This is a genomic window from Streptomyces sp. NBC_00390 (genome assembly GCF_036057275.1).
Taxonomy (GTDB): domain Bacteria; phylum Actinomycetota; class Actinomycetes; order Streptomycetales; family Streptomycetaceae; genus Streptomyces.
In genome coordinates this window covers 229,842-285,014 of the sequence record NZ_CP107945.1, presented here as the reverse complement: position 1 = coordinate 285,014, position 55,173 = coordinate 229,842, and the positions used below count along the sequence as shown (strand labels likewise).

Here is a 55,173-nt window from a genome sequence, read left to right as displayed (position 1 = left end):
GGACGTCAAGTCCATGAACAAGAAGCTCGGCGCCCAGGCCGGGACCACGGGGGAGAGCTATGCCACGTCGCAGGGCTTCGACCCGGTGGCGTTCGAGAGCTCCGACGCCGTACTGAACGGCCTGCGCACCGGCCAGGTCGATGCCGTCATCATCGACTACCCGGTGGTCCAGGGCTGGCTCAAGGACAAGGCCAACGCGGCCGAGTTCGCCCTCGGCGAGAACATCGAGACCGGCGAGCAGTACGGCTTCTCGGTGAAGAAGGGCAACGACAAGCTGCGCGCCGCGATCGACAAGGCGATCGAGGACGCGAAGGCCGACGGTACGTACAACAAGCTGTACGAGCAGTGGATCGGCCCACTGCCCCAGGGCCAGTCGTGACCTCACGCCTCACCCGGCGCCAGCGGCGCCGGGTTTCCCAGGGCATCCAGTACGCGGTCTTTGCGGCGGCCCTGGCCCTGATCGGCTTCCAGGCCGACTGGGGCCGCCTGCAGAACCAGTTCGCGCAGAAGGACATCGCCGAAGAGCTCTTCCCGGCCATCATCACCATCGCGCTGCGCAACACCGTCGTCTACACCCTGTCCGGGTTCCTGTTCGGTCTGCTGCTCGGGTTGGTCATCGCGCTGATGCGGCTGTCGTCCGTGGCCCCCTACCGGTGGGTCGCGAGCGTGTACATCGAGATCTTCCGGGGCCTTCCGGCCCTGCTGATCTTCATCTTCGTCGGCGTCGCGGTGCCGCTGGCCTTCCCGGGTACGCAGATCCCCGGAGGCGTCTACGGGCAAGTGGCGCTCGGCCTCGGTCTGGTCGCCGCCGCCTATATGGCCGAGACCATCCGGGCAGGCATCCAGGCGGTGCCCAAGGGACAGATGGAGGCAGCCCGTTCACTGGGCTTCTCGCACGCCAGGGCCATGGTCTCGGTGATCATCCCTCAGGCGTTCCGGATCGTCATCCCGCCACTCACCAATGAACTGGTCCTGCTGTTCAAGGACTCCTCACTGGTGCTGTTCCTCGGTGTCACCCTGAACGAGCGGGAGCTGACCAAGTTCGGCCGGGACCTCGCGAGCCAGACCGCCAACTCCACCCCGATCCTGGTCGCCGGCCTGTGCTACCTGCTGGTGACCGTGCCGCTGAGCTTTGTGGTGCGCCGCCTCGAGGCCCGCGCCGAAAAGGCCAAGTGAGGACGAGATGCCACAGAAGCAAGCGCCGGTGCCCGAGCCCGTGAGTGCTGCGGGCCGCGCCGAGATCGAGATCCGGGGTCTGCACAAGTCCTTCGGGGACAACGAGGTTCTGCGCGGCATCGACCTGGACATCGCCCGGGGCGAGGTGGTGTGCGTCATCGGCCCCTCGGGGTCGGGCAAGTCGACGCTGCTGCGCTGTGTGAACCTGCTGGAGGAGCCGACCGCCGGTCAGGTCTTCGTGGGCGGCACCGAGGTCACCGACTTGGATGTGGACATCGACGCCGTGCGTCGCCGGATCGGCATGGTCTTCCAGCAGTTCAATCTGTTTCCGCATGTGAGCGTGACCGAGAACCTCACCTTGCCCCAACGCCGCGTGCTGCGCCGCGACAAGGCGAAGGCTGCCGAGGTCGCCCGGCAGAACCTCGAGCGCGTCGGCCTCGCCGACAAGGCGGACGCCTACCCTGCCCAGTTGTCCGGCGGGCAGCAACAGCGGGTCGCCATCGCCCGGGCGCTGGTCATGGACCCGGAGGTGATGCTCTTCGACGAGCCGACCTCCGCGCTCGACCCCGAACTGGTGGGCGACGTCCTGGCCGTGATGCGGCTGCTGGCCGCGGAGGGCATGACCATGATGGTCGTGACGCACGAGATGAGCTTCGCCCGGGAGGTCGCCGACCGCGTGGTGTTCATGGACGGTGGTGTGATCGTCGAGCAGGGGCCGGCCGAGCAGGTCGTGGGCGATCCGCAGCACGAGCGGACCCGTAACTTCCTGATGCGTCTGCTGGACCCGGCCGCGGCGGAGCAGCCCGGTCCGGGCGACGGACCGCCGTCGCAGGGTGGGAGCAAGGGCGTCTGAACGCTTCCTCGGTGCCGGTGCCGGTGCCCGGCCGGGCGGGGGCGTGGCCCGGCCGGGCAGGCGCGGGTCAGCTCTCCGGGCACTCCTTCCAGGCCAGGTGGTAGACGGTGCTGATGGCGCCGTCGGTGGAGTCCATGGTCATGTAGCTGGTCGCGCCGGGCGCCGAGGTGCCCTTGTTGACGCGCAGTTCGGTGTTGATGTTGAAGTTCCGCTGCACGCCGCAGGGTGCCCAGACCAGCTGCGCCCAGTCGGTCTCGTCCGTCGCCTGCCAGTTGTCGTCGTACGGGCCGCCGAAGTTGTGGGTGCGGAAGGCGGTCTGCGGTGAGCCCTGGAAGTAGTACGAGGCCTTCTCGGTGCTGCTCGCGCCGGGCGCGAGCAAGGCGTACCCGCGGTAGTCGGCGCTGGCGATCGCGTAGGTGAAGCCCTGCGGGACATGCACGATCAGGTTGAGCTGGCAGTTCTTGCGTGCCGCGGTGGGCGGGGCGCCGCCTCCGACCTGTGCCAGGTACTGGCTGTAGGTCACGGTGAAGGCGGTGTTGTCCTGGGAGACGGCGACGGCGGCCGTGTCCTTCGGGCACCCGGATCCGTTGACCGTCGCGATGTCGATCACGATCCTGTCCGGCGGCGGGTCGACGATCGAGGAAGGGCTGTGCTGTGCGGGGAGAGCCGTGGTGAGCAGCGCGGCTATCGCGCCGGTCACCAGCAGTCCACCGGTCATGGTTCTCCAATCCATGCTTCAGTGCCGGGCGGCGCGGCGGATGGTCCGACGTGCCGCGCGGTGGGGGGTGCGGTCGGCCGCGGATGCGGCAGGCCGTCACGGACGTGTGCGCTGGACGGAACGTTGAATCGTCATGCACATGACACATCGAGCATGCGACACCCGATCTGTGAAGACCCGGTGTCGGAATGGTAGAAACCCTTGACGGAGTGGACTAGAGCGATGTCCGGCCATTCGCGGCGCCGTGTGACGGGGTGCGCTGACCGGTTTCAGACCAGCAGTCGCAGCGCCGTGTCGCAGACGCCGAAGCGCACCGACTGTCCCCAGGTCAGCTCAAGGGCGTCCGCCTCCATTCCGTCGCCGAACACGACCAGCCGGTCGGACTCGACGGTGATCCGCAACCGCTGCCCGCGTGCGAGAGTCCCCGCCACCTGAGTGGTCCCGGTCGCGGGGGAGGGCCAGGCCTCGCGGACGAACCAGACCAGCCGCGGGTCTGCCGGCCCGGGCAGGGCGAGGGTGCTGCCCCGCTCCTGCCACAACGACCGCAGCCAGCCTGTGGCGCCGGTGCCCGTGCCGACCAGGACCCCGGACGAGGCCTGCGGTTCGGCCTCGGCGCCCTCGCTGTCCGGGCCGAGCCGGTAGCGCGCGCTCTGGTGCCCCGACCGGCCGAGATAGATCTCGTTCAGCGCCAGCAGCCGCTGTGTGTCGTCCGAGACGGCCTCGACCATGGTGAGCTCGTCCGTGCCGGAGCCGGGGAGGACCGCCGCACGCAGCAGCCGGCCCGCGTCCTCGGCACGGTGGCGCACCAGCACTCCCGGATTGCGGCCGGGATCGGTGTCGATGCCGATCACCGGCTGCCCCGTCAGATACTTCGCCGTATTGGCGACGAGCCCGTCCTGGCCCACCACGGTGACCACATCCTCGGGTGCGAAGAGAAAGCGGTCGAGATCCGCGCGCTCCACCCGGGTCTGACGCCAGGTCAACGGAACCGCAGCGGCCACGTCCGCCAGTGCCCGGCGTGTGCGCCGGTGCCGCTGTGCCACCTCGTCGATACCGCGCCCGCGCGACGCGAGGAAGAACTCGGCCTGGCCGTGGGTGCCATGGCGGGCGAGCAGGTCCTCGTACTCGGTGGTGCGGTGCACGAGCACCGCACGCGGGGCGAGGCTCATGGCCGCGCCGCCGTGCCGCCGGTCGGCCCGCCCGAGCCACCGAGCCTGGCGAGCAGGCCGGTGAGGACATCGGGGGAGAGGGTGACGCTGTCGATCCGGGGCAGGTTCTCCGCCAGCCGGGTGACGGCCAGGGCGTGCAAGGTCGTGGCGTCCACATCTGCGTGCACCCGCAGCCAGGCTGCCTGGGCTCCGGCCCGCGCCTCGCCGACCTCCCGTGCCGCCTCGGCCTCCGCCCGGGCGAGCCGTACCGTGCGGCTCGCCTCGGCCTCGGCCCGCACGGCATCCGCCGCCGCGCTCTCCTCGGCCTGGCGGCGCGCGTTGGTGCCGTTCTGTTCGACCAACTGCTCCTCGCGCCGGGCCAGTTCGATTTTGCTCGCCAGTTCGTTCTCGGCGATCGCCCGCTCGCGCTCGACGGCCACGGCGCGCCTCTCGTACGTCGCCCGGTCCGCCTCCTGCTGGATCTGCTCACGCGCCGGTGTGCGCAGTGCGCGCTCGACCTCGGGCTCGGGGCGCAGCGCGACGACGCGCACCGCCACCACCTCGATGCCGGTGGCCGGCAGCCGGGGCTCCGCCGTGAGCCCGTCCGTGATGCGCCCCCGTACCTGGGCGACGCCGTCCGCCAGTGCGGCCGACAGCGGGGTGCGGGCCAGTACGTCGAGCGCGTGCTGCTGGGCGGTCTCGGTCAGCAGCGTGGCGATCTGCTCCAGCGGCGCGCCCCGCCAGACCCCGGTGTCGGGGTCGACGGAGAAGTCCAGCCGGGCGGCGGCGGTGGCCGGCTCGCTGATCCGGTAGGTCACGGTCGCCTGCACGCTGATGTCCTGGAAATCGGAGGTGCGGGCATGGAAGGACATCGCCAACTCGCGGTCGTCGACGGGCACTTCGGACAGGGCTGCGGTGAGCGCGCGGAACCAGAAGCTCAGGCCCGGCCCGTCGTGGACAAGGCGCCCGCGTCTGTGATGACGGACATGGGCCGTGGGTGCGGCGCGCAGATGGCGCCAGCCGAAGCGTGCGGTGATGTCGGCCATGACAGGAACCCCCTCTTTTCGTCCCTGTGACGATATAGGCGGGAGTTGCTTATCGTCAATACGACGAAAGGCGGTTCGGATGCCGACGGCCTCATGCCGGAGCCGACCCCCCGTCCCTGCCGCTACGCTGATCGGCGATGTTCACCCCTCAGGGCCCGACCCTTCGCGAACTGGCCGTCCAGGCGCTCTCCTCGACCGAGCACGGCTACGACCTGCTCGCCCCCAAGTTCGACCTGACGCCCTTCCGCACACCCGGCCCGGTACTCGATGCCGTCGCCGAAGCCGTACGGCCGCTCGGGCCCTTCGCTGCCGGACTCGACATCTGCTGCGGCACCGGCGCGGGCATCGGCATGCTGCGGCAGGTGTGCCGGGAACGGGTCGCCGGTGTCGACTTCAGCGCCGGAATGCTCGCGGCCGCCGCCTTGGCCGGGCCGTCGGCCGACGACACCGGGCCGCCCGTGTCCTGGGTACGGGCCGACGCCCGCGCCCTGCCGTTCAGGCCGGTTTTCGACCTGGCCGTGAGCTTCGGCGCATTCGGTCACTTCCTCCCCGCTGAGCGCCCCCTGCTCTTCGCCCAGGCCCACTCGGTGCTCCGCCCCGGCGGCTGCTTCGTGTTCCCGGTCATGGCTCCGCCGCGCCCGGCATCCTGGCTCTACTGGGCGCTGCTCGGCTTCGATCTGACCATGCGCGTGCGCAACGCTCTGTGGCGGCCGCGGTTCGTCATGTACTACCGCACCTTCCCGCTCTCGAAGGTGCTCGCCGACCTGAGACAGGCGGGATTCTCGGTGGAGTTGCTGCCGCTCGAGGGGCTGGGGCGGCTGTCCGACTCCCGCCCGCGCGGTGTGCTGGTGGTGGCCCGGAAGGCGGGAGCGGGAGCGGGAGCGGGAGCCGGGCCGGACCACTCTCGCTGAGGCAGGCGTCCGTCGCGCCTACGCGATGCAGAACTCGTTGCCCTCCGGATCCTGGAGCACCACGGCGAAGTAGTCCATGCCGGGCTCGTCCATGGTGCGCAGGATGCGCGCCCCCGCAGCGGTCAGGCGCTCGACCTCGGCCGTCACCCGCTCGGTGCGCAGCGCCAGGGGAACGCTCCGGCCGCCGCTCACCTTCAGATCGAGGTGCACCCGGTTCTTGACGGTCTTCGGCTCCGGCACGTGCTGGAACCAGACCCGCGGCCCGGCACCCTTGGGGTCCACGATCGACTCAGGGGCCTCACCGACCCCCTCGGTCAGCTCCGCCTGGGGCACACCCATGTCCGCCCAGTACTCCCGCCAGGTGGCGTGGCCACCCGGCGGCGGCTCCGGCACGTAGTGCAGCGCCTGGGTCCAGAAGGCCACGAGTTTCTGCGGGTCGGTGCAGTCGATGGTGATCTGCAGTGTCGTTTCCATGTACGCAGATTGTCAGAGGGGACTGACAACGCGGCCGATCCGCACCCGTGCGGGGCCCCCGGGTCGTCCGGATGCGGATCCGGCGTCGGTCAGGCGACCGCGTGCACGCGCTGCGACGTCAGCCCGTAGCGTGCGCCGACGACTGCCGGCGCCGGTGGCGATCCCGGCGGCGAGATCCGATGGCGCTCGCGGTGCCGACCCGGCGCGGGCGTACCGTGATCGAATGCCCACACCTGTCCTGTACTGCAGTGATCCGCTCAACCCCCGGCGCGTCGACGACCATTTCGCCGCCGAGGCACACGAAGTCCGGGCGGCCGGTGGTGACATCGCGCTGATCGACCATGACGCCCTCCTCCAGGGCGACGCCGGGCGCGCCGTCGCCCGGGTGCCACAGGGCATGGGCGCGGCGTGGTACCGGGGCTGGATGATCCCCGCTGACCGCTACGCCGATCTGAGCACCGCGCTCCTGTCGCGCCGCAGCGGTCTCCTGACCGCACCGGACCGCTACCGGACCGCCCACGAACTACCCGGCTGGTACGAGACGTTCCGCGAGGTCACTCCCGCGAGTGTCTGGCGGCAGACCGATCCGGGACAGACCCCGTCCGCGGCAGAGCTGTCCGCGCTCGCCGCGCAGCTGCCTGCCGGTCCCGCCGTCGTCAAGGACTTCGTCAAGTCCCGTAAGGACGCCTGGGACGAGGCCTGTTACATCCCCGATCCGGGCGACGCGCGGCAACTGCACCGGATCGTCGGGCGGTTCGTCGAGCTCCAGGCGGAATTCCTGGCGGGCGGAATCGTGCTGCGGAGCTTCGAGAGGTTCGTCAGGGACGAGTCCATCGCCCCTGAGCTGCGCGTGTGGTGGCTGGACGGAGATCCGCGGCTGATCACGCCGCATCCAGACAGCCGTATTACGGCAACGACCGCACCGGAGTTGGCGCACGTGGCGCCCACCGTGCGCAGCCTGGGCTGCCGGTTCGTCACCACCGACGTCGCCCTGCGCGAGGACGGGACGTGGCGCGTCATCGAGGTGGGCGACGGGCAGGTCAGCGATCTGCACCCGGCCGGGGACCCGGCCGCTCTGGCCGGACTGCTCGTCGGAGAATGACGCAGGTCCCGTCGTCCGCTGCAAGCGAGCGGACGGCGGGACCTGGATGGCAGGGGTGACAGGAGTCGAACCTGCGGCATTCGGTTTTGGAGACCGACGCTCTGGCCATCTGAGCTACACCCCTTCGGCACCCTCAGCCTCGCACACCCGGTCTCCGCCGTTCCACCGGATTTGCGCGGCGCCGCCGAACGGACCGGATCGTCACTCGGAGGGCGTCGGCTCGGGCGCGACCCCGGAGCGCGACATCGAGGTGTACATCGTCCCGATCCTGGCCGCGCTGCCGTTGCCCACCCCCTCGAGAGCCACCTGCTTCCTGGACTTCGCATCCTCGCCGAACAGCGCCAACGACGTGACAAGCTCCGGCGAGCAGCTGATGTACCACTCCGCCTTCCTGTCGTCCGAGGCGCCCGTGACCCGCGGGACGAACCCGTCCGGCGGCCGGCGCGCAGCTGCGTCCTGGACCGGGAAGGGGCCGCCGACGAAGTCGGTGCTGAGGGACCCGGTCACCACGGCGGCCGTCTCGGGGCTCACGGCCTGGCCTCCGGTCGCGGGCGGCAGTTTCGTGCGCTCGTCGCCGCGCTGCGCCGACTTCACGATCGAAGGGGTCACCTTCTTGCCGCCGTTGGAGAGGGTGGCGTAGACGCCCGCCATCTCCATCGGGCTGACACCCATGAGTCCGAGCGACGTCGACCGCGGCGAGGTGAACCCGCTCGCCTGCGGGTTCATGCCCAACTCCACGGCGGTCTGACGGACTTGGGCGAAATAGTCCGATGCGGTGCCGGCGCCCCGCTCCTCGGGCGGCGCGTCGACCTTCGCGGCCAGGGCCACCGGACCGAAGGTCGGTCCGGCCTGGTAGTCGGAGCGGGTCGCGTTGCTGATGAAGTGCTTGAGGTAGTCCCTGCCGCCGTACAGCGCCAGGATGCGGCCGGACCTCGGGTCCACCGACACCGCCCCGGTCTGCCGGTTGATGTCCGAGTCCGTACCGCCGCCCTCGACTGCGCCGTCACTGGTCGCGACGGCCTGCTCCAGCGCCCGCTGCCGGGCCGGATCGACGGTGAGGGTGATACGCCAGCCACCGCCGGCGAGTTCCTGCTCGCTGATGCCTGATGCCAGCAGCTCCCGCCGCGCGGCCTCGACGAGATATCCGGTGCGTCCGCCGAGGCCCGCGGTCGGCTTGGGCGCAAGCGGCGGCGCGAACCGCATGCCCTGCCGCGCGGACGCGTCCAGCCAGCCCTCCTCGACCATGTTGTCGAGCACATAGCCCCAGCGCTCCACGACCCGCTGCCTGCCCGAGGGGCCGGCCACCGCCCAGTCGTACTGGCTGGGAGCCTGCAGCAGCGCCGCGAGGTACGCACCCTCCTCGACGGTGAGCTGTCCGACCTCCTTGCCGTAGTAGGCGCGGGCCGCCGCCTGTATTCCGTACGACTGGCGCCCGTAGAAACTGGTGTTGAGATAGCCGGCGAGAATGTCGTCCTTGGAGGTCTGCCGGTCGACCTTGAGGGCGATCACCAGCTCCTGCACCTTGCGGCTGACGGTCTGTTCCTGGCTGAGGTAGTAGTTCTTGACGTACTGCTGGGTGATGGTCGAGCCGCCCTGTTTGCCTTTGCCCGTCAGCGTGCTGAGGATCCCTCGTGCGGTGCCGCTCAGGGAGACGCCGGCGTCGCTGTAGAAGTCCTTGTTCTCCGCCGCGACGAAGGCGCGCCGCACATTCTCGGGCACTCGGTCCAGCGGCACGCTCTCCCGGTTGATGTCTCCGGTGCGGGCCAGGCGTGTTCCGTCGCTGTAGAGGAAGACGTTGCTCTGTGCCTTGGCCAGGTCGTTGGCCCGGGGGATGTCGATCATGAAGTACAGGACCGTGAAGCCGCCGACGAGCAGGAGGCACAGGGTGGCCAGGCCGAGGAGGAGCCTGCGCCAGCTGAGGAACCGGCGTATCCCGGTGCGTGTGCGTGTGCGGGCCCGGCCGCGCATGCCGGGGAGCGGTCGCGACGTGCGGCCTCTTCTGCGCGGGCCCGGCCTGCCTGCGCCGTCCCGTTCCGGCGTGTCCGCCCAGCCGAACTCGCTCGCAGTGAGCCGCCCGGTCGGCCTGTCCGGGTTCCGCCTGATACGCATGGGCACCATCCTCGGTGCCGAAGATCTTCGCCAACCGGAAGGACGGCATCGGCCGGCCCTCGGTGATGTATCGGTCGTGTATCGGTCAGCCGTCCCGCTCGTCCTGTCCGCCGGCCTCGCCCACCGCTGCCGGCAGCCGCAGCGTGGCGACCGCTCCGCTGTCCGGGTCGTTGGCGAAGACCAGCGTGGCTCCGATGACCTCGGCCTGGCCACGCGCGATGGTCAGGCCCAGACCATGCCCCGTGCCCCGCTCCCGCGTGCCCGTGCGAAATCGCTGCGGCCCGTCCTGAAGCAGCGACTCGGGGTAGCCCGGGCCCCGGTCGCGTACGGTCACGGTCACACATTCGTCGCCGGTCACGGACACCGTGACCGGAGCACGGCCGTGCCGGTGCGCGTTGACGACCAGATTGGCGACGATGCGCTCCAGGCGCCGCGGGTCGGTCCACACCCTCATGTCTTCGTCCGGCTCGGTCGGACCCTCGACCAGCACCTTCGTGGACAGCCCGGTGCGGCCGACTATCTCCGTCACCAACGGCCCGATCGGGCACGGCGACACATCCGCCTCCTCCCCGCCCGAGTCCAGGCGGGAGATCTCCAGCAGCTCCTCCACGAGCGTGCTGAGCACCCGCACCCGGTCGCGCACATATCCGGCCGCCTCGTCCTCCGGCAGCAGTTCGGCCGCAGTGACCAGCCCCATCAGGGGGGTACGCAGTTCATGCGCCACATCGGCGGTGAAACGCTGCTCGACCCGCAGTCGCCGCTGAAGCGCCGCCGCCATGCTGTCGACCGCCGCGGAGATCTCGGCGATCTCGTCCTGCGGACGGGGCCCGGCCGAGATACGGGCGTCCAGGTCCCCGTCGGCGATGCGACGCGCGGTCCCGGCGGCCGTACGCAGCCTGCGGCTCATCCGGCCCGCGCTGAGCACCCCGAGCGGCAGCACCACCACCGTCGTGAGCACACAGGCCACGACGATGTTGGTGTCGAGCGCACCGAGGTCGCGCATGGTGACGCCCAGATCGATGCGTACGGAGAGCACCTGGTCGCCCGTGGGCCGCGCGGCCCACATGGCGGGCCCCGCCGGTCCGTCGGTGAACTCGGTGCCCTGGCGCCCCCTGTCGACCAGCGTGGCGAGACCGTGCGGCAGCCCGGTCGCGCCGAGTGCGGCACCCGATCCCTGGACCGTGCCGGTGCGGGCGTAGATGACGGCAGCCCGGTCGAGGGTGGTGCGTGCGGCTTCGCGTGCCTGCGACAACTCCCGGTCGCGCGAGGCGTGGTGCACCAGCACACCCACGGCGGTGGCAACGGCGCAGATGGCCACGCCCACCAGGACGGCGATCCTCCAGCGCAGGTCCATGGTCAGCGCCGCAGCTTGTAGCCGAAGCCGCGGACGGTCTCGATCCGCTCGGCGCCTATCTTGGCCCGCAGCCGCTGCACATGGAGGTCGACGACCCGGGTATCGCCGTGCCACGCGTGGTCCCACACCCGGCTCAGCAGCGTGCGCCGCTCCAGTACGACGCCGGGTGACGCGGCGAACTCCAGGAGCATCCGCAGCTCGGTCGGCGTCAGCGCGAGCGTATGTCCGGCGCGCCGCACCTCCATGCCGCGGGTGTCGATGGTCAGGTCGCCGAACGTGGCTGTGGATTCCTCATCGCCCGGTGACCCGTCGCCGGCGGGGACGGCGGTCGGGAAGGAGGCGCGGCGCAGCAGCGAGCGGATGCGTGCGACAAGAATCGCACTCTCACAGGGTTTGACCACATAGTCGTCGGCGCCCGCCTCCAGGCCGGAGACGACGTCCAGCGTGTCGCCGCGGGCCGACATCATCAGGATCGGCACGAGGCTCAACTCGCGGACCCTGCGGCACAGTCCGATACCGTCCAGCTCGGGCAGCATGACATCCAGCAGCAGCAGATCCGGGCCCGTCTCCCGGAACAACTCCAGCCCCGTCAGCCCGTCACCCGCGGTCGACACGGTGAAGCCGTATCGCTCGAGCAGCATCCGCACGGTGTTGCGGATCACCTCGTCGTCCTCGACGAGCAGCACATGGGCCTCGGAGCGAGCCGGTGGGATGTTCGTCATCGGGACGTCCTCGTCGGGGGCACGGCCGCCGGTGGGTTGGTCGTGCTGGGAGGCACAGGAGTCGTACCGCCCCGACCGCCGGGCGGCCGTGGCTCGTCCTGCGGTGAACCCGGGGCCATCACGGTGCCGTTCCAGCGGTAGCGGGTGGTGAAACGTCCGTCGTGACCGGTCGCGGTGATCACCAGGTCATGGCCGAACGTCTCGCCGGTCAGGCCCAGTTGTCCCCAGGTGATCAGCACCGGGCGTACGGTGCGGCCGGAGGCCCGGTAGACCTGCACCAGCGTCAGCGACGCGGAGGGTTCGTCGAAGGCGACCACCAGCTCGTCGCTTCCGTCGCCCGTCAGATCCCGGAGGACGGGGGAGCGCAGCCCGCAGCGCGTGCCGGGACAGTTCGAGAGCGCGGCCCGGACCAGCTGCGGCACATTCGGATCCTTCTCCAGCAACGTCTTGACGGGCATGCCCCGCAGGCCGCTCACGGGGACCTCGATGGGCACGGCAGGGTAGGGCCGGTACGCGGGGAGGGGCTCACCGGTGCCGAGCGGCCGTGGCGGTTCGTACTGCGGCCACAGGGGCGAGGCATGCACGGGAGGCGACAGACTGGGCGCGACGCCGCCGTCCCGCGCCCCGGTCTCCGCCGCGCAGCCGGTCAGCATCCAGGCACCCGCAGCCACGGCCGCCGCAGCCCGGAACGCAGCGGCGCCTGTGCGGGTACGCCGCACAACACGCATGGGACGCGTGCGGCTACGACGCGAGCGGATGTGGTTCGAACGGAGCATAGGCGCCTCAGCCTAACCGGCCGCCATCGGTGTGTACGGGTCGGACCAGGTGCTTCAATGACATCACCAGATGGCGGTGCCCCGGCTGCACCGCGCCGATGAGGAGCGCCCGCTGTCCCGGGCCGAGCAGATGGAAGCGCACGTGCTGCGCGTCGAACGACGACAGGGCATCCACGAGATACGACGGGTTGAAAGTGACCGTCATGTCGTCGGCGCCTTCCAGAACCGCCGGCAGCACCTGGGAGGCGACATCGTCCGCGTACCCTGCCCGGAGCCGGACGGAGGCGCCCCTGAAGGACAACTGCATCGGGGGCAACGGGGAGGGCGTGATGGACGGTACGCAGGGGCACGCGGCCGCGGTGCCGACGGGGCGCCGAGTGACGCGTCGGCGCCCCGCGTTGTGGGGCACGCTGTGCGGGGGCCGATGCGGTCGCAGCCGGACCGCGCAGCGTCGTCGCTTCTCGTGGCGGAACGGCCGCACCACCGCCGCGGCCGCCGTGGTCGTGGCGTGCCTGCTCGCGCTGCCGTCCGCCGTACCGAACACCCCCGGCCGCCTCGGCAGTCTGCTGGAGACGTTCCTGCCGTGGCTCGGGCTCGTCGTGCCCGTGCTGCTGGCCGTGGCCGTGGTGCGCAGGTCCCGCACCGCACTGCTCGCGCTGTTGCTGCCCGTCGTGGCGTGGCTGGGCCAGTTCGGCGCGTTGCTGCTGCCCGCCCAGGGAGCCGCGCACGACCTGGTCGTGGTGCAGCACAACGTCAGTGACACGAACACCGACCCGGAGGCCACTGCCCGGGCCCTGGCCCGGATCAGCCCCGACCTCATCGCACTGGAGGAGGTCACCGGATCCGCCCGGCCCCGCTACCACGAGGCACTCGCCGCGCACCATCCGCATCACGCGGTCGCGGGTACCGTCGGACTGTGGTCGAGGTTTCCGCTCACCGACGTACGGCCACTGGACATCAAACCGGCCGGGATCGGCCCCGGCTGGAACCGGGCGCTGCGCGCCACCGCGCGTACGCCACAGGGCGAGATCGCCGTCTACGTCGCCCATCTGCCCTCGGTGCGCCTCGGAGTGAACGGCCTGGATTCGGCATGGCGGGACGAGAGCGCCCTCCTGCTCGGCGCGGCGATCGCCGCCGAGCCGCTGGACAGGGTGATCCTGCTGGGCGATCTCAACAGCACGGTGGACGACCGCGGCCTGCGGCCGGTCAGTTCACAGATGAACCCGACCGGGCCGGGGTTCGCGTTCAGCTGGCCGGCGGCGTTTCCCGTCGCCCGGATCGACCAGGTCATGACCAGGTCCGCCACCGTCACGAGCCTGTTCTCGCTGCCCGCGACCGGCAGCGACCATCTGCCCGTCGCCGCCCGCGTCAGGTTCTGACCGCCGGACCCCGCCCCGCCGGGGACCGCGTACAAGCTCTGGGCCTCCAGGTGTCCCCGCCGTCCGGTGAACGCGGCGCCCGCCTCCGACGTACTGGACGACGGCAACCGTCCAGCCCCCAGCACGCAAGGAGGTCTGCCGCCGATGACACACCGTCGCCCGGGACCCGCCACTGCCGCCGCCGTCGTCCTCGGGGCGGTGCCGATCCTGCTCACCAGCGCGGCCGCCGGCGTGGCACACGCCCACGGCGCGCCGACCGATCCGGTCAGCAGAGTCGCCGCCTGCGGCCTGGATGGGGCGCAGCGCACATCGGCCGCCTGCCGGGCGGCCGTTGCCGTCAACGGGGGAGCGGACTTCCGCGCATGGGACAACCTGCGGGTGGCGGACGTGCGGGGCCGGGACCGGCAGGTCATTCCGGACGGGCAGCTGTGCAGCGCCGGCCTGGACGCGTACCGGGGCCTGGACGTCGCCCGGGCCGACTGGCCCGCGACGCCGCTCGAGGCGGGCGAGCGGTTCACGCTCACCTACCGCTCGACGATCCCGCACAGGGGGACCTTCAAGCTCTATCTCACGAAGGAGGGTTACGATCCCGCCGGGCCGCTGCGCTGGGACGACCTGGCGGCACGGCCGTTCGCCACCGCTACCGACCCCGCGCTGGTCAACGGTGCCTACCGGATCCGCGGGCGTCTGCCCGCCAATCTGACCGGCCGCCATGTGCTCTACACCATCTGGCAGAACACGGACACGCCGGACACCTACTACTCGTGCTCCGACGTGATGCTGACCGGCAACGCGAAGGGCGAGGAGGCACACGAAGCGCCGCCGAGGGACACCACGCCGCCGACCGCGCCCTCGCCGAGCCCCCCGAAGGACGAGCCGACCGAGGAGCCGGCGGAAACGCCCGCGACGGCAGAGGCCGCGCCACCGGTCACCCCGCCCGTCGTCCCGCCGGCGGACCGGTCCGCCGCAGCATCGGCGGACGGGGACGACAAGACGCTCACCCTGATCGCCGGTTCGGGAGCCGCCGTCCTCGCACTTCTCGCCGTGACCGGATCGGTGATGCTCCGGCGCCGCCATACGTGACGCAGCGTCACCCGCAGCCGCGGCGCGACGCGCCCGGTGACACCAGCTTCCCGGAGTCCGGAGAGTGATCGTCTCACCATGAGAGGCAACCTCTGCGGCCGGGAGGTCATCCCTCCATACGCAATGGGCTGCAGAGATGCGGCCTGCCCGCACCAGCGCATGGAGTGAAATGAGAACGGTCCACACGTCGGTCGTCGTCCCGTGCTTCAACGAGAGCGAGGTGATCGACGCCTTCCACGCTGCTCTCATCGCCGCCCTCGAGCCGACCGCGACGACCTTCGAGATCTGCTACGTGGACGACGGCAGCAGCGACCGGACCCGGATCCGCCTCCGTGATCTCGCGGCAACGGACCCGCGGGTGCGCTACACCTCCTTCAGCCGGAACTTCGGCAAGGAGTCGGCGATGCTTGCCGGTCTGCGGATGTCCCAGGGGGAGGTGGTCGTCCTGATGGACGCCGATCTCCAGCACCCTCCCGAACTGCTGCCCCGCATGCTGGAGTTGCACCGTCACGGCTACGACCAGGTCATCGCGCAGCGGGACCGTACCGGCGAGGGTACGGTGCGCAAGGCGCTCAGCCAGACGTACTACCGCCTGGTGCGCCGCTTCATGGACGTCGAGGTCCTCGACGGGGCAGGCGACTTCCGGCTGCTGTCACGCCGCGCCGTCAACGCCGTCCTGTCCCTCCCGGAGAGCAACCGCTTCTCCAAGGGGCTCTTCTCCTGGATCGGCTTCGACACCGTCAGCTTCACCTACCAGAACGTGGAGCGTGCCGCCGGCCAGTCCAAGTGGGGCGGCAGACGGCTGCTCAACTACGGCATCGACGGGCTGCTCTCCTTCAACAGCCGCCCGTTGCGCATGGCGATCCACACCGGGCTGTGGCTGTTCCTGTCCGCCCTCGGCTACGCGCTGTGGATAATCGCCAACGTACTGCTCGACGGCGTCGAAACACCCGGCTACGCGACCATCATCACCGCCATCGTCGCCCTCAGCGGTATCCAGCTCGCCACGCTCGGAGTCATCGGCGAGTACGTGGGACGGATCTACCACGAGGCGAAGCGGCGGCCGCACTATGTGATCCGGGAGACGGACACCTCCCACGCGGCGGCCGCCGACGCCCTGACCGCCGAGGTCATGGAATCCGTGTCGAGTAAGTGACCTTCTCGAGGCCGTAGTAGTCCGCCACACACTGGGCCGGCCAGATCCTGCGGCCCTGGTCGCCGAACGGCTCCAGCATTCTGGCCACCCGTACCGGCGTGTACGGTGCCACCTTCGCGCCGCTCGCCGCCTGCTCGCGCAGGAAGCGGTCCTGGCGGTCCCACTGACCCGCCCGCACCTGCATCGCGTCCCCGAGCCCGTGGAGCGGCCCCACCAGGCCCAGCATGGCCGCCGCGCACACCGCGGCGGCCGCGGCCGCCGCCGTACCCGTGCGGCGCCCGCGCAGCCGAACTGCCCGCCCGGCGAAGGCACCGGCGCCGGTCAGCAGCAGGACGAACAGGAGCAGGTAGTCGTTCCAGGTACGTTCGGTGGTCACCACCCGGGCCCCGAACACGGGATATGTGATCACGGTGCACAGATAGCCGGAGACCACGAACGCGGCCGCGCCGAGGGAGAGAAGAAACAGCGGACGGCAGGGCAGCAGGGCGGCGGGCCGCCCGGCCCGGCCGCGCGCCAGCAGCCCCAGCAGCACACCGGCCGCGACCGCGCCGAAGTACTGCCACGTGGTGAGTACGGTCGCCAGGATCTGCCCCGATCCGCGCAGCGAGCCGAGCAGGGTTTCGGGCGCGAATAGGGAGGCGCGGTCGGCGCCGTAGCGCTCGCGGCGTTCGATCGAACCCGGGGACGTCATCAGCACCACCGTGCCGATGGCGACACCGGCCGCCCCCGCCAGCGACCAGCGGCGCACGAGCCCCGTCACGCGCGGGACGAAGACGCGGTGGGCGAAGAGCACCGCACCCGACAGGACCACGAGGGCGACGACCGACGTCTCTTCGGAGAGCGTGCCCATGAAGATCCCCGCCGCGAGCACCGTGGCGAACGCGGCGACACGGCCCCGCCGGCCGCGCGCACGCAGCAGCGGGATCGCCGCCGCGCAGGCGAGCACCGGTGCGACGGTGTGCGAGACGGAGGCCGCGGGCCAGTAGAACGTCTTGTACGTATTGGGCGTGGCGAACAGGAAGACCGCGGCGATCACGGACGCCACGAGCAACGGGAGACCGCGTGGCACCACCAGGTGGGCCCGGCGCAGCAGCTGCGTGGTCAGTGCCCACAGCAGCGCCAGCATGAGAACGCCGCTGATCAGCCCGAACCACTGGTGCCCGGCCACAGGGAACTTGGCGTAGAGCCCGACGAGCAGGCCGTTGCCGACCCGTCCGTTGTCGGTGAAGTAGAACTTGCCGATCAGACCCGTGATGCCCTGGTCGCGGACGCTGGGCAGAAAGCACCACTCGTCGGCGCTGGGCCGGACATGGCGGCCGAGCAATGAGGCCATGGCGAGGAGACCTAGCGGCAACAGGGACAGGGCAAGTGGCCAGGAGGTGCGCCAGGACCAGGAGGGGCCTTGCCGGCCGTTCCATCGCTCAGGTCCCGGCTCCGGATCCGGATCTCGTGCGACGTTGACGCCCGATGCGTCGACGGCCATATCACCACTGCCTTTCTGGAAACTACTGGTTCGACACCGTAGAGGTGAATCCTCTGCGGGCCGTTCCATGTCCGGCGCGGCGGGTCGGCGAGTCGGCGAGTCGGCGAGTCGCGACACGCCGGTGGTCTCCGGCAGCAGGGCCCCGTCCACGGACCCGGCGAAGTAGGAGCCCGGACCACAGCCTGATCGCGCGGTACTGGTGCCGCACGGGGTGGGGAAACCGGGAAGGAAGCAGGAAGCCGGCTCAAGCCGAACCGTGACAACGGACGCCGGGGAGGAATTCGCTCACGTTCACGTGGGCGAGGAGGTCGGTACAACATCGTCCCGACGATCCGCCAGGAGCCCGGATTCCGGGCATCGGTGACGCCTGGCGTGAAGTTCCACGGTCGGCCGGTCGTGTCGCACAGCGGCAACGGCCGCAGCCGCGCCCCCGTCCGCACAGGGGACGCGGCTCAGCCGCATGTGTACACGAAACGCGCCGACGCCGAGTGAGCCGACGGAGCAGTGATGCGCAGCTCCGCTGCTGCCTGGTACCTGCCCTTGCCGTGGAATGTCCACAGCAGATGCAGGCGGGCCTGCTTCTGGCCTCGCGTCAGTTTCTCCTTCAACTCGCCCGACGTGGTGCCGTCGCTGCGCACCCAGCGGTAGGTGAGGGTGCCGGGCCGGCCGTTGGTTCTCACCACGCCCACGACATCGGCCGTGCCGTCGCACCCGGGCCCGTCGGCGGAGGTCCGCACGGTCACGTCGCGGACGGCCAGTCCGGGGCCGTAGCGCTGCCAGGCCAGGAAGGCCAGCACGGCCACCAGCACCGCGGCGGCGAGGGAGTAGCGCCGGAGCACCCGGCTCCGGGGAGCGCGCACCCGCTCCGGTTCGTCGGCGGACTGTCCCGCAAGGGTGCCGTGCCAGATGTCGACGGCGGTGGTGCCGTTGCGGCGGCTCCGGACGGCAGCGGTCACACCGGGCCCGAAGCGCAGTACGTCGCCCTCCACCCGGTCAGGGGCCACGTGCTCGGACGGCTCGCGCCGGACGAGAGTGGGTGTGTCGGCCGGAGCGTCGCCTTCCGGCCGCTCGAACCAGTGACTGCCGAGAGCTGTCGCGCTGTACTCGTCGTCGGGCTGGGGCTCGGGGGCGGGCACGGGCTCGGGCAGGCGGACGGTGTCCGGGATTCGGGGATCGTTCATCGGACCGCTCATGTGATCGTGCACCGCTGAGTCAGGATCTGCTGCATGGAACTGCCGTTCGCGGCGGTCGGGTTCGTTGTCGCCTGAACCCCCCAGTAGCAGGCTCGCCCCGAGAAGGAGTGGGTCAGGTCGAGGGTGTACTGCGTCGCACCACTGCGCTCGAAGGTCTGCGTGCCGTCAGGTGTACCCGGGTCGCCCTTCGAGTTACTGGTGGACCAGGAGATGACGATCGTCACGGGACCCGTGCCGTCGGTGCTGACGCCGACGGTCGCGGCACCAACGGCGAAGTCCGTCTGCCGGAAGCTCGTCACCGACACGTTCCGTACCCGCGCCGACGGCGTCACCGTGGGCGTGGCGGTCGTCGGGTCCGTGGTCGGGGTGGTCGTCGGCGGTGGAGTCGCGGGGTCCGTCGTGGTCCCCGGCGTGGGTGACCCAGGCCCGGCTGTCGCGCTGCCGGAGGCCGTGGGGGACGGGCTCGCAGCGTCCGATGCGGACGGGGACGGTTCGGCGGAGGCAGAAGCGCTGCCTGACGGTGGGACGTCCGGGGCCTGCGGAGTGCCGGGATCGGCGCTCGTGGTGGCGACGGCCTGCGCGGTCGTCTCCTGCGGGCCGCCCCCCTGAGCCCCGGCGGCGATCGCGACGACCACGGCGACGGCCAGGGCGACGGCCGCGGTCAGCGCCTTGCGCAGCAGCGGTGACCAGCCGCCGAGCTTGCTCCCTCCGCCCAGCGCGGTCGTGGCGAGATCGGTCGTTCCGACTGCGTGGCCCGCCGCGGAAGGGAACAGCAGCGGCAACAGCGCGGCGAGCGCGGCCAGTTTCCGTTGTCCGCGCTCTTCCCAGTCGGGGCCGTACGCCGCCCCCGCGATCTCCTCGAGCTCGGCCACGAACGCCATCGCGTTCGCGGGCCGCTCACCCGGCGACTTCGCGAGTCCCCGCCTGATCAGCGGCCGTACCGGCTCGGGTGCCTCCGCATCGGGGATCGGTGCGTCGAGATGCTGCAGAGCCAGCTCGGCGAAGTTCTCGCCGGTGTAGGGCTTGCGGCCGGTCAGGCACTCGTAGAAGGTCGCGGTCGCCGCGTAGACGTCGGCCGCGGGCGAGGCGGGCTCGCCGTTCCACTGCTCGGGGGCCATGTACGCAGGGGTTCCGGCCACTCCCGGGGTGCTGTCGCGTCCCGCGGCGATACCGAAGTCGACGAGCTTCGACGAACCGTCGGCGGCGACGAGGACGTTCTCGGGCTTGTAGTCGCGGTGCACCACACCGGCGCGATGTGCGGCGGCAAGACCCAGCAGTGAGCCCTTCAGCACGACGAGCGCGGCCTCGGGTCCGGTTGCGCCCTCCCGCTGGAGCAGTGCGCGCAGGGCGATTCCGTCGACCAGCTCCATCACGATGGCGGCGCCGTTCGGCGCTTCGACGTACTCGTAAAGCCCCACGACATGCGGCGAGTCGAGGTCACCGAGCAGCCGCGCCTCGGCGCGGAACTCCCGCACGAAGGCCGAGTCCGTACGCAGCCGCTCGTTCAGATACTTGACGGCCACCGGCATGCCGGTCGCGTCATGGACGGCCAGGACGACTCGGCCGCAGCCACCGGACCCCAGCTCCCGGGACTCCGTGTACCCAGGCACCGACCACACGTTCATCATTTCCCCCAGTGGGAGCCGCCAGCGGTCCCCTATGACGCCGTACCCCACGGTGGCTTATGTACGACCGCCGCACGGTAGCTCACATGCTGTCCCCATGACAGACACAATTGCGTCACGCCCGGTTCCGCCGACGGCCTGTGCATCGTGGGCCGGGGTCCGTTGCCGAGGGAGCGCCGGAGCCTTACGGCGACGACCGCAAGGATCCGGATCTCAGCCGTAGCGGGCGACCAGCCCGTGCACATACTCCTCCAGCCTTGCCGTGAGCAGCGACGGTGCCAGATCCGTGCGTCCCAGCTCACGCCACGGCACCGCGACCTTCTCCGCGTCCGGAGCGAAGGCCAGCGCGTCCAGCACGCGCCAGTACAGATGCGCCGCGGGATCGGTGGCCAAGGTCCCGCCGGCCGCGACGTACCGGTCGGCGAAGTCCATGCCGGCGCGGGCGCCGTGGAGCAGGGCCAGCGCCGTGGAGCAGTGCGCCACGTCCAGATCGGCCGGGCCCCAGGAGGTCTCCACCCAGTCGACGACGCCGGTGATCTTCAGATCGCTGCCGTGTCCGGTGAACAGGACATTGCCCGGATGGAAGTCCCGGTGCAGAAAGCAGGGCCGGTACGCCGGGGGGTCGTTGCGGATGATGTCGACGGCCTGCGCCCACAGTTCCGGACGCCGGGTGGTCCCGGGCACGCGCACCCGTTCCGCTGAGGTCCACGCCTCGTACGTTCGGGGCCTGGCATGCTCCGGTACGTCCAGCCGGTGGATCGCGACCAGTTGCCGGGCCAGCAGCGCCGTGCGTTGCGCGGCCTCCTCGTCGTCCAGCCGCACCCCGCCGGGCAGCAGCGACATCAGCAGCGAGGGATGGTCGCAGTGCTTCCCCGTCGCATCGACGGCGTGCAGTGCGGCCGCCGGTATGCCGGTCGGCGCGAGCAGCCGCAGGATGTCCGCCTCGCGCGTGAGGAGGGCGTCGGCGACCCGCAGGTAGAACGGTTTGACGAAGGACCGCAGCACCAGCGCGCGCGGTGTCCGCGCGCCTGTGATCTGCAGACGGCGCATGTGCGAGGACCATCCGCCGCGCAGAGTGTCGACGGCCTCGATGCGCTCGGACGCGTGCAACTGCCTCTCCACCCACGCACGGGTGCCGGACCAGTCGTGACCGCCCTCGGTCGCGGCCGTCATGCGGGGAGCGCCGCGGTCAGGTCCAGCTCGACGAGCTGACGGTGAGGACCGAGCTGCGCCACGCCGAGCAGCGTGCTCGCCGTCGTGAACGCCGGCCCGAGCGGCGATGCCGTCAGCCGCCTCCAGGCCGCCGCGAGCACCTCCGTGTCGTCGCTGACGACATGGGCCACGGAGCGGACCGTCTGATCCGGCGCGGCGTCGACCGCGGCCAACGCGGTCATGGCGCTGGCCGCGACCCGGTCGATCTGCCGGCCGAGGTCACCCTCGCCGACGAGCGTGCCGGACGGATCCCAGGGGCACTGCCCGGCGACATACGCGGTGCGGCCGGATCGGACAACGGTGATGTGGTGACAGCCGGGTGCCGGGTGCAGAGTCTGGGGATCGACACGGCGGATCAAGGACGACGCCGAAGGGTCGGAGGTGGTCATGGAAAGATCATCTGCCGTCGACGCGTTCTCCCGCAGGGGATTTCGACATACGCCGAGGCCGTGGACGAGGCCCCTCGGACCGCATCACACCTGCATCCGTTCCGAGGTCTTCGGCGACGCGGAGCCGAGGCATGGGGCATGGCGGTGTCTCCAGCGAGTCGGCCGGCCCCGGCGCGCCAGAGCACTGCATACGGTCGGCGCGCCGGATGCTCCTGACCGCCGCAGAATGCCATACCGCGCCGGGGCGCCCAAGGGTTCACAGCGCTCGGCGCATTACGGTCCGGCAACCGGGAGAGCAGGAGCAGAAGGTTACGTCGACGGCCGGCACCGGTCGCGGAACGGCCCGGCCCGGCCAGGGACTTCAGTGGACCGGGTGGACCGCTTCCCGCAGCGCGTACTTGACCTGCGGAATCCGCACGTCGCCGAAGTGGACCACGGAGGGTGCGAGGGCGCGCGGGTCCACGGTGCACCGCCTGCGGCAGCACCCAGGTCACATGCACTGCCCGGCAGTGGGCCGTCAGCACAGCGTGCGGCACCGGCCGGCCCTCCGGTGACGCCGCCCTGTGCACCCACCACCGCACCGCCGCACCCCCGAACACCGCGCCCAGCAGCCGGACATCGAGCTCGGCTCCTGACTCAGAGCGTTTCGCCGAGCGAGTCCGCGAGCCGGCGGCGAGCCGTGCGGACCGCGGGCAGCGCAGCCGCGGCGACCGCGCCGAGTACGGCCCCGACCCCCACCAGCGCCAGCAGGTAGCCGGGCAGCGGCTGCGCGATGCCGGCACCGATGCCGCTGATACGGCCCTGCGTGTCGACCAGCCACCGCCCCGAGACCACGCCGAGCACCGTGCCGACCACCGCCGCCGCGAGTGCCGTGAGACCGGCTGCCGTCACGATCACCGAACTGATCTGGCGAGGTGTCAGGCCGATCGCCTTGAGAGCCAGCAGATCCCGGCCGCGGTCACGCACCCCCGTACTGATCAGCGTCAGCAGCTCGATCAGCCCGATCAGGGCCAGCACCGCGATCAGCGCCGCGATGACCCCGCGGGCCGGACCGAGCCGGTCCGCCGGATTGGCGACCTCGCGGATCTCCAGCGTGCCGCCGAAGGATGTGGCGAGCGCACTGCTGACCTCCCGCGGGTCCGCGCCGTCGCGCAGCGCCACCAGATGGAAGTCCGGCCGCAGCGTGGCATCGTCCTCCCGCAGCGTGTCCAGGGTGGTGGAGATCACCCGGCCACCGTCTTCCGGCTCGATGCTGCGTCCGACGATGTGAAGGATCTGCGGCCGGCCCTCGACCGTCAGCCGCACCCAGTCCCCGACACCGACATCGAGCAGGTCGAGCAGCCCCTGCCCCGCGACCGCCTCGTCCGGCCCGTCCGGCCCGCGGCCTTCGGCCACCGTGTACGGATACGGGGCCGACGCCGTGCCGAGACCGCGGAGCGCGATCGTGCCGGTCTGCCCGGGGGCGAGCGCCGCGACCTCGGCGCCGGGGTGCGCGGCCACCACGTCCCGCTGTGCGGTCAGGGCGCGGTCCAGTTCCCGGTCCGGGATGCTGCCCGGCCGCTCGGCCCGCACCGTCAGCGCCGCCGGGCGTCCCATCTCGGCGGGACGGCTGCCGAACCGGTCCACGGTCGTCCAGGCGACCAGCGCCACGGTGATCATCAGCAGTGGAAGTGCCAGGCGTGCCACGGGGACCAGTGCCAGGGCCCGGCGTGGGAACGCGGCTCGCCAGCCGAGTACCAGGGCCGGCGGCACACGCAGCCCGAGCGCCCGTCGGCCCAGCCCGGTCATGGGCGCGGCCGAGGGCAGCGCCATGCGCGCCACGGGTACCGGCGGCACCCGCCCGGCCCGCCAGGCGGCGAGCCCGGTCGCGGCCGCGATCAGCAGGACCGCGGCGCCCGGTATCCCGAGGAGCACCGCCGTGTACCCGGGCATGTCCTGCCACACCCCGGCCGCCTCGCCGATCCGCCCCGGCAGCCGGCCCCCGAGCAGCGCGATCGCCGCCGTACCGAGCGTGATCCCGAGCAGTGCGAACGCGAGGTGCTGGATCAGGAAGCCCCGTATCACCTGGCCGGGCGTGAAGCCGATCGCCTTGAGGATCGAGATGTCACGCAACTGGCCGCGCACCCGGGCGGCGATCGCACCCGACGCGGCGAGCGCGGCGCACAGCAGCGCGCCGAGCCCGAACACGGCGAAGAGCTGCCCGAGCAGCCGGTCGTCGCCGCCTGCCTCGGCGCGCGCCTGCTGCCACTTGGCGACCTGGGTCACATGGTCGGCGCCGAGCACCGTGACGGCGCGCTGGACGGTGAAGTCCGTGTCGGCGGGGTCCGTGAGCCGCAGTCCGGCCGTCACGCCGCTGGTTGCAGGAACGGACCGGTCGAGCGTGCCGGGCAGTACCCAGCCGGTCCCCGGCTGTCCGCCCGGGCGGTAGCGCAGCTCGGCGCTCTCGGCGATTCCGGCGACACGCAGCGTCCGGGCGGTCCCGGCCGCGTCGGCGACGGTGAGTTCGTCGCCCGGTTCCGCCCACAGCACGCGTGCCACGGAGGCTTCGAGAACGACCCCGCCGAGCGCGGCCCGGTCCGCGGCGCCGTCGGTCGCCGGATCGAGCCAGCGGCCGGCGGTGAGCAGCGGGCGCGCGATCTCTTCGGGGCGCGCGTCCGTGGCCCGTAGTTCGACCCGTGCGCGGGCCCCACGGGACTCGAGCGTCGCCTGCCCGGTGCGGTAAGGCCCCGCCACGCCTTCCACCCCGGACAGCTCGGCCAGTGCGGCGGTGTCGGCGTCGGACCGGGTGTGGATCCACACGTGGGCGCCGTGGGACTGGGTGAAGATCCGCTGCCAGGGGTTGGCCGCGTAGTTCAGCAGTGCTCCGGCCAGCAGCAGTGAAGCGATGATCCCGGCGCTCGCCAGCACGACGAACAGCGCCTCGCCGCGGTGCGCCCGCAGATCGGCGTGTGCCCAGCGCAGTGTGGCCCGCACGGTCGGTCCTTCAGTCCTTGAGTTCGAGTACGCCGAGGACTCCGCCGGGGCCGCCGCGTCCGCCCCGGCTCTCGCCGAGGGCCGCGTCGTCGGCTATTCGCCCGTCGAAGAAGCTGATGACCCGGTCGGCCGCGCTGGCCATCCGGGCGTCATGGGTGACCAGCACGATCGTCTGGCCCCGCTGGTGGAAGCGGGAGAGCAGCCGCAGCACCTCCCGGGTGCCCTTGCTGTCCAGGCTGCCGGCCGGTTCGTCGGCGAGCAGGAGGGAGGGGTGGTTCACCAGTGCCCGGGCCAGCGCGACGCGCTGCTGCTCGCCGCCGGACAGTTCGCCGGGCATCGCGCGCTCCCTGCCTTCGAGCCCGAGCTCGGCCAGGAGTTCGGCGCGGCTGTCGCGCGCCGCCCGGGGGGAGGCCCCCGCCAGCAGCGCGGGCAGTTCGACGTTGTCGGCCACGGTGAGATTGGAGACCAGATTGAAGAACTGGAAGACGATGCCGATGTTGCGCCGGCGCAGCCCTGCCCAGCGCGCCTCGCGATAGCCGTCCACCCGCTCCCCGTCGAGCCACAGCTGCCCGCTGTCGGGCCGCTGGAGTCCGCCGAGCAGATGCAGGAGTGTGGACTTCCCTGCTCCGGACGGTCCGGTGACTGCGACGAACTCGCCCGGCTGCACGGTCAGGTCCACCGAGCGCACCGCGTGCACGGGCCCGCCCTCGCCGTGGTGCGTCTTGCACAGCGCCTGCGCACGCACGATCGGCCGCACTCCGGGGCCGTCGGCGTCGCTCCCGTGGGCGGGCAGGTGGGACGGAGCCGTGTCGTCGCTCATTCCAGCTCCTCCTGGCAGCGTTCCAGCCAGTCGAGATCGGCCTGCAGATGCAGCATCGCGCCCTCGATCAGCAGGTGGGACATGCGGTTGTCCCGGTCCTCCGTGGCGGCCAGCCTGGACAGTTCACGCATGGTGTTCAGATACTGCCGCCGCTGTTTGTTGATCAGAGTGACCGCGTCCGCGAGTCCGGACCGGGACGCGAGCGCGAGCTTCATGAAGAACTCGTCCCGCACCCGGGGCTCGTCGGCGGTCTCCTCGAACCAGGCGAGCACAGCCTCCCGGCCGGCGTCGGTGAGCAGATAGGTGCGCTTGTTGGGCCTGCCCGACTGCTCGACGTCCTCGCCCTCGATGAGACCGGCCTTCTCCAGCCGCCCGAGGGTGACATAGATCTGGCCGACGTTCGGCTGAGGGTACGCGGCGCCCAGCAGCTTCTCAAGGTCCTGCTTGAGCTCGTAGCCGTGCGCCGGGCCGCGGGTGAGGAGCGCCAGAAGCGGCAGCCGCACGCGCCCCCTCCTCCCGCTCGGTAGTTGCTCGTAGGCTCACGTGGCAGGGTGTGACCCACGCCCTTGTCCGGTCCGCCTGCATGTCTAGTATCGCTCATGCCTAACGGGTATATATAGGCCACAGCTACCGGCGGCGCAGCCGGGACGTGTACTGGGAGGAACCTATGCGGTGGACGCGTGCCGCGGGTAGAGCTCTCCTGGTGATCGCGGTGCTGCTGGTCGGCTGGACGGGATTCTCCGCTCAGCCCGGCACCGTGAACGGCGAGGGCCGCGGCCCCATGACGCTGGTGACCGCCGGTGATCTGACCGACTATCTCGCCCCGTTGCTCGAGGACTGGAACGCGGACCACCCCGACGAGCCGGTCACGCTCGTCGAACTGCCGGACTCCGCCGACGAGACCAGGGCGCAGATGATCAGCGAACTGCGTTCGGGCAGCGACCGGTTCGACGTGCTGAACATCGATGTCGCCTGGACCTCCGAGTTCGCCGCGGCGGGCTGGATCGCGCCGCTGGAGCGGGACCGCTTCCCGCTGGACGACTTCCTGCCGCCCGTGGTGGACACCGCCACGTTCGGCGGCCGGCTCCATGCCGTCCCTTATGTCACCAATGCCGGACTCCTCTACTATCGCGCGGACATCCTGCGGCGTGAGGGCCTTGCTCCGCCGCGGACCTGGGCCGAACTCGCCCGGCAGGCCCGCGAGATCGCTCCGAAGTACGGACTCGACGGTTACGCCGGTCAGTTCCTGCCGTACGAAGGTCTCTCGGTCAACGCCACCGAGGCGGTCCATTCGGCCGGCGGATCCTTCCTGCGCGACGACGGCACCCGTGTCACGGTGAACTCCGCGCCCGCCCGCGCCGGACTCGGGTTCCTGGCCGACGGGGTGCGCGAGGGGTGGATCTCCAAGGAGGCCCTCGCCTACAAGGAGGAGGAGTCGCGGCAGGCGTTCCAGGACGGGAAGGTGCTGTTCCTGCGGAACTGGCCGTATGTGTACGCGCTCGCCAACGCCCAGGACTCCAAGGTGTCGGGCAAGGTGGGGGCGGTGCCGCTGCCCGGACCCGACGGGCCGGGCGCCAGTGTGCTGGGCGGTTCCAATCTCGCGGTCAGCGCGCACTCCCGGCATCCGCAGTCGGCCGCCGACCTGATCGCCTACCTCACCAGTGAGCATGTGCAGCGCCAGGTCCTCACCGAGGGTGCGCTGCCTCCCGTGCGGGCCGATCTGTACGGCGATCCGGCGCTGATCCGCGACCACCCGTATCTTCCGACACTGCGCCGCAGTGTGGAGACGGCCGCGCCGCGCCCCAAGAGCCCCCGTTATGACCAGGTGACCCTGGCCGTGCAGGCCGTGGTGCAGGACGTGATGGCGCTGCGCCAGTCGCCGGAGCAGGCGGTCGTCCGGCTCTCCCGTGAGCTGGAGTCGATTGCCCGCAGAGGCTGAGCCCATCACCGCCTCCTTCTGCTGAACCCATCAGCCGCGTACTTACATGTTAAGTATGCGGCTGCTGTGTTGCACCCCCAAATACCGGGGCATTATCGGACAGCTTTAGGTCAGTTCGTTGACACTCTCCCGACACAGCTACTTAACATGCATGCATAACGGCGAGCCCGAGCAACGTCCCTGCTCCGGGTCGCTCTCGCATCCAGCAGGAACAGGTCACACGCGAGATGCTCACAGCACCCCCGGCCGGAACCGGCCCCCTCGTCCGCACGCCCACTGCCTGGTGGCGCGACGCGGTCATCTACCAGGTCTATGTCCGCAGCTTCCTCGACAGCACCGGCGACGGCATCGGCGATCTCGCCGGTGTACGCGCCGGACTGCCGTACCTCAAGAAGCTCGGCGTCGACGGCATCTGGCTCAGCCCGTTCTATCCGTCCCCGCAGCACGACCACGGCTACGACGTCGCCGACTACTGCGACGTCGACCCGGTGTACGGCGACCTCGCCGAGTTCGACCGCCTGGTTGCCGACACCCGGCGCCTGGGCCTCAAGCTGCTGCTCGACATCGTCCCCAACCACTGCTCCAGCGAGCACCCCTGGTTCCAGGACGCCCTGCTCGCCGAGCCCGGCAGCCCGGCCCGCGCCCGGTTCCACTTCGCCGACGGCCGCGGCCCCGGCGGCGACGAACCCCCCAACAACTGGCGCGCCATGTTCGGCGGTCCCGCCTGGAGCCGGACCACGGAGCCGGACGGCACCCCCGGCCAGTGGTATCTGCACCTGTTCACCCCCGAGCAGCCCGACCTGAACTGGCGCGACCCCGCAACCGGCGACTTCTTCGAGCACGTTCTGCGCTTCTGGCTGGACCGCGGCGTCGACGGCTTCCGCATCGATGTCGCCGCAGGGCTCTTCAAGCACCCTGAGCTGCCGGACTCCGACGACCCGAGCGCCGACGAGCGCACCCGCGACTCGGTGAACCCGCTCGCCTGGAACCAGCCCGAGGTGCACGACGTATGGCGCCGCTGGCGCTCGGTGTGCGACGAGTACGCCGACCGTGACGGCCGCGACCGCCTGCTGGTCGGTGAGGTCTCCGTACCGACCGCTCGCGAACACGCCGAGTACGTACGGCCCGACGAGCTGCACCAGGCCTTCTTCTTCGACCTGCTCAGTGCGCCCTGGGACGCCGCCGCGTTCCGCGCCACCATCAGCGAGGCGATACGTGACATCGCCGGCACCGGCTCCACCGTCACCTGGGTGCTCAACAACCACGACCAGGTCCGCACCGTCACCCGCTATGCCGGAGAAGTCGGCGTCGAAGGCAGCGGACTCGGCGCCGCCCGCGCCCGCGCCGCAGCCCTGCTCATGCTCGCCCTGCCCGGCGCCGCCTACGTCTACCAGGGCGAGGAACTCGGCCTGCCGGAAGTCCTCGACCTGCCGGACGAGGTGCTCACCGACCCCATCTTCCGGCGCACCGGCAGCCGCGCCCGCATCCGCGACGGCTGCCGGGTCCCGCTGCCGTGGTCCGGCCACGCCTCCCCGTTCGGCTTCAGCCAGGGGGCCGAAGGGGCCAGGCCCTGGCTGCCGCAGCCCGAATGGTTCGCCGACCACGCGACGGACCGCGCCCTCGCCGACACCCGTTCCTTCTGGCACCTGTACCGCGAAGGCCTCCAGCTGCGGCGCAGCCTCCCCCAGCTCGGCGAAGGCACCCTGCACTGGCTGGACGCACCGCCGCAGGTGCTGGCCATCGCCCGCGGCGACGGCCTGATCTGCGCCGTCAACTTCGGGACCGAGCCCGTGCCGGCGCCGGTCCCCGGCACCCCGCTGCTCGCCAGCGGCCCCTGCCCCGACGGAGTGCTCCCCGGAGCCACCGCGGCGTGGTGGACCGGCGAATCCGGCCCCCTGTGAACCGAACGTCCCCGCGTCACCCGCAGCACCTCACCCACCCCCGGAAGGAACGCATCATGTCCCGAAACATCACGGCACGGCGTACGGCGGCAGCAGGATCGGCGGTACTCGCCCTCGCACTCGGCGCGAGTGCCTGCGGCGGAGAGGCGACCGGACCCGCGAGCGCCAAGGAGCTCAGCGGCCAGACGGTGACCGTCGCCGGCGTGTGGACCGGAAGCGAGCAGAAGAACTTCCAGAAGGTGCTCGACGCCTTCTCCGAGAAGACCGGAGCGAAGACCACCTTCGTGCCCACCGGTGACAATGTCTCCACCTTCGTCGGCAGCAAGATCGAGGGCGGCAACGCCCCTGAGGTCGTCATGGTGCCCCAGGTCGGCGTGCTCCAGCAGTTCGCCAAGGAGGGCTGGCTCTCCCCGCTGTCCAAGAAGGCCGACGCGACCGCCGGTGCCGGACTCGCTCCCGTGTGGAAGAACTACGGCACCGTCGACGGCACGTACTACGGTCTCTATTTCAAGGCCGCGCACAAGTCGACCGTCTGGTACAGCCCGGCCGCCTTCGAGCAGGCCGGGGTGGGCGAGCCCAAGACGTACGAGGCCATGCTCAAGACCGGCCGCACTCTCGCCGACTCGGGTCTGCCCGCCTTCTCCGTCGCCGGCGAGGACGGCTGGACCCTCACCGACTGGTTCGAGAACATCTATCTCTCCCAGGCCGGCCCGGAGAACTACGACAAGCTCGCAGCCCACAAGCTGCCCTGGACCGATCCCACCGTGGTCAAGGCGCTCACCACGCTCGGTGACCTGTTCAAGGACAAGCAGCTGGTGGCGGGCGGCGCGAACGGCGCACTGCGCACCGCCTTCCCGACCTCCGTCGAGCAGGTCTTCGGCCCCGAGCCCAAGGCCGGCATGGTCTACGAGGGCGACTTCGTCGGCGGCATAGCCAAGGACGAGTTCGGCAAGAAGCTCGGCGAGGACGCCAAGTTCTACCCGTTCCCGCCGGTCGGCAGCGGCACTGCCCCGGTCGTCAGCGGCGGCGACGCGGCCGTCGTCCTGAAGGACGGCAAGAACCGGAAGGCCGGCATGGCCCTGCTCGAGTTCCTTGCCACGCCCGAGGCCGCCGAGATCTGGGCCGGTGCCGGTGGCTTCCTTTCGCCGAACAAGAACGTGAAGCTCTCCGCGTACAGCGACGACACCACCCGCGCGACCGCCGAATCGCTGGTGAAGGCCGGTGACTCGGTCCGCTTCGACATGTCAGACCAGGCCCCGGCCGCGTTCGGCGGCACGAAGGGTGCGGGCGAGTGGAAGCTCCTGCAGGACTTCCTGCGCAACCCGTCGAACCCCAAGGCCACCGCGGCGAAGCTGGAAGCCGCGGCAGCCAAGGCGTACGGGAACTGAGGCCACCCGTCATGGCTGTCAACGCCCCCGCCGCCGCCGCGAATCCGCGGCGGCGGGCCCAGCGCAGGAGGCGCGCCATCGCGATCGCCTTCGTGCTGCCCGCTCTGCTGCTGCTCGGCGCCCTCGTCGTCTATCCGGTGCTGTTCTCCATCGGCCGCAGCCTCTTCGACGCCACCGGTGACCGGTTCGTCGGAGGCGAGAACTACGCGGAGATATTCCGCGACCCGGCCACCCTCAAGGCCATCCGCAACAGCACCATCTGGGTGGTCGTCGCACCCGTCCTGCTGACCGGCCTCGGCCTGGTCCTCGCGGTGCTCACCGAAAAGGTGCGCTGGGCCACCGCGTTCAAGCTGCTGCTGTTCCTGCCCATGGCCGTCTCGTTCCTCGCGGCCGGCATCATCTTCCGGCTGGCGTACGAACAGGACCCGGACCGCGGCGTACTGAACGCCATGGTCGTCTCCGTCCACGACAGCTTCACCGGCAACTCCGCCTACCCCACCGCCCGGGCCCGTGAGGACCAGGGACTGGCCGAGGAGCCCGGCGGCTCGTACGGCACCACCGGCACGGTCACGCCGGGGGAGAGCATCTCGCTCGGATTCGTCGGCGTGGCCCCGGACGCGGTGCCTCCCGAGGCCACTCCCGCGCAGGGCGCCACCAGGACCCAGGCCGCCGCCGACGAGGTCAGGGGAGTGGTGTACCTGGACTTCACCCCGGGCGGGGGCGGCAAGCCCGGTACGGTCGATCCGAAGGAGAACGGACTGCCGGGCATGACCGTGGAAGCGCTACGGGACGGCAAGGTGGCCGCCACCGCCACCACCGGACCGGACGGGTCCTTCAACCTCAAGGGCCTGGCCGGCGGTTCGTACACCGTCCGGCTCCCGGCGGACAACTTCGCCGCACCCTACGAAGGTGTGTCCTGGCTCGGTCCCGCCCTGGTCACCCCGGCCATCATCGGTGCCTATCTGTGGATCTGGACCGGCTTCGCGATGGTGCTGATCGGCGCCGGGCTCGCGGCCCTGCCCCGCGAGGCGCTGGAAGCGGCCCGGATGGACGGTGCCAACGAGTGGCAGATCTTCCGGAAGATCACGGTGCCGCTGCTCGCCCCTGTCCTGACCGTGGTCTTCGTGACACTGGTCATCAATGTGATGAAGGTCTTCGACCTCGTCTACATCATCGCGCCGGGTCCCGTGCAGGAGGAGGCGAACGTACTGGCCACCCAGATGTGGCTGGTGTCCTTCGGCGGCGGCAACAACCAGGGACTCGGCAGCGCCTTGAGCGTCCTGCTGCTCCTGCTGGTCGTCCCCGCCATGATCTTCAACGTCCGCCGCTTCCGCGGGAGCAGGAAATGAGCCATCACAGCACCATCGAGCGCACCCCGTCCCCGCAGCCGGCCAAGACCGACGCACCGGGGCGGGCAAGGACGGCCCGCGGGCGCCGGAGCACTCCGGGCAGACTGGCCCGACTGCTCGGCAGCGGCCTGGTCCAAGCGGTACTGATCGTCGTCGCCCTGGTGTGGATCACCCCGCTGGCCGGGCTGTTCCTCTCCTCGATGCGGTCCGAGAGCGACAACGCCACGGACGGCTGGTGGACCGCGCTCACCGATCCCGGTCAGCTGTCCCTGGACAACTACACGGCCCTGCTGAAGGACTCCGACATCACAGGGGCGTTCTGGAACACCGTCCTGATCTCCGTGCCCACCACGGCCCTCGTCGTCGTGCTGGCCGCGCTCGCCGGCTACGCCTTCGCCTGGCTGGAGTTCCCGGGCCGCGACGCCGTCTTCCTCGTCGTGGTCGGACTGTTGGTGGTGCCCATCCAGATCGGGTTGCTGCCCGTCGCCAAACTCTTCGGATCGGTGGGCCTGTTCGGCACGATCCCGGGTGTCGTGCTCTTCCATGTCGCCTACGGACTACCGTTCGCGGTCTTCCTGCTGCGCAACTTCTTCGCGGAGATCCCGCGCGAGATGCTGGAGGCGGCCCGGATGGACGGCGGCAGCGAATGGCGCATCTTCTCCCGGCTGATCCTGCCGCTCGGGCGTCCCGCGCTGGCGAGCCTGGCCATCTTCCAGTTCCTGTGGGTGTGGAACGACATGCTGGTGGCCCTGCTCTTCGCGGACAGCGACTCCCAGCCGCTGACCGTGGCCCTGCAGTCGGAGATGCGGCAGTTCGGCAGCAATATCGGCGTGCTGGCACCCGGCGCGTTCCTGTCCCTGGTGGTGCCGGTGGTCGTCTTCTTCGCCTTCCAGCGGCACTTCGTGCAGGGAGTGATGGCCGGCTCCGTGAAGTGACGGCTCACGTCCATGCGCAGCGGGCCCCGCACCGGCCCGGTGTCACTGCCCGCTGCGCGCCTCCCGATGCGGGGATGATGTCGAAAGGACGAGCTCCCGATCGACGCATGAGTGAGAGCACCGTGCACCCCGAGGACGAAGGAGCACCTCATGACGATCGTCACGGCAGACATGACCATGTCCCTGGACGGCTGTATCGCGGGGACGGATGTGAGCGCCGACAATCCGGCCGGCACCGGAGCCGAGCGGCTGCACGACTGGATCCATTCCCTGGCGAGCTGGCGGGAGCGGCAGGGCCTGGCCGGTGGAGAGGAGAACCGCGACTCGGAGATCGTGCGCGAGTGGTTCGATGCCACCGGCCCGGTCGTGATGGGCCGGACGATGTACGACACCGGCGAGAAGCACTGGGGCGACAACCCGCCGTTCCGGGCCCCGGTGTTCGTGCTGACCCATCGCCCGAGGCCGCGCCTGGTGAAGGAGGGCGGCACGACCTTCACCTTTGTCACCGACGGTATCCACAGTGCACTCGACCAGGCCAGGAAGGCTGCCGCTGGACGGAACGTCGACATCGCGGGCGGCGCCGACACCGTGCAGCAGTACCTGCGGGCGGGACTCATCGATGAGTTGCAGCTGCATGTCATCCCGGTGCTGCTCGGCTCCGGGCTGCGGCTCTTCGACCACCTGGGCCTGCAGCAGCGGGAGCTGGAGCCGGTGCGGGTCGAAGGGACCTCCCGCGCGACGCACCTCACGTACAGACTGACCGGCCCCCTCCGGTGATCCGCAGGATCACGCCTGCCGGCGCACGGAAAGGACGTTGCCCGCCGGGTCCTTGAACCAGGCGACGGGCAGCATGTCGCGCCCTTGGGGCGGACGATGCCCTTCTCGTCCGCCCCGAGGCCCGGGTATCGCTCGAACGACAGGCGTCGCGGGGCGGCGTCGCCGACGCGTCCGCCCACGGCATGAGCATGGGCATGCCATCATTGCCCGGTGCGCGTACTCATTCCGGTCCCCGATCACGACTTCGACGTCACCGAGGTGGCGGTGCCCTGGCGCCTGCTGACCGATGCCGGACATCAGGTCGTCTTCGCCACCGAACGCGCCGGCACGGTGCCGGCCGCCGATCCGCGACTCCTGTCCGGAGTCCTCTTCGGGCAGCTGGGCGCCGAACCCGACGCCCGGCGCTGTTACGACGAGCTGACCCGGAGCAAGGAGTTCGCCGACACGCGGGCGTGGTCCGAGCTCGACATCAACGCCTTCGACGGTCTGATCCTTCCCGGCGGTCACGCACCCGGGATGCGGCAGTACCTCGGCTCGAACGTCCTTCAGCAGCAGGTCGCGGCCTTCTGGGCGCTGGACCGGCCGGTTGGCGCCATCTGCCACGGTGTCCTGGTGCTCGCGCGCACGGCCGACGCGGCGACCGGCCGGAGCGTGCTGGCGGGCCGGCGGACCACCTGCCTGCCCAGGTACATGGAACGTACGGCGTATCTGACCACCGCGTGGCGCCTCGGGCGCTACTACCGCACGTACCCTGCCTACGTGGAGGACGAGGTCAAGGCGGCACTGAGCACGCCGGCGACGTCGTTCGACCGCGGGCCGAGGGTGCTCATGTCCCGCGGGAGCGCCACCGACGACACCCATGCCTTCGTCGTCCAGGACCGCAACTACCTGTCGGCGCGCTGGCCCGGAGACGCGTACCTCTTCGGCCGGCGGTTCATCGGACTGCTCGAGGAGTCGGTCCGGTAGCGGCGTGTCGGTGGGTGGCGAACGCCGCCCGCAGAATCCGGACCACCTCGTCGTCGCCGACCTGCCCGAAGTCGTCGTACCACTCACCCACCGACCGGAAGGCCAGGGGCCGGTGCAGGTGGACCAGTTGGTCGATGTCCGTGCTGATCGCCAGGTACGCCTCGGTGGAGCACACCGGCACGGCCACCACCACGCGCCCCGGTTCGTCGGCGCGGACGGCGGTCAGCGCGGCCCGCACGCTCACACCTGTTGCCAGACCCTCGTCGACGACGACCACGGTCCTGCCCCGCAGATCCGGTGCCGGGCGCCGGCCGCGGTAGAGATCCTCGCGGCGGTTGAGCTCCACCCGCTCCCTGGCGACCTGCGCTCCCAGACGGTCGGGCGTCAGATCGAGCATGGCCAGCGCCTGTTCGTCGTAGAGCGGCGGGTCGTCGTCGACCAGCGCCCCGATGCCCAGTTCGGGATTGAACGGAGCTCCGATCTTGCGCACCACGAGCACGTCCAAAGGCGCGCCCAGTGCCTTGGCGACCTCGTCGCCCACGGGCACGCCACCACGGGGCAGTGCCAGTACGAACGGATCCGGGAGCTGCCCGCCGCGGTGCTTCTCGACCAGCCGGGCGGCGAGTTCACGCCCGGCCGCCCTGCGATCGGAGAACCGCATGACTGCCTGCCTTCTGGGAGAACCCCGGCTCACGCGGAGGTTTCACATGTAGTACGCGTACAGGCGCCGCTCCTCCCGCTCGGAGAGATGACCCCCGGCGTCCACCTCGACCCGCGGCGCATCCTTGACCATGTCCTTGGGGTACGGCACCTGGAGGTGGTCGTCGACCAGATCGGCATCCCGGATCGGGACGAACGACTCGCTTGTGCCGAACAGCCCCGTCTCCACACTGACCCAGTCGGGCTCGCCGGTGACGTCGTCGAGGAAGACCGTCCTGGCATTGCCGATCTTGCTGCCCTCGGCGTCGTAGACGGGATGGTTCAGCACGCTCGGGATCTGCTCCAGCGTGATCACGTTCCCTCCTCCTCTCCAGCGCCCCTCCACCAGTGCGGGTAACCGCGCCGAACACGTCTAAACAGGATGTTTTACCTATCAATCACCTTGCCGTGCGCGACGCCCCGGGAGGTGTCATGACGATCATCGAGTACGCCCTGCACCGGGGCGCTCAAGGTGAGGATGACCGGGGCTTCACCTCGCGCAGCACGCCGATCTTGTCGATGCGGTGCTCGGGGTTGCCCCGGTCGTCGCGCCAGAAGTTCCCGGCCGCGTCGTCCTCCGGCGTTGCGCAGGTGGAGATCGTGATCATCGCTTGCGTGGGCTTCTTGCCGGGGTGGCCGGGAACCGCCGCACGCTGCTCGGCGAGCGAACGCTCGGAACGGAAGGACGTCTGCCGGCTGTCGGTGATCACGTACTTGTAGGTCACGCTGCCGGACGTGACCAGGACCGAGTCGCCGTTGCGGACCGAGGGGAGGTTGCGCAGCGGGCCGCCGGCCGACAGCCGGTGGGCGGTGACCAGGTAGTTCCCTGTCTCACCGGGGCCGACTCCGCCCTGGTTGCCGTAGGGGCTCGCGGCGACGCCCCGGTTCTGGATCCGTGTACCCGGCCAGTCGTCGGTGGTCCCCTTGTAGGGCACGACGCTCAGGCCCTCGACACCGATCGACGGGATGGACAGTGATGCGGGCCGGGTGCGTGTGCCGGTTGTGCTCGGACTCGGCCCGGGCGTCGTGGTGCCCGGTGCGGCCGCGACAGGTTTCGTCGTCACCGCCTCCGGCGTCCCGCCCGTGGTGGCCGGAGGCGGCGGAGTGACGGATACGCCTGTACCACCGGAGGAGCAGCCCACGAGCACGGCGACGAGTGCGCCGGTGAGCGCGGCGGGAACGGCTCGGAAATGGGCCATCGGCACTTCGCTGGGGTAGCTGGACGCGCGGGCCGCATTCGGCACCCGCCGGTTCAACGCACAGAACAACGCGAACCGGCCGGATGTTCCCCGGGCATGCGGCCGTCACTCAAGGCGGCGCCGGCCGCACGTATCGTGGCGCCGGCCGGCGCCTTGACCCCGGGACGGGCCGTCCCTCAGTTCCTTTTGCCGAAGTTCTGTACCCACGCCGGGCGCTTGCCGGGGCTCACGCCCACTCCGATCTCCGTGAACGAACAGTCCAGAATGATCTCGCGGTGTCCGGTGCTGTTCATCCAGCCCTCCATCGCCTCGGCAGGACTCTTCGGTCCGCGGTAGATGTTCTCACCCCACTTCTGCCAGCCGTAGCCCGCGGCGGAGATCCGGTCCCCGGCATCACGGCCCTCCGGGCTGCTATGCCCGTAGTAATGGCGGGTGGCCATATCGTCGGCGTGCGCCGTCGCGGACCTCTCCAGCCGGCCGTTCCTGCGTACCGGCGGACACCCCGCCTCCGCACGCCGGGCGTTCACCAGATCCACGACCTCGTCGACCTCCTCCTCAGGCACCGGCGCCGGTACGGGCGCCGGGGTGGGGGATGCCGGGACCCTGCCACCGGCACGCAGGGTCGGCCGGGCCGCCTGTGTCGGGGCCACGGTTCCGCCGTCCAGGGTGCGCAGCGACGGAAGGGGCGAAGGCCTCGGCGTACCGTCCCGCGCGCTGCTCCACAGGAGCATCCCGGTGATGACGGCCGCGGCCACGCCCGCGGCCGGTACGGCGGCCCGGGCGCCCGTCCGCCTCCGCCTGCCGACCTGCTCCTTCGACGGTTGTTCGTCACGGCGTCGCATGGAGTCCACTCCGTTCTTCTGTCAGTGCCGCATGCCAGCATGGGGAGCATGCCGCACTTGGCCCACCTGAAGCAGTTGCGGCTCGCGAAGGACGCGATGGACCGCGACTGGGCCGAGCCGCTCGACATCGACACCGTCGCCGCCCACGCCGGATACTCCCGGTACCACTTCGTCCGCGCGTTCAAGGCCGTGTACGGCCTGACCCCCGGCCAATATCTGTCCCGGCGCCGTATCGAGCGCGCCGAGGACATGCTCCGCAGCGCGAACCTGTCGGTGACCGAGATCTGCTCCCTCGTCGGATTCAGCAGCCTCGGCACGTTCTCCGCACGCTTCAAGAAGCACACCGGTCTGTCCCCGAGCGACTACCGCGCACGGCATGTGGGCCGCGGCGCCGCACTGATCCCCGGGTGCTACGCGATGCTGTGGGCCGGCGGCTTCTCCCCGGCCCGTCCGGAGCACCGCAATTCTGAAGAAGCGAGCTGAGGGCGCGGCTGCTTACGGTGGCAGGGCAACGCAAACCCCGTCCCCTGAGGAGCACGAGATGATCAAGGGCCTCGCCATTTCCACGGTCTGGGTACTGGACCAGGACCGGGCCAAGGAGTTCTACACCGAGAAGCTGGGTCTCGAGGTGCGGACCGACATGACGATGGGCGAGGGCGGTATGCGCTGGCTGACCGTGGGGGCCAAGGACCAGCCCGATGTGGTCCTGACACTGATGGTGCCCGCGCCGCCTGCCATGGACCCGGAGTCGGCGGACGCCATGAGGACGCTGATCTCCAAGGGCGTTCTCGGCGCGGGCGTGCTGGCCACCGACGACATCCACGGCGACTACGCAAAGCTCAGGGAGCGCGGCGTGGAGTTCCTGCAGGAGCCGCAGGAGCGCCCCTACGGTACCGAGGCGATCTTCCGTGACGACTCGGGCAACTGGTTCTCCTTCACCCAGGAGCGCGAGGGCGGGCTCGACTTCGACAAGGTGTGGGCCTGCTGACATCCGCGAGCCGCGCAGACCGCCTTTCGCCGCGCCCCTGCCCGTAGACCTCCACTGCGATGGTCGCCGGCGGGGGCGCTGTCGTGCGTTCTCCCGAACAGACGCTCGCACAGGGCGATTTGAGGCTGTTTGAGACCTCTTCGGTGTAGCGTGCGTCACGCCAGGGTCGAACAATGAAACCCGTGGGGCGCGTGGGACGTCTGCCTGAGTGGCTACGAGAAGTCGGATTTCGGCAGCTGGTCGGTACCCGTAACAGGGCTGCCGGCCGTATCCGCCTTCCAGCCGGCCAGCAGCGCCCGCATGGTGACTCTTCGTATTGAAACCGTGACGACCTTTGATACGTACTGTTACCGAGCGCCCCAAGCAGCCCCGCGCGGGCAAGGAGGAAGAGCATGAAGCCGTTCGCGTGGAACTACGCACGCCCAGCCGAGTTGTCACCGATCACCGCCGCCTACTCGTACGATCCCCACCTGCAGCTGAACGTCCTGCCCGACGGCCGACCCGCCATCATGGACAGGGCACTGCTCGCAGCGGCCGGGACCACGACGTCAAAGGCCGGCTCCGCAACCCACTTCGACGACTGACCGGTTGTGCGCGATGACGGTGCTGATCCTGACGTGCCGGGAGGATGTGACCGCGGACATGGTGGTCGCGGAACTGCACGCACAGAGTGTCCCGCTCGTCCGCTTCGACCCCGGTGACCTGCCGGGCGACGCGGCACTGACGGCCGAGTACGTACGGGGTGAATTCCGCGGCTACTTGTCGACGGGTGGTCGTGTGGTGAGCATGGACAGTGTTCGTTCGGTCTGGATGCGCAGGCCCAGCGAGCCGGCCGCGCATGCCCCCGAGCCGTCGGCATGGCTCTCCCTCGAGACCGGGCAGGCGCTGTACGGGATGCTCGACTGCACCGCGGCACGCTGGATGAACCATCCCAGCGCCGCGGCGAAGGCCCGCCACAAGCCATGGCAGATCCGGGTCGCGCACCACAGCGGCTTCCCGGTCCCGGCCACGGTCGTCACCACCCATCCCAAGATGGCCCGTCAGTTCGCCGACCAGTACCGGCACGTGGTGGTGAAGTCCGTGTCGGGCAAGGCTCCCGGCGATCCGCCGATGGCGCTGCCCACGACGCTCGTCCCGCCGGACGCCGACTTCGCCGGCGTCGCGGCAGGTCCCACCCTGCTGCAGAGGTACATCGCCAAGTGCGCCGACATCCGGCTGACCAGCGTGGGCGACGAGAACTTCGCGGCGCGGAAGGTGGCGGAGCCCGGGCAGGTGGACGGGCGTTACGGAGAGACCGGACACAGCTGGGAGCCCGTCGAGGTGCCCCCGAGGATCGCGCGGGCCGTCGAGACGTACAAGAAGCTCGCCGAACTCTCCTACGGTGCTTTCGACTTCGCGGAGGACTCCGAAGGAACCTGGTGGTTCCTCGAATGCAACCAGGGCGGCCAGTTCGGCTTTGTGGAACTGGACACGGGACTGCCGATATCGGCGTCCGTCGCCTCATGGCTGGGCGCGGCGGTGTGACCCGGCGGCGCGGGGGTCCGTGACGCACCCTCGTCGCCCCGAAGGCGCGACGAGGGTGCCAAGGGCACGGCGGGCGTACGGACGCCTCTCAGCTCCCCCGGCAGCGGTCACACCGGGGGAGCGGCCCCACCCCCTCGGCGGGGCCCGGGACCCACCCGCGCGGCTCGCCGGGCTGAGCCGTGCCGAGGCCCGCAGCGTCCTCATCCGCTCACGGCGCACATCCTCGCGCATGCGCCCCCGGCGGCCCGGCAGGCGGAGGATCACTAGTGCTTCATCCCCACAGGGACTCCGTTCTCCTGGACCATCAAGATCCAAGTCTCTCCGGTGTCCAGAATCCGGGGTCAGGGCCCAACGGTCCGCTGACCCTCGTCGTCGATCAGAGCGCCGTGCCGCAGCCGGACCGTCAGCAACTCGCCGCGCAGTTGCAGAAGGCCCTCACCGACGTCCCGAACGCGGCGGTGATCACGCCGCTGAAGCCCACGTCGGACGGCGATGTGCTCATCGGCACCGCCTACTCCGTCGCCGCACCGCAGGACGAGAAGACCACGGAACTCGTCAACGATCTGACCGGCGACGTCCTGCCCGGGGCTGTCTCGGGCACCGGCGCCGGCACCTATGTGACCGGCACGACGGCAGCCCAGGCCGACTTCCTGGACATCGTCTCCAGCCGGCTGCCCCTCATCACCGCGGTGGTCGTCGGCCTGGTCATCCTGGTCATCCTGGTCGTCTTCCGCGGCGTGCTGGTCGCGCTCAAGGCGGCCGTACTGAACCTTCTGTCGATCGCGGCCCCCTACCCAGTCGTGGCGGCGGTCTTCCAGTGGGGCTGGGGCGGGCCCGCGCTCGCCGTCGCAGGCGATGTGCGTGCTGCCGCATGTCAGCACCGAAGGCGAGGACGAGCCGGTCCCGGCCGTGACCGGGAGCCGGGAACCGGCCGCCTGAGCGGGTCCGTGCGCGCGCGAGCCGCCGTCAGATGCCCATCGAGGCCATCTCGACGGCGGAGCGGTAGTTGGCCGCGGCGACGACCACACAGGCGCGGTAGGTGCGGTTCTCCTTGACGACGCGGAAGTAGTCCCGGACCTGCTTCCAGTAACTGCGCAGATAGCCGGGCCCGGGGAAGAACGCCGGCGGGCGCGGGACCAGGGCGAACGCCTTCGAGCACTCGAGGATCTCGCCGGTGGCCTGCGACAGCACCGCCTCGACGTCACTGTTCATGTTCCAGCCGGCGGCCAGCTCCGGCGTCCAGATGGTGCCGGCCACCTCACGCAGACGCTCCTGCTCCTCCGGGGTCGGGTCGCTCTGCGCCACGGGCGCGGCCGCCCGGACCCCGGCCGTGCCGGCCTCCTGGGCCTGCGCCGTACCCGTCGTGCCGATGCTCAGCGTCGCGGCGACGGCCACGAGTGCCACCGCGGTCACCCAGCGGGACTTTCCTGCCTTCATCGGTGCCCCTCCCCTTGGCTTGCGCACACCGGCCCGGCGGTCACCGGGCCCGCTCGAAGCTGACACGCCATGATCAACCCCGTCAACGGTGCATGACGCGCCATCAGCGGATGACATGGAACGCCGATGTGATCACCTGTGTCATGGCATTCCGGAGATCCTGATAAAAGTACGGATTCCACTGCAACCGTACGGTTTCGGCGTCTGTCTACGTTGATGACACCACTGTCCCCGTATCAGGAGAATCTGGGGGCCCCGCCATGTTCAACCGTCCGCGCCTCGCGGCTGTCGCCGCAGGCATACTGCTCACCGCCGGGGTCGGCGCCACGATCCCCGCCTCCGCCGCCGCTTCCGCACCGCAGTCCGCTCCGGCGATCGCCCTGGTCACCAATGCCCGTTGGGGCGGCCACGGATCGTTCGACCGGATCGTCATCGATGTCCGCGGCAAGGTGCCTCCGGTCACCGTCAAGCCGGTGAAGGAGTTGCGCTACGACGGCTCGGGGCAGAAGGTCCCGCTCGCCGGAAAGCACTTCCTGGAGATCAAACTCTCACCCGCGGCCGCGCACAACGACGCAGGCGCGTCCGTCTACAAGGGACCCCGGCTGATCAAGGTCTGGCTCCCGACGCTCAAGGGGCTCGCTCTGACGGGCGACTACGAGGGCGTGGTCACTTTCGGGGCGGCCTTCAACGCCAAGCCGGCCTACAAGGTGACGAAACTGCACTCGCCGGAGCGCGTCGTCATCGATGTCTGGATCCCGTCGGGGTGCCGCGCCTGAGTGAGGAGAAAGGCGCACACAACGGGCTCGTCGCCCGGGGTGTGCGCCGCACCTGTCTGCAGGTCAACGAAGCGCTGTCATCGTCTCTGCCGCCCTCCGGGCGGCCCTTGCTCGTGATGATCAGGCTGCTGCCGATCGGTCAGCGGTGGCGCCCACCCGCGCTTCGCCCGCAACACCGGTACCGGTGAGCCCCTGGCGACCACCACCCGACTCATACCGTCCGAAGTCACGCTCCACCACCCGTCCGCGCTCGTACTACCCACATCGGGAGAGGATTTCGCAAGCCCGGGTCCCGCGCGCTGACGCCACCACAGGCGCCTTCGCCACCTCGGGTGGCGAAGGCGCTGTCCGCGCGGGCAGTAACGGCGATCACCTGCTGAAGCCTTCAGGTGAGACAGCCGTGCGCCCGCACGGCCTCACATCGGGTGATCGGCCTCCGCGCGCCCTCCGCCCGTGACCCCGGGGATGGTTGCGACGACCCGTCACTCGTCCACAGCACTGGGGAACAGCAGACGGAAGGCGTCGGCGGAGTCCGTGCCCGACCGGCCGAACGGCGCGTCGAAGTCCCAGACGAGGAAGAGCAGGAACGCGATCAGCGCACTGAAGAGCCCGGCGAGCAGAAGCTCCCGGGGCGAACGGCCGATCTGCATGGTGAAGATGAGACCGATGGTGACCAAGGCGCCGCTGATCAGACCGAACCACACCACGCCGGGCAGGGTCTCCCCGGCGTTGGCCGCCCGCGCATGGCGCGCGTCGTCGGCGACGGCGACCTGATCGAGCATCGGCTGGTACGCCTGGGCCTGGAGCTCGCCCGACGGCTCCCGCTGCGCGATGTGCGTGCGCACGGTGTTGAGCAACTGAGCTCCCTTGTCGGGCAGCTCGTTGTTGTCGATCATCCGCGGCCACTCCTCGTGGACCACATGGGCCACATAGCGGTCGATGTCGGCGCGCAACGCGTCCTGGGCGGCGGCCGGGTAGACCTGCGCCCGCCGGGTGATCTCGTGCAGCGCCTGGGCCTCGCGGCGTACGTCGTCCTGCGCGGCGCCACGAGCCTCCCAGACGCCCGCGATGGCCAGACCGAGCACGATGGCGTAGACGACGCCGACCATCATCGTCATGTACTCGAGGACGTCGGGGGTCTCATCGAGCTTCTCGCCGGCTTCGCCCTCCTCGCTCGCCCGGCGCTGGCTGAGCAGCATGACGACAAGGACGACGGCGCAGGCCGCGGCCATCACGAGGGCAAGGACGAGCCAATCCGACATGAAGGACTCCCGAAGTCGGTGTGGTGGGGGTGCGCGGGCGGTTCAGGCGCGGGTGTTCAGGCGCGGCCGCGCCGGGACGCGGCGGACTGCGAGCGCGGGCGCAGCATGGCCGCGGCGAGCACGGCGGGCGTCGTGGTGACGAGCATCAGGACGACGAGCGGTGTCCCCGTGTCCTTCGGTCTCCCGGTCGGCGGACGGTAGTTGCGCACGGGGACCGGACGCGCGACCTGGACCGGAGGCCGGGCTGCGGGCGGCGGCGCGGCCGCGGGAGCGGGGGACGTCCTGGCCACCGGCTCAGGAGTGGTCGCTGCCGGCTCCTCGGGCTCCTGCGACGGCTGCGGCTGCGGTGACTGCGGCACCGGCGGAGGAGTCGTGAGCGGCGGTGGGGTGGGCGTCGGCGTGGGCGTCGGCGTCGGGACCGGGGTGGTCGGCGCGGGCTCGCTCGGAGTGGGTTCGGGCTCCGGCGGCAGGCAGTCCTCGGTCCGGATCGACACCCTGACGGTCAGCGACAGCAGCGGCAGCGACACGGACAGGGCCGCGTCCACCTGCCCCGGCGCCGATGCGGAAGCCCCGGTGGATGCAGCCACATCGACCGTCGCCGGCCCGGGCCCCGCCAAGGACACCGAGGCCGTCATCGACGCCTGCTCCAGCGGAGGCCCGCCGTCTGCCCCGCCCGCCCCGGCCGACATGCCGCCGACCGCCTGTGAGCCGAGGATCGCTACGACCCCCAGTGCGCTCAACTGCTCCCATCCCGCCACAACGATCACGTTATGGGCGCCCGGGCACTCAGTACGACCAACGTCACCCATCTGGTCGATCAGCACGTTTGTCGGATTGGTGACCGGCCCGTGGCGGGGGAGGGGAGCGTGTGCTCAGAGGAAGCTGACGTTCTGGGCCAGGGCCAGCCGGCCCGAGTAGTTGACGGTGTTGGTCGCCGACCGCATGTATGCGCGCCAGGCGTCGGAGCCGGACTCGCGGCCACCGCCCGTCTCCTTCTCGCCGCCGAACGCACCGCCGATCTCCGCGCCTGAGGTGCCGATGTTGACGTTCGCGATGCCGCAGTCGGAGCCTTCCGATGACAGGAAGTGTTCGGCTTCCTGCTGGTCGCGGGTGAAGATGCTCGACGAGAGCCCCTGCGGCACATCGTTGTGCAGGGCGATGGCCTCGTCGAGGGTGCCATAGGTCAGGACGTACAGGATCGGGGCGAACGTCTCCTGCCGGACGATGTCGCTCTGCTCGTCGACGCGGACGATGACCGGCTCGACATACGCCGCCCGAGGAGCGGCATCCGCGAGGAGCCGCTTGCCGCCGACGAGGATCTTTCCGCCCACTGCCTGCACTCGGGTGAGGCTGTTCTGCATTGCGTCGAGTGCCGTGGTGGTGATGAGCGGACCCACCAGGGTGGTCTCGTCGAAGGGGCTGCCGATGGGGAGCTTGTGGTACGCAGTGGTCAGCCGCGCGATGAGGTCGTCGGCGATGTCGTGGTGGACGATGAGACGGCGCAGGCTGGTGCAGCGCTGGCCCGCGGTACCGGCGGCGGCGAAGACGATGGCCTGCACCGCGAGGTCGAGGTCTGCGGAGGGGGCGACGACAGCCGCGTTGTTGCCGCCGAGCTCGAGGAGGCTGCGTCCGAAACGGGCGGCGACGCGGGGGCCCACCTGGCGGCCCATGCGGGTCGAGCCCGTGGCGCTGATGAGCGCGACGCGCGAGTCGTCCACGAGCTTCTCGCCGATCGCGCCGTCGCCGAGCAGCAGCCGGTGCACGTCGCGGGGTGCGCCGACCTCCTCGGCCGCCTGGGCCAGCAGCCGGTCGCAGGCCAGGGAGATCAGCGGGGTGAGCTCCGACGGCTTCCACACCACGGTGTCGCCGCAGACCAGGGCGATGGCGGTGTTCCACGACCACACGGCGGCGGGGAAGTTGAACGCGGAGATGACACCGACCACTCCAAGGGGGTGCCAGGTCTCGGCGAGACGGTGGCCGGGCCGCTCGGAGGCGATGGCGCGGCCGTAGAGCTGACGCGACAGGCCCACGGCGAAGTCACAGATGTCGATCATTTCCTGGATCTCGCCGAGCGCCTCGGAACGGATCTTCCCCGCCTCGACGGTGACGAGATCGGCGAGGTCGCTCTTGTGGTCGCGCAGCAACTCGCCCAGTCGGCGGACGAGTTCACCGCGGCGGGGGGCAGGGGTGGTGCGCCAGGCCAGGAAGGCATCACGGGCGGCGGTGACGGCAGCCTCGGTGGCGGCGGCATCAGCGGTCGTCAGGCTGAACAGATCCTCCCCGGTGATGGGCGTGCGGGCGTGGAGGCCGCTGCCTTGTGGGACGCCGGCGCCGATACGTTCGAGGGCGGCGTGGGCACGGGCGCGCAGGTCGTCGGTGGCGGGCAGTGCGCTGCTGGTCATGGTGCTGCTCCCGTGGGGTGTTGGGGACGTGGTGCGTCAGCCGGGCGTGCGGTCGAGGCCGAGTTCTTCGGCGACGGTCCGCAGGGAGTGGTCGTGCTGCTGCTCGTAGAGGGTGAAGGGGTCGAGGACGGTGCGGCCCATGACGGCGGAGAGCCAGTCGCTGTCGTAGGCGACGCCGGTGCGGCCGTTGTTCCTCGAGCCCTCGCCGCTGAGGTTGGACTGGAAGATCCCGGCCGCGGAGCGGGGCAGGAAATCCTCGTAGACGATGGGTTCGGCGCGGATCCAGCGCCGCTCCACCAGATCACCGATGCGGGCGGGCGGGCTGTCTCCGTCCCGCGGCCGGTCGCGCACGGCGTGGTACGTGAAGTGGGCAAGGCCCCGGGCGGCCAGCCCCTGCTCGTCGTCCGGCATGTGCTCGCACCACACAGTGCGCGCGATGTCGCCGCGGTCGGCGCCGGGACGGCGGGCCGTCTGCTCGTCGACGCGTGTGAGGAGATCGTCGTACAGGGCCCGGCCGCGGCGGGTGAGGGCGATACCGCGTGCCTCGACCTCGCCGAAGCGCACCTTCAGGGCCCCGGGGACCACCCGGCCGTCCGCGGTGCGCATCGACCGTGGCTCGGCGAGGGCGCGGAAGGAGGTCTGCCGCAGCAGCACGTCGGGGCCCTTCCAGCGCGGCGGACCCTGAATGGTGTCGATCATCTCGATGCCGCGTCCGGTCATGCGGCGGTAGAACTCGTCGATGTCCAGCACACGGGGGGTCAGGTGGTTGATGTGCGTGCTGCGTACGCCGCCGATGTCCGCGGCGACGGCGGAGATCCGTTCGAGCGTTTCGTACCAGGCCTTGTCGATGGGCTCCGGGCACAGCTCGAAGGCCTGGACGGCGAGGTGGAGAAACCGCTCGGCCTCGGCGTCCGGCAGCTCCCTCTCGGCTTCGGCCCGGTCGGCGAGGGCGAGCAGTTCGGGAGGGAACAGCTGACGGCTCTCCAGGAACCTCTCCAGCCGGGAACGCAGATCGGCGTCGAAGAATCTGGGGTCCGCAGTGGTGAGCAGTGACGTGAACACCCGGAAGGGGTTGCGTGCCAGCTCCGTGCCGTCGACGGGACGGAACGCGGTCGAGACGACGGGAACCGCGCTCGCGGACGCCTCACGCAGGTCGTAGAAGCCGACCGGGTGCATACCGAGCGCGCCGAAGACGCGGGCGACCTGCCGCAGTTCCGCGGGCGTACCGACCCGGACGGCTCCGTGCCGCTCAGCGGTCACCCGGCTGATCGATCCGAGACGTTCGGCCTCGGCGCCCTGTGCGCGCAGGACGTCCTCGTTCACCGCGCGCGACACGTCGACGAGCGTGGTGTAGGCGGGGACCTCCCGCCCGTACATGTCCGAGAGCCGCGTGGCGAACGCGGCGCGCAGCTGCCACTGGCTGATCACGTCTCCGCCCTTCCGGTCGACGGGCTCACACGACGTGGACTTCGGGGCGGCGAGGTCACAAGGCTGTTCCCTTCCCGGGGCGGTCGCCGCCGTACCGGGACGCCCCGCCGGATCCGGCCTGCGCCGTCGCATCAGCGCAGGACGTGCTGATCGCTGTCTCTGCGTCATCGTGCAGCAACCCGGTCGTGGACGTCCATGAACACTGCACGCATCTGATGCATGTCGATCCCGCAACGGACCGGACGAGTGCCCGGCCGCGGTCCTCGCCGACGTCCGGGCGGCCTCCGCACCGCCCCGTCGCGTGTACCCGGAACCATGACAGACCGCTCGCCTGCGGTGCTGGACAGTGACGGTCTGTCCGGTCATGGTCGTGTGGTGAGCCCCGCATCCGGCCTGATCCTGCGCCCGTACACCCCGGCCGACCAGGCCGCCGTACTCGCCCTCATGGAGTGCGACCGGCTGCCGGGGCAGCCGCGCACCACACCCGCCATGCTCGGCGAGGCTCTGAAGGGCCGCTCCCCGGTGGACGGCGGCTGGTGGGAAGAACTGGCACGACCGACCGTCCAGGTGGCCATGGATGCGACCGGCACGGTCACCGGCGTCGTCTCCCACGCGCTCCGCCCGAACGACAACACCGGACAACTGCTCTGGCTGCACTGCCAGGAGGACCCCCGCACCGCCGACGCCCTGATCAGCCACACCCTCACGATGCTCGCGCCCCGGCCGGTGCACGCCTTCCACTTCGCCTCCGCCCTCACTCTCGGCCTGGAAGCGCTGCCGGTCCGCCACCGCGGCCGCACGGCCGCGGCACTGGAACGGGCCGGCTTCCAGGGACAGCGGCAGTGGCGGTACTTGCGGGCCGATCTGCCGGCGCCCCGCCTGCCCTGCCTCGGCCGCGTGAAAGTGAAGCCCGACCCCGCAGGTCAGGGTTCGTGCCGGCTGGAGGGGAGGGAGGGCAGGCGTGTGGTGGCCGAGGCCGTGATCGGCATGCCGGCGCACGGCATCGGTGTCCTGTGGTGGATCGGCGTGCTGCCGGACGCCAGGGGACGCGGGCTCGGACGCTCGATGCTGGGCTCGGCGCTTTCCGTCCTGACCGGTCTCGGTGCCGCACAGGTGATCCTCTACGTCGACGACGACGCGCCCCCGGGGGGTGAGCGGGACCGCACGGCGGCCAAGTCGCTCTACCGGTCAGCCGGTTTCACCGAGGTCGACCAGCTTTACATGTACTCCCTGCGAGGCGGACAGGCCCCGTAGCACGACGGCACCGCACCACGTTCCGGAAGGTCAGAGTGCCGGAGGCTCCGCGGGTACGCCGAGGGTCCCCGCGACCGCCCCCCAGATCGCAGCCTGCGCCGACCGAAGGTCGACCCGGGGATCGGCCAGCATCAGACGGATACCGAACCCGTCGCACAGCGCGAGCAGCACAGTGCTCGTCGCGTCGACGTCGCACGGCTTGAACTCTCCGGAATCGATACCCCGCCTCAGCGCTTGGCCGACCCAGTCGTGCAGCTGCTCGTACAGATCGATCGCGAGGTGCTGTGCCGTCTCGTCCCGCAGAGCACGCACCCACAGCTCCTGCCACAGCTTCCAGTCCTGCCTCAGCTCCGGGTCGGTGGGCAACAGGGTGTTCAGGATGCGCGCCAGGATGACCGCCGCAGGCACCGAATCGGCGTCCCGGTCGAGTTCGGTGCCGGTCTGCGCGAAGGAGTGCGTCATCGCTTCGGTGAACAGCTTCTCGCGGGTCTCGAAGTGGTAGTGCAGCAGCGCTGTCGACACCCCCGCGTGCTCCGCCACCATCCGCATGCGGATCTTCTCGAAGCCGACCTCGGCGATCACCTGGCATGCCGCGGCGAGAATCCGCTCACGAGTCTCGCGAGTGCGTTCGGCCTTGGCCACGTCATTGCTCCCCGGTGTCGGTCTCGGTGTCGTCGTGCTCCGGTCGGCGGGCGGGCTTTCGTCCCGTCGCGCCGATCTCCATCTTCCCGTATCCCGCCCGTCCGGGACCCCGGTCCCCCGGGCGTTCCGGAACGGCGCCACGGCGCTGCGGCTCATTGGTACGTATGAAAGCCGCGGCCCGACTTTCGTCCGAGCAGACCCGCGTCGACCATCCGGGCCAGCAGCGGCGGAGGAGCGTACAGCGGCTCACGGAACTCCTCGTACATCGACTCCGCGATGGCCTGAGTGGTGTCCAGCCCGATGAGATCGGTGAGCGCGAGCGGACCGAGCGGATGGGCGCAGCCCAGGATCATGCCGCGGTCGATGTCCTCCACCGACGCCGTGCCCGACTCGATCATCCGGACGGCGGCCAACAGATACGGCACGAGCAGGGCGTTCACGATGAACCCGGCCCGGTCCGTGGCGCGCACGACCTCCTTGCCGAGCACCTCGCACGCGAACGCCTCCGTCCGGCGCACCGTGCTCTCGCCGGTCAGCAGCGACGGCACCAGCTCCACCAGCGGCAGCACCGGGACGGGATTGAAGAAGTGCAGACCCACCACCTGTTCCGGGCGGCCGGTGGCAGCCGCGAGCCGGATGACCGGGATGGACGAGGTGTTGGTCGCGAGGATCGCGTCCGCCCGCACCACCGTCCTGTCGAGCCGTGCGAAAACGTCCAGCTTCGCCCGCTCGTGCTCGGCCACCGCCTCCACCACCCCGGTCGGCCAGCCGGTCCATGTCCGTGCTCGTCACGATCCGCGCCAGTGCGGCATCCCGCTCCTCGCCGGTCAGCTTCCCGGCGGTCGTGGCACGGTCCAGGGACGCGGTGATCCGTCCGCGGCCGGCCTGAGCGGCCCCCGCATCGGTCTCGACCACCACCACGTCCCGGCCGGCCCGCGCGCACACCTCGGCGATCCCGGACCCCATCAGGCCGCAGCCCACGACCCCGACCCGCTCGACATCAGTCATCGTCACTCCTGCTCTCTCGGTCACGCGACCGGTGGCGCCCGCGTCCCGGCGCACCGCCGGGACGCGGGGGTCCCCGTACCTCAGCCGGCGGACGGGATCTGCAGAACTCCCGTGCCCCGCTTGACCAGTTCGCCCGCGATGATCAGGCGCTGGATCTCGGAGGTGCCTTCCCAGATGCGGTCGACGCGCAGTTCGCGGTAGAGACGCTCGACGGGGTACGAGCGGTCGTAGCCGCGTCCGCCGAAGATCTGCACGCACCGGTCGATGACCCGCCCCGCGGCCTCGCTCGCCGACAGTTTGGCGATGGCCGCCTTGGCATGCAGGGTCTTGCGGTCGGACAGCCCGGCGTCCACCTCCCAGGCGACCTGGTGCGTGTAGGCGCGGTTGACGGCGATGTCGACGGCGCAGTCGGCGAGCATGCCCTGGACGAGCTGGAAGTCGGCGATCGGGGAGCCGAACTGGCGTCGCTCGACGGCCCAGTCGCGGGCCAGTTCCAGTGCGCGTTCGGCGGCGCCCGTCGTCCGCGCCGCGATCATCAGCCGCTCCTCGGTGAACCACGACCGGGTGATGTCGTACCCGTTCCCGACTCCGCCCAGGACCGCGTCGTCGCCGACATGGACGTCGGTGAAGGTGAACTCGGGGTGCTCGTAGACGAAGGTGTGCATGAAGCGCGGCACCCGCGTCATCTCGATGCCCGGCGTCTCCTTGTCGACGAGGAACAGCGTCGGCGCGCGCTCCTCACCCGCAGCGGCCAGCACGATCATGAAGTCGGCGTGGTCGCCGACCGTCACGAACCACTTCTCGCCGTTCAGCACCCAGCCGTCACCGGTGCGCGTCGCCGTCGTCATGATGTTCTGCGGGTCCGACCCGGCCTCGGGCTCGGTCACCGCGTAACAGTCGCGCCGCCGCCCCCGGATGACGGGGACGAGATAGCGCTCGCGCTGCTCGGGCGTGCAGAACCGCAGCGCGTTCGCCGGGCGCCACACCATGTCCCACAGTGCGCCCGTGAGCCGGCCCAGCTCCTCCTGGACCACGGCCTGCTCCAGGATCGTGAGCCCGGCACCGCCCCACTCGGCCGGCATGTTGACGGCCTGCAGTCCGCTGTCGAGCACGGCGTCGCGGATCTCCGCGTGGGCCTGCGGCGGCAGACCGTTGTTCTCCTCGCAGTCGAGCTCGTACTTCATGATGAACTCGGTGAGCCCGCGCGCGGAGCTCTTGAGCTCCTCCTGACGGGCGGTGAGACGGAAGTCCATGTCAGTCCTCGGGGTCGTGGTGGTACGGACGGCGTGTCAGGAGGTGGGCAGCGCGAGCGCCCGGGTGCCGCGCTTGATGAGCTCGTTGGCGATGATCAGGCGCTGGATCTCGGAGGTGCCTTCCCAGATGCGGTCGACGCGCAGTTCGCGGTACATGCGCTCGACGGGGTACGAGCGGTCGTAGCCGCGTCCGCCGAAGATCTGCACGCACCGGTCGATGACCCGCCCCGCGGCCTCGCTCGCCGCGAGCTTCGCCGTCGAGGCCTTGGCGTGCAGCGCCTTGCGGTCCGTGCCCGGCTGATCGGCCTCCCAGGCGACCTGGTGCGTGTAGGCGCGGTTGACGGCGATGTCGGCGGCGCAGTCGGCGAGCATGCCCTGGACGAGCTGGAAGTCGGCGATGGGGGAGCCGAACTGGCGTCGCTCGACGGCCCAGTCGCGGGCCAGTTCCAGTGCGCGTTCGGCGGCGCCCGTCGTCCGCGCCGCGATCATCAGCCGCTCGTCGGTGAACCACTCCTTGGTGAGCTCGTAGCCGACTCCGACGCCTCCGAGCACGTCCTCGTCGGGGACGAACACATCCGTGAAGGTGAACTCGGGGTGCCCGTTGACGGCGGAGTGCATGAACCGCGGCACACGCGTCATCTCCACACCCGGCGCCTGCTTGTCGACGAAGAAGAGCGTCGGCGCCCGCTGCGGGCCGGCGTCGGCCTGCACCAGCAGGAAGTCGGCGATGTCACCGCAGGTCACGAACCATTTCTCGCCGTTCAGCAGCCAGCCGCCGTCCGTACGGGTGGCCGTGCTGGTGCCCGACGAGGGGTCCGAGCCCGCACCCGGTTCGGTCACCGCGAAGGCGTCGAACCGTTCGCCGCGGATCACCGGCAGCAGATACTTCTCGCGCTGTGCCTCGGTCCCGTACGCCAGGACGTTGGCGGGCCGCCAGGGGATGTCCCACAGGCAGTTGGTGACCTTCCCGAACTCCTCCTCGACGATGACCTGGTCCAGCAGGGACAGCCCGGCACCGCCCCATTCGGCGGGCATGTTGATGGCGTACACGCCGGCGTCGATCGCGGCGCGGGTCAGTTCGCGGACCGTCTCGGCGGGCAGCGGGCCGCCCGCCTCCTCGGACTGCTCCTCGTACCCCATCAGCAGACGGGAGTACGCGGCGGCCCGGCGCTTGAGGTCGGCCTGCTCGGGGGTGTAACGGAAGTCCATTGGTGTCCTTAGGAGTTGCGTGCGAATCAGTGGGGGAGTCAGGCCAGTACGGCGCGCGAGTCCAGGGCCAGCACGCCGTCCGGGCGGACCAGCAGCGGGTTGACCTCGAGTTCGGCGATCTCGGGATGGGCCGCGGCGACCGTGGTGATGCGCTCGATGACGTCCGCCGCCGCGGCGACGTCCACCGCCGGCCGCCCCCGGACACCCGCGAGCAGTTCCGCGGTCCGCAGGCCCCGCAGCAACTGCTCGGCCCGCGCGGCGGGAACCGGGGCCGGTGAGAAGGCGACATCGCGCAGCGTCTCGGTGAGGACACCGCCGAGGCCGACCATGGCGACCGGACCGAACCGGGGGTCGTGATCGACCCCCACGATCAGCTCGACCCCGTCCGTGAGGTCGGCCATCGCCTCCACCGAGTACGCGGGAGCCCCCAGCCGGGCGTGCATCTCCCGGTACGCGGCCAGCAGCGCATCGCGGTCCGCCAGCCGCAGAGCGACCCCGCCCGCGTCGGACTTGTGCAGGAGGTGCAGGGCCTTGAGGACGTAGGGACCGTCGAACTCTGCGGCCGCGGCGATCAGTTCGTCCTCCCCCGAGATCTCACGAGCCTCGGGGAACGGCACTCCGGCGGCACCCAGAAGGCGGCGCACCCCGTGGTACCCGGTGTCGAGCAGGGGCGCTGCGGCCGCCGGCAGGGCGGCCACACCGGGCGGGCCGGCCGGCCGCATCCCGGTCATCGCCGCCAGCGCGCGGGCGGCGTCCTCGGTCGCGGAGAAGACAGGGATGCCCGCCCCGACCAGCGTGCGGCAGCTCGGCGACTGCGGATACATCGACTGCACGACCAGCGGCTTGGGCGTAGCTTGCCAGTGTGTGACGATGTCCCGGGCGGCCTGCTGCTCCCCTTCGGCAAGCGTCGCGCCTCCGCCGCCGAGTCCGCCGCCGGAGGCCGCGTAGCCGCCGAAGTACCCGGTCATCAAGATGGCGTCGACCTCGTCCGCGGCCAGCAGCCCGCCGACCGTCGTGGCGTACGACCGTGGGTCCTGCTCGCCCATTCCGGCGAGGTCGACGGGGTTGCCCACCGCCGACTGCTCCCACAGCAGGGCCCGCAGGCCCTCCTGCGCCTCGGAACCGAGCTCGGGTACGTCAAGACCTGCCGCCTCGGCGGCGTCGGCGGCGATCACTCCGTGCCCGCCGCCGTCCGTGAAGACCGCCGTACGTCGTCCGGCCGCCCGGGACCGGGCGTTCAGCGCCGTCAGGACGACGGTCATCTCGCGCGGGGAGGCCACGAGTTCGACGCCTGCGTCCCGGCACGCGGCGGCCACGACGTCACAGGAGGTGGTGAGCGCTCCGGTGTGCGACTGCGCGCTGCGCGCCGACGCGGTGCCGCGGCCCGCGGTGAGCAGGACCACCGGCTTGCCCGCCTCGGCGGCGGCCCGGGCGAAGGCTCGTCCGTCGCCGAAGTCCTCCGCGTACACGGCGATCGCCGAGGTGCCCTCGTGCCGTGCGCAGTCCTGGACCAGATCGACGAGGGTGACGTCGGCCTGGTTGCCGAGCGAGACGAACCGGGAGAAGCCGAGGCCGTGCGGATCCATGCGCAGCTGGAGTTCGAGGGCCAGATTGCCGCTCTGGCTCAGCAGGGCCACGCCGCCGGGCGCGAAGGTGTCCGAGGCGAGGTACAGCTCGGTCGTGTTGTCCGCGATGCCGAGGCAGTTGGGACCGACCAGCACCGCGCCCGCCTCCCGCACCCGGGCCGCGACCGCCCGCTGCCGGGCCAGCCCCGCGGTGCCGGTCTCGGCGAAGCCGGCGGTGATGGCGACGATGGCGCGGGCGCCGCAGGACAGGGCGTCGTCCACGGCGGCCTCGAACCCGGTGCCGGGCACGGAGATCACCACCAGTTCGACGGGCTCCCCGATCTCGGCGAGGCTCGTGGCCGCGGGGCGGCCGAGGACCGTGCCGCCCCGGCGGTTCACCAGGTGCACGGGCCGGCGCCCGGGTGCGCGCAGCGCCTGCGAGGCCACCGCGTGGCCGTATTTCGCGGGGTCGTCGCTGGCACCGACGACAGCCACGGACTTGGGGTCGAACAGCGCCGTCAGATCACGTCCCATGTCACTTCTCCAGCCGCAGTGCGGAGTTGGGGCAGCTGGCGGCGCAGGCGCGGGCCGTCTCCTCCTCGCCGGGCGGGACGTCGGCGGCGATTACCGCCGCATAGCCCCACTCGTCGAGGTCGACCAGATCGGGGGCGTGCTCCTGGCAGAGCCCGTAGCCCTGGCAGCGTGTGGAGTCCAGGAAGAGTTTCACG

Annotated in this window: 51 protein-coding genes, 1 tRNA gene and 3 pseudogenes (1 of these 55 cut by a window edge); 22 read left to right on the top strand and 33 right to left on the bottom strand. The window is 70.8% G+C overall.

All coding sequences use genetic code 11. The annotated features are described in order from the left end of the window. The 3 genes in view from OHS70_RS01215 to OHS70_RS01205 are tightly spaced (at most 7 nt apart) and all read left to right on the top strand, a layout consistent with a single transcriptional unit that may run on beyond the window. A protein-coding gene (locus OHS70_RS01215; RefSeq protein WP_328405345.1) for an ABC transporter substrate-binding protein crosses the window boundary here: on the top strand, window positions 1–379 show its 3' portion. 389 nt of this gene lie to the left of the window's left edge; 379 of the gene's 768 nt are visible here — the last part of the coding sequence; its start codon lies off the left edge, out of view; its stop codon occupies window positions 377–379. Next, on the top strand, window positions 376–1,176 hold the full coding sequence (locus OHS70_RS01210; RefSeq protein WP_328392684.1) for an amino acid ABC transporter permease: 801 nt from the start codon (window positions 376–378) through the stop codon (window positions 1,174–1,176). Before OHS70_RS01215 ends, OHS70_RS01210 begins: the two co-directional genes overlap by 4 nt. 7 nt (window positions 1,177–1,183) lie before the next feature. Next, on the top strand, window positions 1,184–2,029 hold the full coding sequence (locus OHS70_RS01205) for an amino acid ABC transporter ATP-binding protein (RefSeq protein ID WP_328392682.1): 846 nt from the start codon (window positions 1,184–1,186) through the stop codon (window positions 2,027–2,029). 67 nt (window positions 2,030–2,096) lie between these two features. Here OHS70_RS01205 and OHS70_RS01200 read toward each other — a convergent pair whose 3' ends face one another. From OHS70_RS01200 to OHS70_RS01190, 3 genes are all read right to left on the bottom strand, one after another. Further along, window positions 2,097–2,747, bottom strand: a complete 651-nt coding sequence (locus tag OHS70_RS01200; RefSeq protein ID WP_328392681.1) for a DUF4360 domain-containing protein — start codon at window positions 2,745–2,747, stop codon at window positions 2,097–2,099. Window positions 2,748–3,016: 269 nt separating this feature from the next. After that, window positions 3,017–3,916 (bottom strand): hypothetical protein, encoded by a 900-nt coding sequence (locus tag OHS70_RS01195; protein ID WP_328392679.1) that lies wholly within the window; start codon window positions 3,914–3,916, stop codon window positions 3,017–3,019. After that, on the bottom strand, window positions 3,913–4,941 hold the full coding sequence (locus tag OHS70_RS01190) for an SPFH domain-containing protein (protein ID WP_328392676.1): 1,029 nt from the start codon (window positions 4,939–4,941) through the stop codon (window positions 3,913–3,915). The genes OHS70_RS01195 and OHS70_RS01190 overlap by 4 nt, the downstream gene beginning before the upstream one ends. Before the next feature lie 137 nt (window positions 4,942–5,078). Between OHS70_RS01190 and OHS70_RS01185 the strand changes: the two genes are divergently transcribed. Further along, window positions 5,079–5,852 carry a class I SAM-dependent methyltransferase gene (locus OHS70_RS01185; RefSeq protein WP_328392674.1) on the top strand — a complete coding sequence of 258 codons (774 nt, stop codon included), beginning with the start codon at window positions 5,079–5,081 and terminating at the stop codon, window positions 5,850–5,852. 18 nt (window positions 5,853–5,870) lie between these two features. Here the strand turns inward: OHS70_RS01185 and OHS70_RS01180 are convergent, their stop codons facing one another. Next, the gene (locus OHS70_RS01180) at window positions 5,871–6,326 is read right to left on the bottom strand and encodes a VOC family protein (protein WP_328392672.1); all 456 of its coding nucleotides are present in this window, start codon (window positions 6,324–6,326) and stop codon (window positions 5,871–5,873) included. Between the two features lie 223 nt (window positions 6,327–6,549). Between OHS70_RS01180 and OHS70_RS01175 the strand changes: the two genes are divergently transcribed. Further along, entirely contained in the window at window positions 6,550–7,428 is an 879-nt protein-coding gene (locus tag OHS70_RS01175) for an ATP-grasp domain-containing protein (protein WP_328392670.1), read from the top strand. A gap of 47 nt (window positions 7,429–7,475) precedes the next feature. Here OHS70_RS01175 and OHS70_RS01170 read toward each other — a convergent pair. The 6 genes from OHS70_RS01170 to OHS70_RS01145 all read right to left on the bottom strand — a co-directional run bounded on the left by OHS70_RS01170 (window position 7,476) and on the right by OHS70_RS01145 (window position 12,696). Continuing rightward, window positions 7,476–7,552: transfer RNA gene (locus tag OHS70_RS01170), tRNA-Trp, on the bottom strand. 77 nt (window positions 7,553–7,629) lie between these two features. Then, on the bottom strand, window positions 7,630–9,537 hold the full coding sequence (locus OHS70_RS01165; RefSeq protein ID WP_328392669.1) for a transglycosylase domain-containing protein: 1,908 nt from the start codon (window positions 9,535–9,537) through the stop codon (window positions 7,630–7,632). Window positions 9,538–9,622: 85 nt separating this feature from the next. Then, window positions 9,623–10,891 (bottom strand): HAMP domain-containing sensor histidine kinase, encoded by a 1,269-nt coding sequence (locus OHS70_RS01160; protein ID WP_328392667.1) that lies wholly within the window; start codon window positions 10,889–10,891, stop codon window positions 9,623–9,625. Between the two features lie 2 nt (window positions 10,892–10,893). Further along, on the bottom strand, window positions 10,894–11,613 hold the full coding sequence (gene cseB / locus OHS70_RS01155) for a two-component system response regulator CseB (protein ID WP_328392665.1): 720 nt from the start codon (window positions 11,611–11,613) through the stop codon (window positions 10,894–10,896). Then, a complete protein-coding gene (locus OHS70_RS01150; protein WP_443062546.1) occupies window positions 11,610–12,341 on the bottom strand; it encodes a hypothetical protein in 732 nt (243 codons plus the stop codon). The genes cseB and OHS70_RS01150 overlap by 4 nt, the downstream gene beginning before the upstream one ends. A 55-nt stretch (window positions 12,342–12,396) precedes the next feature. Next, the gene (locus tag OHS70_RS01145) at window positions 12,397–12,696 is read right to left on the bottom strand and encodes a hypothetical protein (protein WP_443062545.1); all 300 of its coding nucleotides are present in this window, start codon (window positions 12,694–12,696) and stop codon (window positions 12,397–12,399) included. Window positions 12,697–12,718: 22 nt separating this feature from the next. Here OHS70_RS01145 and OHS70_RS01140 point away from each other — a divergent pair, with 22 nt between their 5' ends. The 3 genes from OHS70_RS01140 to OHS70_RS01130 all read left to right on the top strand — a co-directional run bounded on the left by OHS70_RS01140 (window position 12,719) and on the right by OHS70_RS01130 (window position 16,007). Beyond that, on the top strand, window positions 12,719–13,768 hold the full coding sequence (locus OHS70_RS01140) for an endonuclease/exonuclease/phosphatase family protein (RefSeq protein WP_328392661.1): 1,050 nt from the start codon (window positions 12,719–12,721) through the stop codon (window positions 13,766–13,768). 144 nt (window positions 13,769–13,912) lie between these two features. Beyond that, the gene (locus OHS70_RS01135; RefSeq protein ID WP_328392659.1) at window positions 13,913–14,851 is read left to right on the top strand and encodes a lytic polysaccharide monooxygenase; all 939 of its coding nucleotides are present in this window, start codon (window positions 13,913–13,915) and stop codon (window positions 14,849–14,851) included. A 169-nt stretch (window positions 14,852–15,020) separates the two neighbouring features. Further along, entirely contained in the window at window positions 15,021–16,007 is a 987-nt protein-coding gene (locus OHS70_RS01130; RefSeq protein ID WP_328392657.1) for a glycosyltransferase family 2 protein, read from the top strand. On the opposite strand, the gene OHS70_RS01125 is transcribed toward OHS70_RS01130, so the two are convergent. The 8 genes from OHS70_RS01125 to OHS70_RS01090 form a co-directional block, all read right to left on the bottom strand. Next, on the bottom strand, window positions 15,982–17,490 hold the full coding sequence (locus OHS70_RS01125; protein ID WP_443062544.1) for a DUF6056 family protein: 1,509 nt from the start codon (window positions 17,488–17,490) through the stop codon (window positions 15,982–15,984). The genes OHS70_RS01130 and OHS70_RS01125 overlap by 26 nt on opposite strands. 452 nt (window positions 17,491–17,942) lie before the next feature. Beyond that, window positions 17,943–18,671, bottom strand: a complete 729-nt coding sequence (locus OHS70_RS01120) for a hypothetical protein (protein ID WP_328392653.1) — start codon at window positions 18,669–18,671, stop codon at window positions 17,943–17,945. An 8-nt stretch (window positions 18,672–18,679) separates the two neighbouring features. Then, on the bottom strand, window positions 18,680–20,308 hold the full coding sequence (locus tag OHS70_RS01115; protein ID WP_328405343.1) for a serine/threonine-protein kinase: 1,629 nt from the start codon (window positions 20,306–20,308) through the stop codon (window positions 18,680–18,682). Between the two features lie 213 nt (window positions 20,309–20,521). Continuing rightward, a complete protein-coding gene (locus OHS70_RS01110) occupies window positions 20,522–21,481 on the bottom strand; it encodes a phosphotransferase family protein (RefSeq protein WP_328392651.1) in 960 nt (319 codons plus the stop codon). Continuing rightward, the gene (locus OHS70_RS01105) at window positions 21,478–21,909 is read right to left on the bottom strand and encodes a RidA family protein (protein ID WP_328392649.1); all 432 of its coding nucleotides are present in this window, start codon (window positions 21,907–21,909) and stop codon (window positions 21,478–21,480) included. The genes OHS70_RS01110 and OHS70_RS01105 overlap by 4 nt, the downstream gene beginning before the upstream one ends. Before the next feature lie 636 nt (window positions 21,910–22,545). Next, on the bottom strand, window positions 22,546–24,882 hold the full coding sequence (locus tag OHS70_RS01100; protein WP_328392647.1) for an ABC transporter permease: 2,337 nt from the start codon (window positions 24,880–24,882) through the stop codon (window positions 22,546–22,548). A gap of 10 nt (window positions 24,883–24,892) precedes the next feature. Next, a complete protein-coding gene (locus OHS70_RS01095) occupies window positions 24,893–25,702 on the bottom strand; it encodes an ABC transporter ATP-binding protein (protein ID WP_328392645.1) in 810 nt (269 codons plus the stop codon). Then, window positions 25,699–26,205 (bottom strand): PadR family transcriptional regulator, encoded by a 507-nt coding sequence (locus OHS70_RS01090; RefSeq protein WP_328392643.1) that lies wholly within the window; start codon window positions 26,203–26,205, stop codon window positions 25,699–25,701. The genes OHS70_RS01095 and OHS70_RS01090 overlap by 4 nt, the downstream gene beginning before the upstream one ends. 164 nt (window positions 26,206–26,369) lie before the next feature. On the opposite strand from OHS70_RS01090, the gene OHS70_RS01085 reads away from it, so the two are divergent. From OHS70_RS01085 to OHS70_RS01055, 7 genes are all read left to right on the top strand, one after another. Then, window positions 26,370–27,641 (top strand): ABC transporter substrate-binding protein, encoded by a 1,272-nt coding sequence (locus OHS70_RS01085; RefSeq protein ID WP_328392641.1) that lies wholly within the window; start codon window positions 26,370–26,372, stop codon window positions 27,639–27,641. 227 nt (window positions 27,642–27,868) lie between these two features. Next, window positions 27,869–29,542, top strand: a complete 1,674-nt coding sequence (locus tag OHS70_RS01080) for a glycoside hydrolase family 13 protein (RefSeq protein ID WP_328392639.1) — start codon at window positions 27,869–27,871, stop codon at window positions 29,540–29,542. Window positions 29,543–29,598: 56 nt separating this feature from the next. Then, a complete protein-coding gene (locus OHS70_RS01075) occupies window positions 29,599–30,930 on the top strand; it encodes an ABC transporter substrate-binding protein (protein ID WP_328392637.1) in 1,332 nt (443 codons plus the stop codon). A gap of 11 nt (window positions 30,931–30,941) precedes the next feature. Next, complete coding sequence (locus OHS70_RS01070) at window positions 30,942–32,279, top strand: ABC transporter permease (protein ID WP_328392635.1); 1,338 nt, start codon at window positions 30,942–30,944, stop codon at window positions 32,277–32,279. Continuing rightward, window positions 32,276–33,214, top strand: a complete 939-nt coding sequence (locus OHS70_RS01065; protein ID WP_328392633.1) for a carbohydrate ABC transporter permease — start codon at window positions 32,276–32,278, stop codon at window positions 33,212–33,214. The genes OHS70_RS01070 and OHS70_RS01065 overlap by 4 nt, the downstream gene beginning before the upstream one ends. Window positions 33,215–33,364: 150 nt before the next feature. Then, window positions 33,365–33,991: a dihydrofolate reductase family protein gene (locus OHS70_RS01060; RefSeq protein WP_328392631.1), complete on the top strand. Its 627-nt coding sequence runs from the start codon at window positions 33,365–33,367 to the stop codon at window positions 33,989–33,991. Between the two features lie 210 nt (window positions 33,992–34,201). Further along, window positions 34,202–34,957 carry a type 1 glutamine amidotransferase domain-containing protein gene (locus tag OHS70_RS01055; RefSeq protein ID WP_328392629.1) on the top strand — a complete coding sequence of 252 codons (756 nt, stop codon included), beginning with the start codon at window positions 34,202–34,204 and terminating at the stop codon, window positions 34,955–34,957. Here OHS70_RS01055 and OHS70_RS01050 read toward each other — a convergent pair. From OHS70_RS01050 to OHS70_RS01035, 4 genes and pseudogenes are all read right to left on the bottom strand, one after another. Further along, complete coding sequence (locus OHS70_RS01050; protein WP_328392627.1) at window positions 34,926–35,618, bottom strand: phosphoribosyltransferase; 693 nt, start codon at window positions 35,616–35,618, stop codon at window positions 34,926–34,928. The two genes, OHS70_RS01055 and OHS70_RS01050, sit on opposite strands and share 32 nt — an antisense overlap. 48 nt (window positions 35,619–35,666) lie before the next feature. Next, window positions 35,667–35,972 (bottom strand): annotated as a pseudogene (locus OHS70_RS01045) (PRC-barrel domain-containing protein); the annotation flags it as partial. A gap of 151 nt (window positions 35,973–36,123) precedes the next feature. After that, window positions 36,124–36,855, bottom strand: coding sequence for a class E sortase (locus OHS70_RS01040; protein ID WP_328392625.1), 732 nt, complete (start codon window positions 36,853–36,855; stop codon window positions 36,124–36,126). Between the two features lie 176 nt (window positions 36,856–37,031). Beyond that, a complete protein-coding gene (locus OHS70_RS01035; protein WP_328392623.1) occupies window positions 37,032–37,697 on the bottom strand; it encodes a CAP domain-containing protein in 666 nt (221 codons plus the stop codon). Window positions 37,698–37,745: 48 nt separating this feature from the next. Here OHS70_RS01035 and OHS70_RS01030 point away from each other — a divergent pair, with 48 nt between their 5' ends. The 5 genes and pseudogenes from OHS70_RS01030 to OHS70_RS01010 form a co-directional block, all read left to right on the top strand. Beyond that, window positions 37,746–38,180: a helix-turn-helix transcriptional regulator gene (locus tag OHS70_RS01030; RefSeq protein ID WP_328392621.1), complete on the top strand. Its 435-nt coding sequence runs from the start codon at window positions 37,746–37,748 to the stop codon at window positions 38,178–38,180. A gap of 58 nt (window positions 38,181–38,238) precedes the next feature. Further along, window positions 38,239–38,685 (top strand): VOC family protein, encoded by a 447-nt coding sequence (locus tag OHS70_RS01025; protein ID WP_328392619.1) that lies wholly within the window; start codon window positions 38,239–38,241, stop codon window positions 38,683–38,685. A 392-nt stretch (window positions 38,686–39,077) separates the two neighbouring features. Beyond that, complete coding sequence (gene tgmA / locus OHS70_RS01020) at window positions 39,078–39,269, top strand: putative ATP-grasp-modified RiPP (RefSeq protein ID WP_328392617.1); 192 nt, start codon at window positions 39,078–39,080, stop codon at window positions 39,267–39,269. Between the two features lie 13 nt (window positions 39,270–39,282). Continuing rightward, on the top strand, window positions 39,283–40,209 hold the full coding sequence (gene tgmB / locus OHS70_RS01015; RefSeq protein WP_328392615.1) for an ATP-grasp ribosomal peptide maturase: 927 nt from the start codon (window positions 39,283–39,285) through the stop codon (window positions 40,207–40,209). Between the two features lie 338 nt (window positions 40,210–40,547). Next, window positions 40,548–41,069: pseudogene (locus OHS70_RS01010) on the top strand (MMPL family transporter); the annotation flags it as partial. Window positions 41,070–41,175: 106 nt separating this feature from the next. On the opposite strand, the gene OHS70_RS01005 reads toward OHS70_RS01010, so the two are convergent. After that, window positions 41,176–41,646, bottom strand: a complete 471-nt coding sequence (locus OHS70_RS01005; protein WP_328392613.1) for a hypothetical protein — start codon at window positions 41,644–41,646, stop codon at window positions 41,176–41,178. Window positions 41,647–41,906: 260 nt separating this feature from the next. On the opposite strand from OHS70_RS01005, the gene OHS70_RS01000 reads away from it, so the two are divergent. Next, window positions 41,907–42,422, top strand: coding sequence for an AMIN-like domain-containing (lipo)protein (locus OHS70_RS01000; protein WP_328392611.1), 516 nt, complete (start codon window positions 41,907–41,909; stop codon window positions 42,420–42,422). Between the two features lie 482 nt (window positions 42,423–42,904). Here the strand turns inward: OHS70_RS01000 and OHS70_RS00995 are convergent, their stop codons facing one another. The 4 genes from OHS70_RS00995 to hglS all read right to left on the bottom strand — a co-directional run bounded on the left by OHS70_RS00995 (window position 42,905) and on the right by hglS (window position 47,514). Continuing rightward, complete coding sequence (locus OHS70_RS00995; protein WP_328392609.1) at window positions 42,905–43,684, bottom strand: bestrophin-like domain; 780 nt, start codon at window positions 43,682–43,684, stop codon at window positions 42,905–42,907. A gap of 56 nt (window positions 43,685–43,740) precedes the next feature. Then, window positions 43,741–44,442 (bottom strand): hypothetical protein, encoded by a 702-nt coding sequence (locus OHS70_RS00990; protein ID WP_328392608.1) that lies wholly within the window; start codon window positions 44,440–44,442, stop codon window positions 43,741–43,743. 114 nt (window positions 44,443–44,556) lie between these two features. Further along, window positions 44,557–46,086 (bottom strand): L-piperidine-6-carboxylate dehydrogenase, encoded by a 1,530-nt coding sequence (gene amaB, locus OHS70_RS00985; protein WP_328392606.1) that lies wholly within the window; start codon window positions 46,084–46,086, stop codon window positions 44,557–44,559. A 36-nt stretch (window positions 46,087–46,122) separates the two neighbouring features. Continuing rightward, window positions 46,123–47,514: a 2-oxoadipate dioxygenase/decarboxylase gene (hglS, locus tag OHS70_RS00980; RefSeq protein ID WP_328392603.1), complete on the bottom strand. Its 1,392-nt coding sequence runs from the start codon at window positions 47,512–47,514 to the stop codon at window positions 46,123–46,125. A 375-nt stretch (window positions 47,515–47,889) separates the two neighbouring features. On the opposite strand from hglS, the gene OHS70_RS00975 reads away from it, so the two are divergent. Beyond that, entirely contained in the window at window positions 47,890–48,768 is an 879-nt protein-coding gene (locus OHS70_RS00975; RefSeq protein WP_328392601.1) for a GNAT family N-acetyltransferase, read from the top strand. 30 nt (window positions 48,769–48,798) lie between these two features. On the opposite strand, the gene OHS70_RS00970 is transcribed toward OHS70_RS00975, so the two are convergent. From OHS70_RS00970 to OHS70_RS00945, 6 genes and pseudogenes are all read right to left on the bottom strand, one after another. After that, entirely contained in the window at window positions 48,799–49,410 is a 612-nt protein-coding gene (locus OHS70_RS00970; protein WP_328392599.1) for a TetR/AcrR family transcriptional regulator, read from the bottom strand. A 152-nt stretch (window positions 49,411–49,562) separates the two neighbouring features. Continuing rightward, window positions 49,563–50,418, bottom strand: a pseudogene (locus OHS70_RS00965) (3-hydroxybutyryl-CoA dehydrogenase). A gap of 80 nt (window positions 50,419–50,498) precedes the next feature. Continuing rightward, window positions 50,499–51,671, bottom strand: coding sequence for an acyl-CoA dehydrogenase family protein (locus OHS70_RS00960; protein WP_328392597.1), 1,173 nt, complete (start codon window positions 51,669–51,671; stop codon window positions 50,499–50,501). Window positions 51,672–51,707: 36 nt separating this feature from the next. Next, window positions 51,708–52,880, bottom strand: a complete 1,173-nt coding sequence (locus tag OHS70_RS00955) for an acyl-CoA dehydrogenase family protein (RefSeq protein WP_328392595.1) — start codon at window positions 52,878–52,880, stop codon at window positions 51,708–51,710. A gap of 38 nt (window positions 52,881–52,918) precedes the next feature. Continuing rightward, complete coding sequence (locus tag OHS70_RS00950) at window positions 52,919–54,979, bottom strand: acetate--CoA ligase family protein (protein ID WP_328392593.1); 2,061 nt, start codon at window positions 54,977–54,979, stop codon at window positions 52,919–52,921. Window position 54,980: 1 nt separating this feature from the next. Next, a complete protein-coding gene (locus tag OHS70_RS00945; RefSeq protein WP_328392591.1) occupies window positions 54,981–55,172 on the bottom strand; it encodes a ferredoxin in 192 nt (63 codons plus the stop codon). Between the last annotated feature and the right edge of the window lies 1 nt (window position 55,173).

What these genes read in the sequence shown, in the direction of transcription:
- OHS70_RS01205 (WP_328392682.1), top strand. Translation starts at nt 1,184, where the DNA reads ATGCCACAGAAGCAAGCGCCGGTGCCCGAGCCCGTGAGTGCTGCGGGC.
- OHS70_RS01200 (WP_328392681.1), bottom strand. Translation starts at nt 2,747, where the DNA reads ATGACCGGTGGACTGCTGGTGACCGGCGCGATAGCCGCGCTGCTCACC.
- OHS70_RS01195 (WP_328392679.1), bottom strand. Translation starts at nt 3,916, where the DNA reads ATGAGCCTCGCCCCGCGTGCGGTGCTCGTGCACCGCACCACCGAGTAC.
- OHS70_RS01190 (WP_328392676.1), bottom strand. Translation starts at nt 4,941, where the DNA reads ATGGCCGACATCACCGCACGCTTCGGCTGGCGCCATCTGCGCGCCGCA.
- OHS70_RS01185 (WP_328392674.1), top strand. Translation starts at nt 5,079, where the DNA reads ATGTTCACCCCTCAGGGCCCGACCCTTCGCGAACTGGCCGTCCAGGCG.
- OHS70_RS01180 (WP_328392672.1), bottom strand. Translation starts at nt 6,326, where the DNA reads ATGGAAACGACACTGCAGATCACCATCGACTGCACCGACCCGCAGAAA.
- OHS70_RS01175 (WP_328392670.1), top strand. Translation starts at nt 6,550, where the DNA reads ATGCCCACACCTGTCCTGTACTGCAGTGATCCGCTCAACCCCCGGCGC.
- OHS70_RS01165 (WP_328392669.1), bottom strand. Translation starts at nt 9,537, where the DNA reads ATGCGTATCAGGCGGAACCCGGACAGGCCGACCGGGCGGCTCACTGCG.
- OHS70_RS01160 (WP_328392667.1), bottom strand. Translation starts at nt 10,891, where the DNA reads ATGGACCTGCGCTGGAGGATCGCCGTCCTGGTGGGCGTGGCCATCTGC.
- cseB (WP_328392665.1), bottom strand. Translation starts at nt 11,613, where the DNA reads ATGACGAACATCCCACCGGCTCGCTCCGAGGCCCATGTGCTGCTCGTC.
- OHS70_RS01150 (WP_443062546.1), bottom strand. Translation starts at nt 12,341, where the DNA reads ATGCGTGTTGTGCGGCGTACCCGCACAGGCGCCGCTGCGTTCCGGGCT.
- OHS70_RS01145 (WP_443062545.1), bottom strand. Translation starts at nt 12,696, where the DNA reads ATGCAGTTGTCCTTCAGGGGCGCCTCCGTCCGGCTCCGGGCAGGGTAC.
- OHS70_RS01140 (WP_328392661.1), top strand. Translation starts at nt 12,719, where the DNA reads ATGGACGGTACGCAGGGGCACGCGGCCGCGGTGCCGACGGGGCGCCGA.
- OHS70_RS01135 (WP_328392659.1), top strand. Translation starts at nt 13,913, where the DNA reads ATGACACACCGTCGCCCGGGACCCGCCACTGCCGCCGCCGTCGTCCTC.
- OHS70_RS01130 (WP_328392657.1), top strand. Translation starts at nt 15,021, where the DNA reads ATGAGAACGGTCCACACGTCGGTCGTCGTCCCGTGCTTCAACGAGAGC.
- OHS70_RS01125 (WP_443062544.1), bottom strand. Translation starts at nt 17,490, where the DNA reads ATGGCCGTCGACGCATCGGGCGTCAACGTCGCACGAGATCCGGATCCG.
- OHS70_RS01120 (WP_328392653.1), bottom strand. Translation starts at nt 18,671, where the DNA reads ATGAACGATCCCCGAATCCCGGACACCGTCCGCCTGCCCGAGCCCGTG.
- OHS70_RS01115 (WP_328405343.1), bottom strand. Translation starts at nt 20,308, where the DNA reads ATGAACGTGTGGTCGGTGCCTGGGTACACGGAGTCCCGGGAGCTGGGG.
- OHS70_RS01110 (WP_328392651.1), bottom strand. Translation starts at nt 21,481, where the DNA reads ATGACGGCCGCGACCGAGGGCGGTCACGACTGGTCCGGCACCCGTGCG.
- OHS70_RS01105 (WP_328392649.1), bottom strand. Translation starts at nt 21,909, where the DNA reads ATGACCACCTCCGACCCTTCGGCGTCGTCCTTGATCCGCCGTGTCGAT.
- OHS70_RS01095 (WP_328392645.1), bottom strand. Translation starts at nt 25,702, where the DNA reads ATGAGCGACGACACGGCTCCGTCCCACCTGCCCGCCCACGGGAGCGAC.
- OHS70_RS01085 (WP_328392641.1), top strand. Translation starts at nt 26,370, where the DNA reads ATGCGGTGGACGCGTGCCGCGGGTAGAGCTCTCCTGGTGATCGCGGTG.
- OHS70_RS01080 (WP_328392639.1), top strand. Translation starts at nt 27,869, where the DNA reads ATGCTCACAGCACCCCCGGCCGGAACCGGCCCCCTCGTCCGCACGCCC.
- OHS70_RS01075 (WP_328392637.1), top strand. Translation starts at nt 29,599, where the DNA reads ATGTCCCGAAACATCACGGCACGGCGTACGGCGGCAGCAGGATCGGCG.
- OHS70_RS01070 (WP_328392635.1), top strand. Translation starts at nt 30,942, where the DNA reads ATGGCTGTCAACGCCCCCGCCGCCGCCGCGAATCCGCGGCGGCGGGCC.
- OHS70_RS01065 (WP_328392633.1), top strand. Translation starts at nt 32,276, where the DNA reads ATGAGCCATCACAGCACCATCGAGCGCACCCCGTCCCCGCAGCCGGCC.
- OHS70_RS01060 (WP_328392631.1), top strand. Translation starts at nt 33,365, where the DNA reads ATGACGATCGTCACGGCAGACATGACCATGTCCCTGGACGGCTGTATC.
- OHS70_RS01050 (WP_328392627.1), bottom strand. Translation starts at nt 35,618, where the DNA reads ATGCGGTTCTCCGATCGCAGGGCGGCCGGGCGTGAACTCGCCGCCCGG.
- OHS70_RS01040 (WP_328392625.1), bottom strand. Translation starts at nt 36,855, where the DNA reads ATGGCCCATTTCCGAGCCGTTCCCGCCGCGCTCACCGGCGCACTCGTC.
- OHS70_RS01035 (WP_328392623.1), bottom strand. Translation starts at nt 37,697, where the DNA reads ATGCGACGCCGTGACGAACAACCGTCGAAGGAGCAGGTCGGCAGGCGG.
- OHS70_RS01030 (WP_328392621.1), top strand. Translation starts at nt 37,746, where the DNA reads ATGCCGCACTTGGCCCACCTGAAGCAGTTGCGGCTCGCGAAGGACGCG.
- OHS70_RS01025 (WP_328392619.1), top strand. Translation starts at nt 38,239, where the DNA reads ATGATCAAGGGCCTCGCCATTTCCACGGTCTGGGTACTGGACCAGGAC.
- tgmA (WP_328392617.1), top strand. Translation starts at nt 39,078, where the DNA reads ATGAAGCCGTTCGCGTGGAACTACGCACGCCCAGCCGAGTTGTCACCG.
- tgmB (WP_328392615.1), top strand. Translation starts at nt 39,283, where the DNA reads ATGACGGTGCTGATCCTGACGTGCCGGGAGGATGTGACCGCGGACATG.
- OHS70_RS01005 (WP_328392613.1), bottom strand. Translation starts at nt 41,646, where the DNA reads ATGAAGGCAGGAAAGTCCCGCTGGGTGACCGCGGTGGCACTCGTGGCC.
- OHS70_RS01000 (WP_328392611.1), top strand. Translation starts at nt 41,907, where the DNA reads ATGTTCAACCGTCCGCGCCTCGCGGCTGTCGCCGCAGGCATACTGCTC.
- OHS70_RS00995 (WP_328392609.1), bottom strand. Translation starts at nt 43,684, where the DNA reads ATGTCGGATTGGCTCGTCCTTGCCCTCGTGATGGCCGCGGCCTGCGCC.
- amaB (WP_328392606.1), bottom strand. Translation starts at nt 46,086, where the DNA reads ATGACCAGCAGCGCACTGCCCGCCACCGACGACCTGCGCGCCCGTGCC.
- OHS70_RS00960 (WP_328392597.1), bottom strand. Translation starts at nt 51,671, where the DNA reads ATGGACTTCCGTCTCACCGCCCGTCAGGAGGAGCTCAAGAGCTCCGCG.
- OHS70_RS00955 (WP_328392595.1), bottom strand. Translation starts at nt 52,880, where the DNA reads ATGGACTTCCGTTACACCCCCGAGCAGGCCGACCTCAAGCGCCGGGCC.
- OHS70_RS00950 (WP_328392593.1), bottom strand. Translation starts at nt 54,979, where the DNA reads ATGGGACGTGATCTGACGGCGCTGTTCGACCCCAAGTCCGTGGCTGTC.